This window comes from Blastocatellia bacterium, assembly GCA_025055075.1.
GTDB lineage: Bacteria > Acidobacteriota > Blastocatellia > HR10 > HR10 > HR10.
Genome location: JANWYV010000034.1, coordinates 57,672 through 115,342 on the forward strand (window position 1 = coordinate 57,672; position 57,671 = coordinate 115,342).

Consider the following 57,671-nt stretch of genomic DNA (forward strand, 5'->3'; position numbering starts at 1 on the left):
ATCATCGAGACGCATCCGAGCTTACTGGAGGCTCTCGAGGCCGTGCGCGCGGCCAAGACCGTCTCGCCCACGACGCCCATCATCGCGCAGATGACGTTTCTGGAGGATGGGAAATCGAAATTCGGAGACGATCTGCGCCGCTCTCTGGAAGCGCTGGCCGCTGCCGACGCCGATGTGGTGGGCGTCAATTGCAGCGGGCCGCAGATGACCTACGACATCATCTACGAATTCTTGACGACGACCGAGCTGCCCGTCTCCATCATGCCGAATGCGGGCGTGCCGCAGTTCATCGGCGGGCGGACGATCTATCTCTCCTCGCCGGAATACCTGCGGGAGTACGCGCGCCGTTTCGTCGAAGCAGGCGCCAATATCCTCGGCGGTTGTTGCGGGACGACGCCTGAACATATTCGGGCGATGGGCGTCGTCGTGCGCGGCCAGGTCCCTCGACGCGTGCGACAGCGCGTCGCCGTGTCCGTTGGGGTGAGGGAGGAGCTGACGACCGCGTCCTCCGCGGTGCTCCCAGCGAGGTTTCGCGAACGCTTGGGGCGCGAATTCGTCGTGGTGGTGGAAGTGCACCCCCCTCGAGGAGTGGACTATCGGACGCCGATCGAGCACATTCGCCGACTCGCACAGTGTGGTGTGGATGCCGTGAGCGTGCACGATCCGCCCGAAGCGCGCGTGAGCCTCTCGAGCTTCGTCTTCGCCCACGTGATTCAGACGCAGGCGGGCGTCGAGGCGATCTGGCATCTCTCCTGTCGGGATCGCACGCTCGCGGCGATTCATTCGGAGTTGCTCGGAGCGGCCGTGCTCGGCGTGCGCAACGTCTTAGCCCTCACGGGAGAGGCCGCGAGCGTCGGCGAATGGCCGCGCTGGCCCTCGGCCCACGACGTGAGCGCAACGGGATTGGTGAAAATCATCGAGGGCTTGAATCGAGGACGCACATTGACCGGAAACGATATCGGATCGCCGACGGACTTTCGCGTCGGTGTGCTCGCGCAGGTTGGCGCTGAGGACGTCGAGGCCGAGTTTCGTAAGCTCGAGGAGCGCGTGGAAGCTGGAGCGCATTTCATCGTCACGACGCCGGTTTTCGACCTGCCGCGCTTCGAGTGGTTTTGGAAACGTTGCCTCGCGTTCGGTCTCCCCATCCTCGTGGGCATCCTCCCGCTCAAGAGCGCGCGCCATGCCGAGTTCCTTCATCACGAAGTGCCGGGGATCACCATTCCCGAGGTGTTGCGCGAACGGCTGCGTCGGGCGCAGGAGAACGAAAGCGCCGAAGGCATGCGCATCGCTCGCGAATTGATCGCACAGCTTCGACCGCATGTGGCGGGCGTGTATTTGATCCCCCCCTCGGAGCGATGGGAGGCGCTGCCGGACATGCTCGTCGCCTGTCTCCCCGAGGCGCAGAGGACGGACGCGCTCGGGGCGTGAGCGCGCTTCCTCATCCGCGTGGGGGGATGCAGACCCGCGCTTTCCCCATCCGTTCGAATGGGCTAAACTATCTCCCTATGCGGCGTGAGGTCTATCTGGACAATAATGCGACGACGCCGGTTGCTCCGGAAGTCGTGGAAGCGATGGCTTCCTACTGGCAGGATCGCTTTGGCAACCCCTCGAGCCTGCATCGAAAAGGCGTGGAGGCTGAACGAGCCGTGCGTGAGAGTCGGGCGACGATCGCGCGTCTGCTGGGCGTGAAGGAGAACGAGGTCATCTTCACATCCGGAGGCACGGAGGGGGATAATCTGGCGATCAAGGGTGTGGCCCGCGCCTTGCGGCGTCGAGGGATACACATCATCACGACGAAGATCGAGCATCCGGCCGTCCTGGAGAGCTGTCGAGATTTGGAGGCTGAGGGATTCCGCGTGACCTATCTCGATGTGGATGCGGACGGCCTGGTGACTCCGGAGGCCGTCGAAGCCGCCCTCACGCCGGGGACGATCCTCGTCTCGATCATGCACGTCAATAACGAGCTGGGGACAATTCTACCGATCTCCGAGATCGCTGAGCGCGTGAAGCGTCGGAATCCGGAGATCGTCGTCCATTCCGATGGGGTGCAAGCCATCGGGAAGACGCCCGTCGATCTGCGCGGGGTGGATCTCTATACGATCAGCGGGCACAAGATTCACGCGCCCAAAGGCACGGGCGCGCTCATCGTGCGCGAGGGGGTACGGCTCGTGCCGCTCTTCTCTGGTGGGGGACAGGAGCGAGGGTTGCGCTCGGGGACGGAGAACGTGGCTGGGATCGTCGCGTTGGCGCGCGCGCTGGAGTTGGCGTGCGAGAATCTGGAGGAGAGACTCGCGTATTTCCGGACCTTGCGCGAGCGTTTCCTCGACGGCGTGCGGCGGATCGACAGAGCGCGAATCAATTCGCCCGAGCGGAGCGTCCCGACGACCGTGAACGTTTCGTTCCCCGGGATCCCCGCCGAAGTCTTACTGCATGCGCTGGAGGAAGAGGGCATATTCGCCTCCACAGGGGCCGCGTGCGCGAGTCGGAAGCGGCGGCGCAGTCATGTCCTGGAGGCTATGCGTTTGCCACCCGAAGTCATTGACTCGAGCCTGCGCTTCAGCTTCTCTCGCTACACGACCGTGGAGGACATCGAGTGGGCCGTGCATGCCCTCCAGCACGCCGTGGAGCGACTCGCAATCGAAGCATCCCGTGCGACGCTGACGTTCACTCGACGATGAGGCACGCCATCCTCGTTCGCTACGACGAGATCGGCATCAAGGGGAAAAATCGCCCGGATTTCGTGCGTCGGCTGGTTGCGAACATCCAGCGGGCGACCGGTCTCTCGAAGGAGGAAATTCAGGTCGAGTGGGGACGAATCTATCTCCATCCTTCCGGGGATCCGCAGGGGGTGTGCGAACGTCTCTCGCGAGTTTTCGGGGTGAAGAGCTTCAGCGTGGTTCTCGCTGTGCCGCATGATCTGGACTGCATGCGAGAAGCTGCCGTCGAACTCGCCCGCCGCGCTCTGGCGCGCGGAGCGCGAACGTTCAAGATCGAAGCGCGTCGAAGCTTCAAGGCCTTCCCTCTGAACTCGATGGAGATTAACCGCGAATTGGGGCACGCGGTTTCACAAGCGCTCCCTGAGCTCCGCGTGGAGGTGAGAGCACCAGAGGTCGTTCTCGAAGTCGAGGTGCGAAAGGAAGGCGTCTTCCTCGGCTCTGAACGTATTCCCGGTCCTGGAGGGCTTCCCGTCGGTGTCGCCGGTCGCGCGCTCCTGTTGCTCTCAGGAGGCATTGATAGTCCCGTCGCCGGATGGATGCTCATGAAGCGCGGTGTGGCCGTAGACGCTGTGTACTTTCACAGCCCGCCGTATGTCGGTGAGAAAGCTAAGGAGAAGGTACTGGAGCTGGGACGCGTCCTCGCTCGCTGGCGCGCCGAAGCACTCACCATTTATGTGCCGCACTTCACGGAGATCCAGGTCGAGGTCTCGCGTGTCACTCCCCCACCGCTTTGGACGATCCTCTTTCGCCGGTTCATGCATCGCGTGGCCGAACGGATCGCACAGACATATAGGTATGGAGCCTTGGCCACGGGTGAGAGCCTCGGTCAGGTCGCCAGCCAAACGATGAAGAATCTGGCCTGCGTGGACGCCGCGACCCGCATGCTCGTTTTGCGACCGCTCGTCGGTTGGGACAAGGCGGAGATCGTGCGGCTGGCCCGTCAGATCGGGACGTACGAGATTTCCATCCTGCCCTACGAGGACTGTTGCATCCTCTTCGCCCCTCGCCATCCGGAGACGCATGCGCGTTTGGAGCGCGTGGAAGCGATCGAAGCGCCTCTGGATGTCCCTCGCTTGGTCAAAAGCGCCCTCGAGCGCATGGAGATCTTCTCGGTGACGGAGCGCGACATCTCCGTCGTCCCCTCTCCCTCGGCCTGATGGGCTTCTCCCTCCCGTCGGCCTCCGTTCGCGCCAAGATTGAAATTGAAAACCTTTTTCGATTCTGCTACAGTCCCTTCTTGCGGCTCGTCGGGGCCGCGCATGTACGGTGAGGAGGGAAAAGAGATGACGCAAGCCTTCGTCATCGTCTTGCGCGAGGGGTTCGAAGCGTTCTTGATCGTCGCCATCACGCTGACGTACTTGCGAAAGACGGGACGGATGGGATTGATTCCGGCGGTCTACGTCGGCGTAGGGTTCTCGGTTCTGACAAGTGCGATCCTCGGCTATTGGCTTTTGCAGGAGGTGAATCAGGCGCTCTGGGAGGGGATTTTCAGCGTGGTCGCCGCCGTGCTCGTGGCGACGTTGGTGATCCACATGTGGCGGACGGCGCCGCGATTGAAGCAGATCATGCATCGGCAGATTGATGAGATCGCGGCGCGACGTACGCCGCGCGCGGCGTGGCTGGGCATGTTCGCCTTCACCACGGTGATGATCACGCGCGAAGGGATGGAGACGGCGCTCATGCTCATGCAAGTTCGGGGACGGTATTTCTGGGGGGCTCTTCTGGGCTTAGGGGCAGCGATCCTCATGGCGCTGCTGTGGGCGCGGTTCGGGCACCTCATCAATCTGAAGCTCTTTTTCCAAGTCACGAGCATCTTTCTCCTCCTCTTCGCCGGGCAAATCCTCATCTATGCCTTCCACGAATTGGCTGAAGCGGGCCTGTGGCCAAACAGCGAGCATCTGCACGAGATCACCGAGCCGTATTCCCCGACGGGCCTTTACGGACGATGGTTCGCGTTCGGCATCGTGTTGATCTGCGCCGGATGGTTGGCCGTTGCTTGGGGCATGGATCGCCTGCGCCGATCGGGCTTCAACGGCAGGCGTCTCCTACGGAGGAACGTATTTCGGGATGCGAGCTGAGGTTTCGGGGGCGGGACGAGCGACCGCCTCGGCCCGGGTGCGGTATAATCCGAGCTGATGGACGTGCGCTTCGGCGTTCGCGGGTTCATCGCTTGTGGGCTCGCTATTGGTTCGCTGAGCGGATGCGGCCCACCAGAACCCGAACGTTCGCGACCGCTGGAGCGCGCGGTGTGGATCGAACATGCGGCGTGGACGGCGACGAGGGATGATGAGCGAGCGCTCCGACTCATCGGGCCGCGAAGGATCTTCCTCAAGCTCGGCGATCTGGACGCCGGCGATGAGCGTCTGAGGTGGGCGTCGGAGGTGCGACCGAAGGCGCCGCCTCTACCGAGCGAGCTGATCTGTATTATCGGGGGAACGACGCGCTTCGTCGAGCGATTGTCTCGACTCTCTGAGACATCGCTCGCCGAACAGATGGTGACGCTTCTGCGCGAAGCTATCGAACGCGCCAAGAATGTCGGCGTCTCCTGCGCCGGTCTTCATCTGGACCTTCCCGCGGGCGCGCCGGTGGAGCAGTACGAGCGCGTGCTTGCGCGCGTGCGCGCACGATTGCCGCGTCCGCTGACGCTTTCGGCGACGATTCCGATCGCATGGGAGCGAGAGCGCGTCCTCTCGGATCTCCTTCGCCGACTCGACTTCTTCGTCCTCCGTCTGACGTCGGAGGAGGTTCCGAAGAATCTGGCATCGCTGCGCGCGGGCGTAGACGTTCGGGAGATCAGCTCTTGGATCCGTCGGTTCGAACGATGGGGCGTTCCTTTCTATGTCGAAGGGCGGGCTCAGGGGCAATGCTTTCTCCTCGATTCGGAGGGAAAGGTCATCTTCGCGTTGGGCGCCGCTCACCCGTTGAGTCTTTGGCGGCGGTTCGGCCTACGGCTCGTGGAGAGCTATCCTCTTGGGCTTGCCGAGGTGCGCATGCGCGTTCCAACGGATTTCTCCGGGGAATATGTCGTCATCATGGAAGCACGCGCGACGTCTCGTGTGGGAGAGCACGTTCTCCGTTCTGGAGATCGGCTCGCGTGTCGCTTGCCGACGGCACGCGCCGTGCGTCGTCAAATCGAGGCCATCGAGACGGTGCCGGGGATGTGGAAGCGCGGCTACGTGCTCTGGTATTCGGAAGCAGCACTCCCGTTGGCGCAGATCGCGCTCCTGGTGCGCGGCGGGGCCATGGAGCCGAAGTTGCAGGTGCAGGGAGAAATTCGAGCGTCTTCTCTTGTGCTTCGCGTTGAGAACGTGGGGCAGCAGGAGAGCGCCCTGATGCCGCGGGCCGTTGAGGTGCGGTTACGCATTGAGGGGGCGGCAGTGGGTCGGATCGAGCGAGGAGACTTCACTGAGGTCGTGCGCGAACCCGATCCCGATGCGGGAGGCCTCCGACTGGCGCTCTACGCTGACGGGATTGGAATGGGGGACGTCCTGCGCGCGGCCGTGAAAATCGCACCACGCGATACCCGCGTCCGCCTCTTCGCCGCATCTCGCGTGCGCGACCCAGATGACTTCATCACGCTTTCAGGACCGGAGGTGGAAGTTCTCTCGCACTCGCCGTGATCGCCCAAGGGGTGAAATCGCTCGATCGAACGTGATACAATGACCCCGATGCATCGAGGGCACGGCGTGAGAGGTGGACTCATCGGGATGGCGCTTCTTCTCACGGGGGGCGTTGGATGGGCCTCTCAGCAGCCCACATGGCCCTCCGATCCTCTATTCCGCGAAGTGCAGGTGGAAACTCGCGTCGAGGAGTATCCGCGCCGATTGCGCACGCTCTATCGGACGGCGGAGAGCTTGGCCGAGCTTGGGGATTTCGAGGAGGCGTTGCGCTATTACGACGAGGCGCTGCAGCTTCAGCGTCGGCATCGGGATCGACGCGGGATGAGTGTCACGCTCATGGCCATTGGCGACACTTATCTCTTCCGCATGGGGAAGCCGGAACAGTCGCTCAACGCCTATGCGCAGGCGTTGGAGCTGAAGCGCGAGGTCAAGGATCGGAAGGGAGAGCCTGAGGTGTTGCATCAGATGGCATATGCTCATTACGTGATGGGGCAGCACGAAGAGGCGGAGCGGCTGTATCGTCAGGTCCTCGATCTGGCACGGAAAGTGAAGAATCGTCGTGCCGAAGGGAACGCATTGAATGGGTTGGGGAATTGTCTGCTGGCGCGAGGCCAAGCGCCGGAAGCGCTGGCCATGTATGAGCAGGCACTTCCGGTGAGGAAGAAAGCCAAGGACGAGCGCGGCGTTGCCAACACGACCTACAACATCGGCCGCGCGTATATGGCGCTCGGGCAGGCGGAGCGTGCGATCGAATACTTCACGAAGGCGCTCGCGCTGCGCCGTGAGCTACTCGATGTGCGAGCCGAGGCCGAAACGCATTTCGATCTGGCGCGCGCGTCGGCGCAGGTGAACCGTTTGGAGGACGCGGTGCGACACTTTCAGGAAGCGGCGCAGTTGGCCCGAAGAACACGGCGACCGCGTTTGGAAGTGATGGCTTTGTATGCCGCCGGGGCGATCGAGCTGAATCGCGAGCGGCCTGAAGCCGCGATCGCGCTCTTGCGACAAGCGCTCGAGCGCGCTCGCGGGAACCACGACTTTCGGCGGGAGCATCGGTTGGTCTTAGTGAGTCTCGGCTCCGCCTATTTCCTGGCTGGCAAATACACCGAGGCCGCGCACACCTACGGAGAGGGAGTGCGCGCGGCTCATACCGAAGGGGATCGCTTCTTGCTCGCCGAACTTCTGTTCGGATTGGGCCAGGTACAAGCGGCGCAAGCGAACTACCGCCATGCCTTGGCGTGTTATTTCCACGCGCAACGCCTGTTGCCGGAAACGAACTCTCCGTTGGCTCAAGCCATTGAACGCCATGTGCACAAACTGCGAGAGCAGCTCGGCGATGAGCGGTTTGCCGAGGTCGAGGCCGAGGCGCGCGCGCATTCAGTGAACCTTCTGCGCGAGTTGACCGGCATCGAGCTGTGGTGATCGCGTGAATTCGCTCATCGCGCAACGTTCTTCACGACGACTCCTCCCTTCATGACGAAGACGACGCGTTCCAGAAGCGTGATGTCCGCGAGCGGATTTCCCTCGACGGCGATGAGGTCGGCGAACATCCCCGGTTCGAGAGCGCCGACGCGATCTGCCCATCCGAGCAGCTCGGCCGCCCAAATCGTCGCCGAGCGGAGAGCATCAAGAGGCGTCATCCCGTACTTGACCATGTAGGCGAATTGTTTCGCGTTATCACCGTGGGGATAGACGCCGGCATCCGTACCGAAGGCGATCTTGACACCGGCGCGCACGGCGCGTGCGAAATTCTCCCGTTGAATGGGACCGACGCGTCGCTCCTTCTCCAACGCTTCGGGAAGCATGCCCACGCGTTCCCCATGCTGGATGATGAACTCGTGGTTGTAGATGTCCATGACGAGATATGTCCCTCGCTCCTTCGCCAGCCGGAGGCCCTCTTCGTCAATGAAGCTCGCATGTTCGATGGAGTCGACGCCGGCGCGGATCGCCGCTTTGATCCCCTCCGCTCCATGCGCGTGCGCGGCGACCTTTCGTCCGAGCTTGTGTGCCTCTTCCACGATGGCCTGAAGCTCTTCGAAAGTGTACTGTTGCGTCCCCGGCTGGTCGCCTTTAGAGAGGACGCCGCCGGTGGCACAGACCTTGATGAGGTCTGCCCCATATTTGATCACTTCGCGAACTTTCGCGCGGACGGCCCAGGGCCCATCGGCCACGGCCTCGGCCTTATATCGAAATTCCGGAGCGAGCAGGTTGTTGTCACAATGGCCGCCAGTGATGCCGAGCGCCGGACCAGAGACGAGCATGCGCGGTCCAGGGACATCGCCTTCCGCAATGGCATCTCGTAGGGCGACGTCAGCGTAGCCAGATGCTCCGAGATTTCGCACGGTCGTGAATCCGGCTTGGAGCGTGCGCCATGCATTGGCCGCTCCATGAAGCGCCTCTCGGGGCACCGAGACGCTCAAGGCGCGATACCCCGCGTGCTCCGGATTGGCCGTCAAATGCACGTGCGCATCAATGAGTCCTGGCAAGACGGTCAGACGACTGAGATCGAGCACAGGAGTCTCCTTCGGAACACGCGCCAGCATGGCGTCGGCCGGTCCCACCTCCTTGATGCGATCCCCTTCGATGAGGATCGCGTGATTCGCGAGCACGCGCCCATGCCGGACGTCCACCAGAGCACCCGCCTTCACGACGAGACGAGCGGGGCCGGATTGCGCCCATCCGTTCGTCATCATTGGGGAGCAGACGATGAGGAGCATCAGAATGGCTCTCGTTCGTCTCATCTTCGGCCTCCTCTCAGAACGGTGTCTTCGGAGAGTTAGCATACCCTCGGGCGGGCTGACAAGGGGCGGCAGTAGGCGCTATGCGAGTCGGCGGCGCGGATATTGACAGCGTGAGGCGAGGCGTATTATAAGAGAGCCTCTAAACGGCCTGGGGAACAAGGCGCGGTCATGGAGCCGGCATCATGCGAGGGGTGAGGACACGACTTTCAAGAGGACGCAGCTCTCAAGACGAACATCTCAGCAAGGTGAGGTCGGTCCTGCGGTGAGATTTGCCACGAGGCACTCGCGCGATCATGCGTCATCATAATTCGCATATTCGCTGGAATCGGCCCGAGAGAGGGCGCGCGAACAGCAGTCTTGCAACCGAAGCGCTTCTTGTTTCCCATCCACCTACGCTCCGCGAGCGTCTTCGCACCGTCGGCAGGGGTGCGAGAAGTTCGCGCGTGGACCTCGACCTTCGGGGGGAAGGGTTATGAAGACATCGCCACCTGCTACCGTCGAGCGGGAAGCGCCGGCCGTGGAGGCGGTTGAGTCCTCGTCGCTCACGGAGACGGTCAATAAGCTGCGGCGTCGCCTCGTGTGGACCGCTGTTTGGGGATTTCTGGCCACCAATTTCCTCATGTTCCTGCGCTTTTTCTTCCCCAGGGCGCTCTTTGAGCCGAGCCCCGTCTTTCGGATTGGCTATCCTTCGGATTTCAGCTTGGGGGTGGACACGCGGTTCCAGGAGCAGTATCGCATTTGGGTGGTGCGCACGACGGATCGGCTCTTCGTGATCTACGCTCGATGCACGCATCTGGGCTGCACGCCCATGTGGAGCCCGACGGAGAACAAGTTCAAATGTCCCTGCCATGGCAGCGGCTTCGATATGGAAGGGATTAACTTCGAAGGACCGGCACCGCGCCCGATGGATCGCGCGAAGGTGGAGCTTGACGCCCAGGGGCAGATCGTCGTGGACGTGAGCCGGCTCTATACGTCCAAGGAGTTCAACGAGCCCGGCGCTTATATCCCCGTATGAGCGCGAAGGGCATAGCCCGCGCCATCTCTTTCACGGGAGGGCCACTATGGACCGCGAGAAGGAGGGACGAAGCGGCGTTGGGGTCCTGGAGCGCGTTCGCGAGGAGACCGAACACCTGAAGGTGCGGCTCAAGGAGGAGCTCGAGGAACTGAAACAAGACCTCAAGGAGCCGCAGCGCACGCAACTTTGGAGATCCATCTTTCGCGTCCCGCATGAACGCACCACACCGCGCAATCGCGCCATTGCCGTTTTGGCGAATGTCTTCCTGCACCTGCATCCGGCGCGGATCAATCGCGATGCTGTGCGCTACAGCTACACGTGGGGCATGGGCGGGATCTCCTTCTATCTCTTCATCGTCCTCACGTTCACGGGCGTCCTGCTCATGTTCTACTACCATCCGACCAAGGTGCAAGCGTTCCGGGACATCCTCTACTTGGAGCATGATGTGCCGTTCGGGCGACTGTTGCGCAATATGCACCGATGGGCGGCGCATCTGATGGTCATCACGGTGTGGCTTCATATGTTCCGCGTCGTGCTCACGGGATCGTACAAACGGCCGCGCGAGTTCAATTGGTGTGTGGGCGTGATCCTGCTGGTCCTGACGCTGCTACTGAGCTTCACGGGGTATCTCTTGCCGGACGATCAATTGGGATTTTGGGCGGTGACGGTTGGAACGAACATGGCGCGCGCGACGCCGCTCATCGGGCATGAGGGGCCGTTCGGACCGCAGCTGGGAATGACGCCCTACAACGACGTGCGCTTCGCGTTGCTCGGCGGTTCGATCGTGGACTCGAACGCGCTCTTGCGGGCGTACATTTGGCATTGCATCGCGCTGCCTCTCATGGCGGCCATCTTTATGGGCGTGCACTTCTGGCGCGTGCGGAAGGATGGAGGGATTTCCGGACCGGCTCCAGTGATGTTGGAATCGGAGATGAAGCCGGTGCGGAAGGTCTGATCCCATTCGGAGGGATCGCTCGGCGGGGGAGAGGGGTATGGATTGGTATCAGCTCTGGCAGATCATTTCGGCACCCGACAATGTCCCCATCATCGGGTTGCTCGTCATCGTCCCATTCTACACCTGGTACGGATTGCGGCAAGCTCGGGCCAACGATCGGCTCATTCAAGAGCTGGAGGCGAATCCCGAACTGGCCAAGACGCATCATCGCAAAACATTCCCGTATCGGCCCGGCTGGCCGACAGAGGTGCATGTCTGGCCCTATCTTCTGCGCATTGAGTTCCTGGCGGCGATCATCGTGACGGCGCTGCTGATGGTATGGTCGCTCACGCTCGATGCGCCACTGGAGGAGCCGGCGAATCCGAATCTCACGCCGAATCCGTCCAAGGCGCCGTGGTATTTCGTGGGGTTGCAAGAGATGCTCGTTTACTTCGACCCCTGGTTCGCTGGCGTCGTGTTGCCAACGCTCATCATCATCGGACTCATGGCCTTTCCCTATGTGGACGCGAATCCGCTAGGGAACGGCTACTACACGTGGCGGCAACGGACGGTCGCCGTGGGAGCGTTCCTGATCGGCTTCTATCTCTGGATCGCGCTGATCATCGTGGGCGCACTGATGCGGGGACCTGGGTGGATGCTCTTTTGGCCGGGACAGACATGGGACCACACGCGCTTGGTCTATGAGGTGAATCGGGACTTGCCGGACATCTTCGGGATCACGAGCCCTTGGGGGAAGGGGATTTTCGGCTTCTTCGCCGTCGCGTTCTTTTATCTGGTCACTGGTTTCGGCATTCACAAATTGGTGACGCGCTCGCCGCTCAATCGCAAGATCTATGAGCGGACGAGCCTCATTCAGTATCTCGTCTTCCAGTTCTTCGCCATCACCATCCTGGTTGGCCTTCCGGCGAAGATCCTGCTGCGGCTTCTGTTCCGCATCAAGTATGTGTGGATCACGCCCTGGTTCAACATCTGACGACGAGCAAAGAGGGGGAGCGCCATGGAGAGAGAGACGGTCGAGCTTGAGCATCAGATGGGCGTCGAGGAACCCGATCCCATCACGAGCCGCTCGATGAGCGGTCCGCTCTTGATCGCCTCGCTCGTGCTGGTGGGCACGCTCATCTGGGCGCTCTATGACGAGGTCTATGGGCGGCGTCCGTGGAAGGCCATGCAGCGGGAGTTCGTCGAACGCTACACGGCCTATTTGAAGCGGATTAAGCCGCGACAGGCGGCGACGGAGGCGGCGCTCAAGCAATCCCCCGAGTATCGGAAGTTGGAGCAAGAGTTGATGACGGCGCGCCAATCGGTCGCCCCGCGCGTGCAGGCGATTGACCGCGAGTTGGCGGAGATCGAGCGGCAATTGGAAGCCATTCGACCGGTCTTTCAGGACGCTCGTGCCAAGATCGGCGCGTTGACTTACGAATGGGAGGTGGCCAGCAGCGAGCGCGCCAAGGCGCAAAAGATGCGCGAGATCGAAGAGGCGAAGCGCGGTCCGTTTCGCGTGCGCCTGATCGCCGCCAATGGGGAGGGGAAGAACGAAGAATGGCGTCTGAATTTCGACGAACTCCAGCGCCGATTCCTGGCTCTGCAAGAGCGCAAGGCGCAATTGGTCTCCGAGCGCGCGCGGTTGCTTGAGCCGGTTGTGGCGATCGAGAGGAAGATGAGTCAATACCTGCAGGACAATCTCGTCGGGCTTGATCAAAGGCAGATTGATGGCTTGCTCCGCAAGATGGAGACGTTCAAGATCGAGCTGAAGCAGATCCACGTTCAAGAGGGAGATCTTGTGGACCGCTGCATCTCCTGCCATGTGGGGATCCTCGAGCCGCTACCCCTCACTGAGCAAATCATGGGGCGGAAGGCCTTCGTCAGCCATCCGAATCCCACCCTGCTTCGCATTCACAATCCCGAACGATTCGGATGCTCTCCGTGCCATGGCGGGAATGGGCGCGCGACGACGAACGTCGTGAAGGCGCACGGATTGAACAAACACTGGTTGTGGCCGCTCTACAAACCAGAGAATTACGAGGCCGGGTGTGTGCAATGCCATGTCCGCGATCGCGTCCTGGAAGGGGCGGAGGTCTTCAATCTCGGACGCGATCTCTACGAACTGAAGGGATGCGTCGGCTGCCATCGCTATGAGGGATATGATCGGGAGACCGATGCGCTCGTCGAGGTCCGGAAGACGATTCGCCAGTTGAATTTGGAGCGCGCCCAAAACGAGCGCGAGATTCGGCAGGCATTGCGCGCTGCCGATCAAGCGGCCGATGATCGCGAGGCGCGGCGCCTCTATGCCCTGGCCGAGACCCTGCGCGTCAAGAACAGCCAGATCGCCGATCGGTTGGAGCAATTGGAGTTGCAAGCGAAGTACCTCATGCAGGATCAGAAGAAAGTGGGGCCGAATCTGAAGGAGATTCGCCAGAAGCTGCGCAAGGAGTGGATTCCTGTTTGGATCGAGAATCCCCATGCGTTCCGGCCGACGACGAAGATGCCGCGCTTCCGATTGAGTCAGGAGGAAGTGCAGGCGATCTCGGCCTATCTCTGGCAGACGGCGTTGCGCGATCCCCTGCCGGCGCAACCGCCCGGCGATCCCATTCGCGGGCGCGAGTTGTTTGAGACGCGCGGGTGCTTAGCGTGTCACGCTATCGGCGAAGGTGCGCAAGCCATCGGTGGGACGTTCGCCGCCAACCTCTCGCGCGTGGGAGAGAAGGTCAACTACGACTACCTCGTCCGCTGGATCCACAATCCGCGCGAACGCACGCGTCCCTATTGTCCCAATGAGCGACGGGACATCGGGCCAGAGGATTATGCGAAGCGAGGGCTGCCATTCCGCTTCGACCTCAATCACTCGAAATGCCCGAATTGCGGCTCCGAGATGCAGGTCCAGCAAATGACCGTGATGCCGAGCTTCCGCCTCTCCTGGCAAGAGGCCCGAGATATTGCCAGTTTCCTGATGACGCAACGGCGTCCGGGGGTTTCGTATCCGCCCGCTCCCTTCATGGACGATCCCAAACTGCGGGCGCGCGGTGCGCAATTGATCCGCCGATATGGATGCGCGGGATGTCATGAGATCAGCGGATTCGAGGAGGAGCCGAGGATTGGGACAGAGTTGACGCGCGAGGGGAGCAAGCCAATAGAGCAATTGGATTTCGGCTTGCTGGCTCGCGAGGCGAAGCGGCAAGGTTGGTACAATCACAAGGGGTTCATCGAGAACAAGCTCCGGGACCCGGACATCTACGATCGCGGCAAGCTCAAGGCGCCCGAGGATCGGCTCCGCATGCCGGAGCCCAATCTCACGGAGGAGGAGATTCGGGCCCTGACGACTTTCCTGATCGGGAGCGTCAATGCGACGCTGCCGCCCAGTTATTACTACAAGCCTGATGATCAGCGGAAGGACATCCAAGAGGGCTGGTGGGTCATCAAGAAATACAACTGCATGGGGTGCCATACGATCATGCCGGGACAGCGTTCGGTCTTGAGCACGCTCCCTCGGTATCAGGATCCGGACTGGAAGGACCAATTGCCGCCAAGCTTGATTGGAGAAGGGGCGCGCGTGCGTCCGGACTGGTTGGCGCGATTTTTGGAGAATCCGGCCCTCAGCGAGACGAACCTGGAGCGCAACGGCGTGCGCGAGTATTTGAAGGTGCGCATGCCGACATTCTACTTCTCGCCGAATGAGATCCGTATCCTCGTGCGCTTCTTCGAGGCATTGTCCGCGCAAGCGCAGCCGTATGTCGAACCGAAGCTGGAGCCGATCACCGAGACGGAGCGCGCATTGGCCCGACAACTCTTCACCTCGCCAGCGGCTCCGTGTCTGCGATGTCATATGACGGGCGATCCCGCGCACGATCAGAGGGCGACAGCGCCCAATTTCCTGATCGCGCGCGAACGCTTGAAGCCTGGATGGACAGCGCGCTGGATGATTGATCCGCAAGCCATCAGTCCGGGCACGGCCATGCCCTCTGGACTCTTCCGCCGCGAAGGCAACCGATGGGTCTTCGCCGGACCCTTGCCGGAGGCCTTCAAGGCCTATCCGGGAGATCATGTGGATCTGCTCGTGCGCTACATGTTTCAACTGACGGCCGAGGAACAGCGACGTCTTCTCTCGGCTACGCGAGCGACATTGCGCGCTCGTCCGCCGGATACGCGCGTGGCGGTCGAGCGTTCGCGCGGTCGGAGAGGGGGAACGTGAGGTCATCATTCTAACATCTCGAGGGAGGTCACCATGACAATCTGGAGAGCGTCATCTCTGGTTTTGGTGCTCGTATTTGCCGCCCTCAGCCTTCAGTGCGGCCGGAGGCAAGAGGTCGGCGAGGCTCCCACGGAGGAAGGAGCCGCGCCAGCCGTCGCCTATCAGCCGACGGGCGATGAGGGGACAATCACCGGTGTCGTGAACTTCACGGGGCAACCGCCGCAGCGGCGTCGGATTCAAATGGACGCCGACCCGATCTGCGCTCAAAAGAATCCAAACGCTTTATCCGAGGACGTCATCGTTAACAACGGGAAGCTGCAGAACGTCTTCGTCTACGTCAAGAGCGGATTGGAAAAATATTCGTTCTCCGCACCTGCGGAAGAGCCCGTGCTCGATCAGAACGGATGCATGTATCGTCCGCGCGTGCTGGGCGTCATGGCCGGACAGAATCTGAAGATCATCACGAGCGACCCGACTAATCACAATGTGCATCCCACGCCGAAGAACAATCCCGAGTGGAACGTGAACCAACCGCCGGGATCGGAACCAATCATCCGTTCCTTCCCGCGTCCGGAGGTGATGATCCCGGTCAAGTGCAATCAGCATCCGTGGATGCGAGCCTACATCGGCGTCTTGCGCCATCCCTTCCACGCCGTGAGCCGGGAGGATGGGAGCTTCGAAATCAAAGGCCTTCCACCGGGCGAGTATGAGATCGAAGCCTGGCATGAGCGGTACGGCGCGCAAGTGGCGAAGGTGACCGTGGGGGCGAAGGAGACGAAGCGAATCGAATTCACTTATGCGGCCGGACAAGTCTATCGTCCGGGGTCGTTGCGCCTGATGCCCGCGCTCATGTTGCCGTGCTGTGAGGAAATGATGGGGCACGCGACCAAATGAGCGGATTCAGAGTGGGGGGGAGCCAATGGCCTCCCCCCATTGTTCGGCAATGAGCGGGCGTATGATCGAGGGGGGCCTAGAGGAGGGACATCAGTGAGAGAACGCGAAGGTCTCTATCGGTTCGCCTTAGTGACAGTCGGGGCGACGTTCGTCCTCATTGTGCTCGGCGCCTTAGTGACGAGCAACGAGGCGGGTGATTCTGTACCGGATTGGCCGACAGCCTTCGGGCGATGGCTTCCTCTGGAACAGATCGTTGGGAACGTCGTCTACGAGTATACGCATCGCGTCGTAGCGGCGACAGTGGGGCTTTTGACGCTCCTGCTGAATGTGGGGTTGTGGTGGAAAGAGGAGCGCGCGTGGGTGCGGCGGCTGGGGCTCATCGCGTTGTTGGCTGTCCTCGGACAAGCGGCTCTCGGTGGCGCGCGCGTCCTTCTCCTAGAGCATCGGTTCGTCTTTGCCCTCATCCATGCCTTCATGGCGCAATTCTTTTTCGGTCTCACGGTGAGTCTTGCCGTGGTGACCTCGCCGACGTGGAGGCGTTTCGAAACGAGTGAGCTGGAGACGCGATTGCCGGCGTATCTCCCCAAGCTCTGCAGCATCGCTATCGTTGGACTTTTCGTTCAGCTCCTACTTGGCGCGGGATTCCGCCATCGAGGCCTCGGGATTCTTCCTCATATTCTGGGAGCCATTGTCGTGAGCGCGCTCATCCTTGCCATCGTCTGGGGCGTGCGAAAGGTCGCGCGGGAACACGGAGCTGCGCTGCGCGTGATCGCTCGTCCGGCGCAGTGGACGGCCGGGTTGCTGGGGGTCCAACTCGGTTTGGGCATCGCCGCATATCTGGCGCGTCGAGCGGCGCGGTTCGATCCGCAGCCGCTCGAACCAATGGTCTCCCTCACCGTGGCTCATGTCGCCTGTGGCGCTTTGTTACTTGCGGCTTTGCTCGTACTCACGTGGCGGATATTTTGGCTGAGCGGGATGAGGCGAGCCGAGCCCGTCCTTCAGCCGGTGGGGGGGAGAATCTGATGAGCGCGCCAAGTGTGCAACTGCCTGCTCTCGAAGGCTGGCGGCGACATCCGCTGCTGGCCACGATGTGGGCCTATCTCGAGTTGACGAAGCCGGACATCACGCTCCTCGTCGTCATCACGGCGGCAGCTGCCTTCTGGCTGGGAGCGCGGCATCCGGTAGATCGCCTCCAGTTGCTGCATGTGCTTGTCGGGATCGCGGCGCTCTCCTCGGGTATCGGCGCGATGAATCATTACTTGGAGCGAGAGATCGATGCCCGAATGCGTCGGACGAAAGGACGACCTCTGCCAAGTGGTCGGCTGCGTCCGCGGCAGGCTTTGATCTTCGGCCTCGGCCTTTCGGCTTTCGCTGAGCTCTATCTGCTCGTTTTCCTCAATCCGCTGACGGCGCTTTTGGGCGCTCTGGCGTTCGCGAGTTATCTCTTTGCCTATACCCCCTTGAAGACGCGTACGACGCTCTGCACGACGGTCGGCGCCATTCCCGGCGCCATGCCGGCTTTGATGGGCTGGACGGCCTCGGGCAGCGAGATCGGTATCGGAGCGTGGATTCTCTTCGCCATCCTCTTCCTCTGGCAATTCCCGCATTTCTTTGCCATCGCGTGGATGTATCGGGAGGATTATGCCCGCGCGGGAATTCGGATGCTCCCAGTCGTTGATCCGGATGGTCATCGCACGGGACGGCAGATCGTCCTCTATACGCTTCTGCTTGTGGGGGTCAGCATCCTTCCCACATTCGTCAAGCTCTCGGGATCACATTACTTGGTCGGGGCGCTCCTTCTCGGAGGGTATTTTCTCTGGGAGAGCGTGCGCGCTGCACACACACACGCGCGGGGACATGCCCGTCGCGTCTTGAAAGCTTCAATCCTCTATCTGCCCCTCCTTTTGGGCCTCATGTGCTTCGATCCCCCATCTCTTCCGTGAAGGAAGGGGCGTGGGAGACCGTGCTCATACTTTCCATCTCCTCGCTCCGATCCTTCGGGCGATTCCAAAGCGTCAAGGCGAGCCAGAAGACGAGGCCGAAGATAGCAACCGGAGGGATCAAGAGGGTGACAATGGCCGCATTCAAGACCTTAGCGATCTCCTCCAACTGAGAGGAACCGGCGATAGCCGTTCGGCACATGGCGCATTGAGCGAGAACGGGGAAGACATCGCTCCCGAACCCGAGCGCGCATCCGAGGAGAAGACTCTTTTTGAACCAGCGCATCTTCCACTCCTCTCATCGGACGGCCAATCGCAGCGCGCGCACACTATCGGGGAAGAAGACCATGAGCAGCGTGATGCAGAGGACCATCGCAGGAATCAGCGTGACGACGAGATTCAATCGCTCGAAGCGCAGGTGCATGAAATGGGCCATGATGAGTGCCGCCTTGACGACCGAGAGACCCATCAGGAGAAAGAGCATCAATCCGACCGGCAGATGAAAATACGCGAGCGTGACTTCGATGGCCGTGAGCACGAGCAACCATGCCCACGTCAGGATGTAGAGCTTCGGTCCCGTTTCGACGTGTCCAGCATGGGAGATCTCCATAAGGCCCTCCTCCTTCACGGCATCTTCACCGAGAGCAGATACACCAAGGGGAAGATGAACATCCAGACGAGATCAACGAAGTGCCAATACAAGCCGCTGATCTCGACGTCCTCATGCGTGAAGCGCCCGCGGGAGACTCCGAGCGCGATGACGCCCAAGTAGATCACGCCGCTGATGACGTGCAGCATATGGAGTCCCGTGAGCGTGAAGAACGACGCGCCGAACAACGGCACGCCCCACGGATTCTCCCACAATCGGACGCCTTCCGCGATGAGTCCTGCCCATTCCTTCGCGTGCAAGAGGACGAAGAGGATCCCCCCGAGCATCGTGAGCAGGATGAAGCGGACGACACGGGGGCGATCGCCGAGGCTCGACGCCCGCACGGCCAGCGCCATCGTCAAGCTGCTCGACAACAGACAGAACGTCATCAGCGTCGCCAGGACAATGGTCGGCCAGAACTCAAACGGCATGGGCCAACGCTCGTTGGCGATCCGCACGTAGCTGTAACCGACCAAAAGCCCGGAGAAGGTCAGTGAGTCCGAGACGATGAAGAGCCACATGCCGAGCTTCTTCGAACCTACGGCGAAGGGAGAAACGCCTCCTCCCCATTCGGCGAAGCGGAGTCGTTCGGCTTTCTCGGCCATCGGCATCACCTCCAGAGGAAGAGCAGGATGAAGAGATATACCCACAGCCCATCCATGAAGTGCCAGTACAGGGCCGCCGCGCCCACCAAAGCGTCGTAATGCTTCAAGCGGTCGGGCGTCCCCATGAGGATCAAGCGCCGGCGCCAGCCACGCAGCGTGATGTATCCGAGCCCAAGAATCCCCCCAAGGATGTGGACGCCGTGCGCGGCCGTCAGCAGATAGAAGAACGAGCTGTGCGGGTTCGTATCCAGATAAATGCCTCGTGCAGCCAGTTGCCGCCACGCGCCATATTGGCCCGCCAGAAAGAGCAGGCCCAGCGCCACCGTCATCGAGAGCCACCACAGGGCCTCTCGAATCGCTTCGCGTCGTAAGAAAGCGCGCGAACGATGCAACGTCGCACTGCTCATCAGGAGCAGGAGCGTATTCGCCCACAGAATCGCCGGCGGATCGAGCGGTTGCCAATCTCCGCCAAGCCCTTGTCGCACGAGGTACGCGCTCGTGAACCCGAGAAACAGCATGCCGATCGAAGCAAGCGCGAAGAGCATCGCCAGGCGATAACTCCCCTCGGGCAAGCTCGGAGGACGCTCTCTACCTCCTCGTCCGCTATCGTCCGGGCGACCCGGAGGTCGCGAGCCGACAGCGATCGTCTCGATGTCCTTGAGCGAGCTGATGGGTTTCGCCATCGCGTCTATGCCTTAGTGGGCGCTGGAGGAGCTGTCTGCAGGATGTAGTCCTCAGCCGCTCCCGGCACACTGTATTCATACGGGCCATGATGGACGACCGGCGTCTGCGGTCCGAAGTTGTCATGCGGCGGCGGGGAAGGGATCGTCCATTCGAGCGTCGTCGCTCGCCAAGGGTTCACTTCAGCCTTCTTGCCCTTCCAGATGGACCAGAAGAAGTTGAAGAAGAAGAGCAGCTGCGCGCCCGCCGTGATCAAGGCCGCGATCGTGATGAAGACGTGAAGGGGTTGCAAAGGCGCAAGGAAATCAAAGCCCGCCGTCTCCGCATATCGGCGCGGATGTCCGGCAATCCCCATGACGTGCATGGGGATGAAGATGGCGTAGATGCCGATGAAGGTGAGCCAGAAGTGCAATTTCCCCAGCGTCTCGTTCATCATGCGCCCGAACATCTTCGGGAACCAATAGTAGGTTCCCGCGAAGATGCCGAAGATCGCCGCAACGCCCATGATAAGGTGGAAGTGGGCAACGACGAAGTACGTGTCATGCATCGGGATGTCGAGAGACGTCTGCCCCAAGATGATGCCCGAGAGGCCTCCGGTGACGAAGATCGAGACGAAGCCCAGAGCGAAGAGCATGGGGACGGTGAAACGAATTTGCGCTTTGTAGAGCGTCGCCAACCAGTTGAAGGTCTTGATGGCCGAGGGCACCCCGATCGAGAGCGTCAGAAGCGAAAAGGCGATCGCCGAATACGGGCTCATCCCACTCACGAACATGTGATGACCCCAGACCAGAAAGCCGAGCAGGCCGATGGCGAAGATCGCCGCGACCATCGCGCGGTAGCCGAAGATTGGTTTGCGCGCAAAGGTCGAGAGGACATGCGACGTGATCCCCATGCCCGGAAGGATAGCGATGTAAACCTCGGGATGGCCGAAGAACCAAAAGAGATGCTGCCACAGCAACGGCGAGCCGCCTTTGTGCGGGAGGATCTTGTCGCTGACGATGAGTCCACCGGGGACGAAGAAACTCGTTCCCCCCACGCGGTCCAGAAGCAGCAGGATGCCGCCAGCCAGCAATACGGGAAAGGCCAAAAGGGCGAGCACGGCCGTCGTGAACCACGCCCAAACGGTCAAAGGAAGGCGCGTCATTGACATGCCCTTTGTGCGAAGATTGAGGGTCGTCGTGATGAAGTTCAGGGCGCCTAGCAGAGAGGCGATGCAGAAGAGGGCGATGCTGAGAATCCACAAGTTTTGTCCCATGCCGAGTCCGGGGCCGGCGATTTCCCCCACAGCGCTCAAGGGAGCATACGCCGTCCATCCAGAGATCGGCGCCCCGCCCGAGACGAAGAACGCCGCCATGAGCACGAGGAATCCGGCCAATGTCACCCAAAACGAGAGCATATTCAAAACGGGGAACGCCATGTCATGCGCCCCGACCTGAATCGGCAAGAAGTAATTCCCGAATCCTCCAAGCGGGGCCGTCGTCAGCACGAAGAAGATCATGATCGTCCCGTGCATGGTCACGAGCGAGAGATAGAACTCGGGACTGATCGTCCCTCCCGCCATCGCATTCGGGAAGAGCTTCGCCAGAAGCGGCCATCGCTCCGTCGGCCACGCCAATCGCAGGCGCATGTAGAGCGACAGAACGATCCCAATCGCGACGGCCACCATGGCCAGGAAGAGGTACTGCAGCCCGATCACCTTGTGATCGGTGCTGAAGATGTAGCGTCGGATGAAACTCTTCGGCGCCGCATGTGTAGCAACGGCCTGCGTCATCGCCCTCCCTCCTCAGGGTTTTCAAATTTCCCTTTGCGCCATACGCCGACAGGCGCGATGATGGCATGCCCCTCCGGCCGTCCTGCCGCCTGGTCCATGGGTCATAGATTCGTTCGCTGCTGCAGCCATTTCTGGAATTCCGGTTCGGGAAGGACCAAGAGAAAACCCCGCATCCGATGATGGGTGAGTCCACACAGCTCCGCGCACGCGATCTCGAACTGTCCCGTCTTCACCGCCTTGAAGTGAATGTTAATAGCCAATCCGGGAACAGCGTCTTGCTTCATCCGCAAAGGAGGAACCCAAAAGCTGTGAATCACGTCCTTCGAGCGCAAGATGACATGGATGTCCCGATTGACGGGGATGGCCATCTGATTCACCGTCACGATATCGTCCTGAGCCGCGGGATCCGTGAAGTCTAAGCCCACGGGATTATCCACATCATTGATCAACTCCGTTCGCGTCCGACCGAATTTTCCATCTGGGCCCGGGTATCGGATATTCCACACGAACTGCTGCGCCGTGACCTCGACCTGGAGCGCGCCCGGGGGTGGGGCGTTCAGATGCAATTGAGCCCACACGCGCTGTCCCAGAATAGCTAGGGTGATGAACACAGCGGCCGTGATCGTCGTCCAAAGGACTTCGAGCCGTGGGCTCTCGTGCCAATAGCTCGCCCGTTGCTCCCCCCGCCGCCGATACCGAACGATGAAGAAAGCGAGCGCCGCTTGAGCCAAGACGAACGCGATCCCAATGATCGTGAGCGTGAGCATGAACTGCCGATCAATGCTCGGGCCATGTTCGGAGATCGCTTCGGGAAACCACCAAAAGCGTCCGACGAACAGGATGACCGTACCCAGGGTGATCAATCCGATGACTAACGCTAAGGCAAGTCCCATTGCTTGACCTCGCTGCACCGACTCTCTCCTGCGGAAGGCTCCCTATATAGCACGGTTCGTATCATCGTGTCAACGGGGGACTGGGCAAAGTGCGTGGCCCTTCAGCCCCACGGTGTGTTACACTGGGAACACCGCGGACGCGGCCGACGTAAGGACCGTTGAGGAGGTCGGGCATATGGAGAATATCGAAGCGTTGAAGCGCGCCCTCTCGCGGAAGGCGCGCGAGTTGGATGAGCGCTATCGCCTTCGGGAGAAGCTCGCGGATGCGGTGGACGCTGTGACCTCAACCGCACACAAGGGCGCGGACCTTTTGGCCGATGGGCTTGAGGCCGCTCGTCAACGGATCGAGAACTCGGAAGTCAGCGCACGCGTTCGCGAGGACGTGGAGCGAACGGTGGAGCAGATCCGAGAGGGGGCCGAATCCGCGGCGCAAACGGCGCGCGAGAAAGTAGGAAACTTCGCTCGCCGGATCGAAGCCGAGTATCGCCGCGCGGAGACAGTCGCCCGCGCCTTCGACCATGCGACCCGTGCGGAGGAGCGTTTGCGCTCCGGATGGGAGCGCGTGCGCGCGTGGATCGCCCAGAATCCGGGGAAGACGGCAGCCCTTACGTTCTCTTTCGTCGCGGGCGTGCGAGCCGGAAGCGCGTTCCCCAATTTGGGCGCCGCACTGCTCGGCGTCGGCGGGGCGAATCATTGGTTCTTCCACAGCGCGCTCGCTCCCTATGGATTGCGTCGGCTCACGGAAATGTACATGGCGTACCTGCGGAAGCAAGAGCGCCTTTTGGCCGAAGGCCGGCTGACGGAGGCCGAGCGAGCGCGGCTTGAGTTTCAAGAGGCGATCACGCGATACGTGGGAGCGCCGTTGCTTGGCGTCTTCAGCATCACGCTGGGGGGGACGCTCATCGCCGAGAGCTTCTCCCCGACGCGGCTCGCGGGAGCGCCCATTGAGCTGATCCTCGGGGGCAATCCGGTCCTGAATAGCCTCTGGCTATTCTCCAATGGGCTCATCTGTCTCCACAATGGGGTGCGCTTCTTCTTGATCGCCTTCGCGGAGGCTGAGGACGTCGAGCGGATCGTTCGAGAAATCCGCGGCATGCTTCCCGCGTCGGAAGGACGTGCCTGATGGGTTCAAGCGAGGCTCGCGCGAACTCTCCTGACGGCCTCCACGATGACGCGCAGCTTCGCGATCGCTTCTTCCACCGTGCGCGTCTTCAGGCCGCAGTCGGGATCAATCCACAGCGCTTCGGCCGGCACCACCTCCAAGCCTTGTCGGATGCGCGCGACGACCGTCTCCACGTCCTCGATCACATGAGAGTGTACGTCCACGACGCCGAAGCTCAGGTCCTTCGTGAACGGAGAGCGCTTGAAATGCTCCAGCAGGTCGAGGTTGCTGTTGGACATCTCCAAGTCGAAGTTGTCCACCGGCAGCGCGAGCATCTGCGGATAGATCTTCTCGAAGGCGCCGTAGCAGGCATGGCTGATGAAATACGCCGGGAGCCCTTCGGTCACCACTTGCAGCGCTTCGCGCGCGAGCGGCAGCTCTTGAGGACGGACCGAGAGCGCGGGCTCATCAATCTGAATGATCCGCGCGCCCGCTTCGATCAAAGCCTCGACCTCTTTCCGAATCTCGCGCGCGAGGGCCAGGCAAGTCGCTCGGCGATCGGGATAATATTCGTTGAAGGACCAGTCCATGACCGTGTAGGGACCGGTGAGCATGCCCTTGACCGGTCGTGAGGTCAAACTTTGGGCAAAGCGCCACCACGAGACGGTGATCGGCCGCTCCCATCTCACTTCGGAGACGATGATCGGCTTTCGATAGTACCGATTCCCATAGGAGCGAACGAGGCCGCCGATCTCAAAGCCGCGCATATTCTCGGCGAAATAGGTGACCATGTCCCCGCGATACTGTTCGCCGTCCACGAGGACATCAATGCCCAATTCCTCTTGCGTGCGGATCCAGAATTCGGTCGCACGGCGTTCTAACGCCTCCAAGTCCGCGCGCGAGATAAGGCCTCGCGCCCATCGAGTGCGAGCCTGTTGCAACTCATCGGGTTTCGGGAAACTGCCGACGGACGTCGTCGGAAGAAGCGGAAGGTCCAACCCCAAACTGCGGAGTTTCTCTCTGCTCATTGTTTGAACCTCAGGCCGATTCTGACCAAATGCTGAAGCTTCCGGAACGCGCGGTCGCGCGGCAGGAACTCAAGTCCCGTCGAAGGATTCAGATACGCCACGTCGCTACGAATGGCCGGCAGCAACCGCTCCAGCGCTGTCGCGACCTCGGCCTCCGATTCTAACTTCGTGTTGCGTCCATCGATGAGGCCGAGACCGAGCGCTTTGACCGATCCCTCCACGGCGATCCGATCCACGAGCTGTGGACTGTAGGTGAAATCCAATCCGAGGACATCCACGGGAAGCTCTTGAAGCCGTTCGTAGATGGGCGAGACGTCGCCGAAGGAGATGTAGAGAGCCAGACGCGCTGCTCCCTTCACTTGAGCGAGCGCACGAATCCCCGCGGCGAAGAGGTCGAAGACGGCATCCTCGAGCACGATCGCCGGTTCATCCACCTGGATGAGATCGGCGCCCGCGGCCGCTAAATCCGCGACCTCCTCGGCCAAAGCCATCGCGTAATCCTCGACACGCCGCTCCAGGTCGCGATATTCCTTCCACTCGACCAGGGAGAAAACAGCCAGCGTGTATGGTCCCGTCAACACGGGTTTCACCGGCCGCGAAGAGACCGAACAGGCGTATCGGTATTCCTCGACGAGAATCGGGCACTCTCGAATGAGGCGATCCACGAGGACTGGTTGGCGGAAATAGAAGTTCGTGTCGAAGTAGCGCAGGAGGCCGTTGATCTTCGTCCCTCTGAGCTTCCCCGCGATATGCGAGATCGGATCATACCAGCGGATCTGGCCGTCGGTCACCAGATCGAGTCCTGCTTCAATCTGTTCGGCGATGGCACGACGGACCATCTCGTCCTCAGCGCGACGAATATCGGCCTCGGTCGCCTCTTGACGATCGAAGCGGGCCAATGTTTGGCGAAGGATTTGCAGTTCAGGGACATCGCCGATGCGCGGATAGCTGCCGGTGTTGGTCAGAGTCAGATTCATCGAGCGAGCACCTCACGAGTTTCTTCTTCGATGATTTGGCGAATGCGCGAGACAGCGGCTTCCAACGCTACATCCTCGACAGCTCGGGTCCGACGTCGCAGAATCTCTACCTGACCGCGGGCGAGCTTCTGCGGACCGATGGTCACGCGAAGAGGAATGCCGATGAGGTCCGCGTCCTTGAATTTCACCCCGGCGCGCTCATCGCGATCATCGTACAAGACCTCGATATTCGCCGCCAACAAGTCAGCATAGAGCCGCTCAGCAGCTGCGCGCTGCGCCTCGTCGGTCATGTTCACGGGAACGAGGATGACCTGAAATGGCGCGATCGTGATCGGCCAGATGATGCCATCTTCGTCGTGGTAGAGTTCGACGGCGGCAGCCATGACGCGTGCGACGCCGATGCCATAGCTTCCCATGACAAGCGGCACGGCTTTCCCCTCCTGATTGAGGACATAAGCGCCCATGGACTCGCTGTAGCGCGTGCCGAGCTTGAAGATGTGGCCGATCTCCAATCCCTTCCGAAGAGTCAATGTCCCATCGCAACGCGGGCACCCCTCACCCATCTTCACCAGACGCAAGTCGGCCCACTTCGTCACGCGAATGTCGCGCTCCACATCCACACCTCGCAGGTGGAAATCATCGCGATTCGCGCCGGTGACCATGTTGCGACGTCCCCGCAGGGCGAAATCGGCGAGGATCGGGTAGGCCGTGACGCCGACAGCCCCAATGCTCCCGGGATAGGCGCCGAGCGCAGCCTTGATCTCCTCCGGATGCGCCGGACGAATGTGCGTGGCGCCGGTCGCCTCGGCCAGCTTCGCTTCGTTCAACTCGTGATCGCCGCGCAACAGAAGGAGCGTGAATTGGTCGTCCAGGAAATAGGCGAGCGTCTTGATCTGCCGCTCGGCCGGAGCGCCGCCGGGGAAGTCCTCAAGATCTTTAATTGTGCGCACGCCCGGAGTTGGGAACATCTCCGGAGCGGGGAGCCCATCGGCATCGACGATCTCGGACACGCGAGAGGTCGCCTTCTCCGTGTTGGCCGCGTAACCGCATGCTTCGCACAGCGCGATGTGATCTTCACCGGCATCGGTGAGGACCATGAATTCAGCCGACTCCTGTCCTCCCATCGCGCCCGAGGACGCCTGAACGACGAGATACTTGAGCCCACAGCGATTGAAGATACGACAGTACGCCTCGTACTGGTCTCGATAGGCGCGATCGAGTCCCTCCCAATCGAGGTCGAAGGTGTAGGCGTCTTTCATGATGAATTCGCGGACGCGCAGCACCCCTGAGCGCGGGCGCGGTTCATCGCGGAATTTCGTCTGAATCTGGTACCACACCTGAGGCAATTGTTTGTAAGAGCGCAGCTCGTGGCGCGCGATCGCCGTGAAGACCTCCTCGTGCGTCATGCCCAGGCAGAGATCGCTGCCTCGCCGATCGCGCAGACGAAACATGTTCTCGCCCATGATCTCCCAGCGTCCCGATTCCTTCCACAACTCCGCCGGATGGAGAGCGGGCAAATGGAACTCTTGTCCGCCGATGCGATTCATCTCCTCGCGGATGATCGCTATGATCTTCTGCATGACGCGCCAGGCCAGCGGCAGGAAGCTGTAGATGCCCGAGGCGAGCTGCCGAATCATCCCAGCTCGCAGCAGCAGTTGATGGCTGATGACTTCGGCGTCCGCCGGAACCTCGCGTAAAGTCGGAATGAACACCTTCGACCACCGCATAGCCCCCCCTTCGCCTTCCACGGCGAGTCAGGATATTTTACGCGAGCTGCCGCGATTTGCCTAGGGCCGAGCGTCACGCTTCGGCGAGGAAGAGGGCTTCCAGAGCCAACTGCCGATTGAGCGTACGCCAAAGGTCGCGTCGTAAAGCAGCGAGTTTCTCCATGAAGTGCACGATGCGCGACGGAGACCACCAAGCGGCGAGCGATCGCAAATGCGCAGCGGTATCCGCGTTCACCACATCGCCGGCCCCGAGCTGTAGGTGCAGCATATCGGCGAGCACCCGCTCGAGGACCTCCAGTCGGCGCTCGAATTCCTCTCGATCCAAGCGCCGTCCCCAATACTCTGCCGCCCGCACGAGCCGCACCTGATCGCCCGTCCCTAATACGGCCAACAGTTCCAAGACCTCACGGCGCATCTCCTGATAGACCGAGAGATCAATCGAGAGCGCCTTCCCGATTCGACCTCCCGCTAATCGCGCCAAGAGGTGAATCTCCTCCTCAGGGCGCATGAACCGCTCGCGAAGGAAGCGTTCGACTTCGGCCGTGCTCAATGGGGCGAAGTGATAGAGGTGACACCGCGAACGAATTGTTGGCAACAGGCGCGCCAATTGACTGGTCAGAAGGATGAGGAGAGACTCGGCCGGAGGCTCTTCCAACGTCTTCAGCAAAGCATTGGCGGCCTGCTCGGTCATCGCCTCGGCCTCATCCACGATGAAGACGCGCCAGCGCGCCTCAAACGGTTTTCGATAAGCCTGTTCGCAGAGCGAGCGGATTTGCTCGATGCGAAGGAACGCGGTCTCCGGACGTAAGACGAGCACGTCCAGGTGTTCGCCGCGCTCGATCTTATGACAACTCGGGCAGGCATCACAACTGTCGGGAAGAGAACGATCGCCGTTGGAGGCATTCGGGCAATTGATCGTCTTAGCCAACGCGAGGGCAAATTGCCGCTTGCCAACGCCCTCAGGCCCGGAGAAGATGAGCGAATGCCCGAGGCGTCCCTCACGCACAGCCATTTGCAAGGCGCGCTTCACCTGTTCGTTCCCCACCAGATCGCGAAAGGCCATGTCGGACTACCTATGCAGGACTGAGGCGACGATCTCCCAGACCTTACGGGCTGTGACTTCCTCCGGCTCCGAAGCCGAGATGACAAGCATGCGCTCTGGTTCCGCGCGCGCGATCTCCAGATACCCTTGCCTCACCCGCTCAAGAAATTCCACGCCGTCCCGCTCAAACCGATCCCATCGGTCCGCAGGACGCCGTCGCGCCAGTGCGACTTCCACCGCGCAATCGAGGACGATAGTGAGGTCAGGGAGGAGTCCATCAGTTGCCCATTGGTTCACCACGCGCACCAGTTCGAGCGGAAGGCCTCGCCCATATCCCTGGTAGGCGACCGTCGCATCCGCATATCGGTCGCAGAGAACGATCCGACCCTCCCGGAGAGCCGGGCGGATGACTCGCTCGACGTGCTCGGCGCGATCCGCCGCGTAGAGAAACAGCTCGGCGAGCGGTCCCATCTCCCGCGCGAGCACGAGATCGCGAATGACGGCGCCAACGTCCGTCCCGCCGGGCTCGCGCGTCACCACGTGTGGAATTCCCAACCGCTCCAACTCGGAGGCCACATGTCGAAGCATCGTCGTCTTGCCACTCCCATCAATGCCTTCGAAGGTGATGAGCTTCCCCCGCATGGGCTCACTCCGAGGCCGGCGCGCGCATTCCCGGAGACCCGGCATCCAATTCGCTTTTCGGTCGCGTGATCGTGGAGATGGCGTGTTTGAAGATGAGCATCTCCTGGTGCCCGGCATCCAAAAGGATCGAATATTTGTCGAAGCCCTTGATCCGACCGATCAATCGAATGCCGCTCACCAGATACACGGTGACCGGGACGTGATCTCGGCGCAAGGCGTTCAAAAAAGCGTCTTGCGTCGCTTGTTCAAGCTGTTCCAAAGGTCGCCCTCCTTGTCAAAGATGAAGCCCCGCTTGGATGAAGCCCCGCGTGTTCGGGCGCCAGGACCCTTAGTTCCCCGCGCGCGAGGATCCCTCCTTGGCGAGAGCTTCCTCCCGCACGGGGAGGCCCCACCGAGCGCAGATCATCTGGATGACCGCGCGTTGAATGTTGGGATCATCGCCGAAGCCACAGAACCACGTGAGGTTCGGTTCGCGGCGGAACCACGTGAGCTGTCGCTTCGCATAATGGCGGACGTCGCGCTGCGTCAGCTCAATGGCGCGCTCCAGCGAAATCTCGCCGCGCAGATATTGTACGATCCGCCGATACCCGTGCGCTTGAAGGGCTTTGGCCGTCTCCGGGACGCCCGAGCGAAGCAAGGCCTGAACCTCTTCAATCCATCCGCGGGCGAACATCTCCTCGGCACGTCGATTGATCCGGCGATAGAGTTCCTCTCGGGGGGGATCCAGCGCGATCAAATACAGCCGATGGGCGAGCGGAGGCGGAGCCGGTCGTTCGCGCTGCGCGTCGGAGATGCGCCGCCCCGTTTGAAAGAAATATTCCAGCGCGCGCGTCGTGCGCGACCAATCGCGCGGACGGATGCGCGCGGCCGCTTCCCGATCCACGCGCTCGAGCATCCGATGCAAATGCTCTGGTCCCCGCCGTTCGAGAATGCGCTTGAGCCGCTCCCGCAGCGCGAGGTCCGTTGGCGGAGAGGGAAAGAGCGGTTGCCGTAATGCTCGGATATAAAATCCCGTCCCACCGACGAGGATCGCCAGCTTCCCACGTGCTTCGATCTCCGCGATGACCGAGAGCGCTCGACGCGCATATTCGCCGGCTGTGAAGTGCTCCGTGGGCTCCAGGACATCAATGAGATGATGCGTGATACCGCGTCGCTTCTCCGGAGGGACCTTCGCTGTGCCGATATAAAGCCCACGATAAAGCTGCACGGAATCGCAGTTGATGATCTCCCCATCGAAGGTCTCAGCCAGGACGATCCCTAACTCACTCTTTCCCGAAGCCGTCGGTCCCACGACGGCCAGAATCGGGCGCGGCACAGTCATGATCACATTCCCCGAAGGAGCCCAAGCAGTAACAGCGCGCTGAGCAACAGCAACGCCCCCCACCGCTGTCCTTGCGTCATGGCCGACCTCCCTTGGGTCTTCGTTCCTCCACTCAAGAGCCGGCTCAACACCCGCCGGTTCGCGCCCCACATCTGATCGTGCCTGGCAGCCCCAGAGAGAGGGTTCTCAGGCGCGAACCAAAGGGGCGCTCGAATCGCCAACGAGCCATTCATCGGGGTGGATAGTAGATGAACTTGTCTGTGAACCATTGGCTCTCGAACGTGTAAACGCTCGGCAGCGGGCGAAACGGAGCTGCCAGACGCACGGCGTTGATAGCCGCACGGTCCAAGGCCGATATACCCGAGGATTGCCGCAGCCGTAACTGCAGGAGTCGTCCATCTCGTCCGACCTCGAAGACGACGATCACCGTGGCCGGCGCTGACAACAAATTCGCCTCCGGAGGGATGAACCAACGTTGCTGAATCGCGCGCTCCAGATAGGCGCGATACTCCTCCATCGCCGCGACAGCTTGCGCATCTACAGAGGGCGGCCCCTCCAACGTCACGCCCGACTGTGGATTGCTGAAGGTCTCGGACGCAGGAGGTGCACTGCTCCCGCGAATCGCGGCGAGGACCGATTCGGGGATAGAAGTATTACGGCGATCCAAGGCTTCTCCTCGAGCTCCTGGTGCGGGCAACGTGGGCGCCAAGCGCGGATCCGCCAACGCTTCTTTCGAAGAGGTGCCCGGCGTCGCGCGAATCGTCCGTTGTCGGTCTTCGATCAATTCCGGCAGCGCGCGACCACGACCGCTCACCTTCGGCAGGGAAGAGGAACCCGTTGGGTTCGGGTTCGGCTCCCCGCGCGCAACCGTCGTGCGTTCGGAGAGGAACTCGGGACGTCGTGGAGGACGCAAGGCTTCGATCCCCGCCAGTTGGCGAATCACCTCAGGCGGCGGCGCATAAAACGGCTTGTCCAACTCGATGATCTCCGGGCGTGGATATCCAATCCCCGCTAATCCTCCCTCTATCTCTTCCGAAGGGAGCGATACGGGCGTCGTCGAAAAGAGGACGACCGTCACCAGCAGTCCCAGATGGAATGCCAGTGAGACGAGAGCCCCCAAGCGCGCCTCTTTGGTTAGGCGAGGTCGCCCTTCAAGAGCGAGCGCCGTTTGGAAGGAGAAGCGTTCCATCCATTCCTCTCCGTGCCGGCGCGAAGCAATCCTCCATCGCGCTCACGACTTGCGCGTCCGTCTTGGCCTTTCTCCCCTCATCTTGAGCGAAGCACACACAATGATACCCCGCGAGCCAGCGGCGAATCAACCGATTCCCGCGCGACGTCCATGTTCCCGAATGGCGGCGAGAATACGCAAGGCCAGAGCGAGCGCCCGATAGCCGTCTTCTCCTCCGACCAGCGGCGGCCTCCCTTCCCGCACGCACTTCAAGAAAGCCTCAAGCTGTGCTCGCAACGGCTCGTCCCTCGATACTGCGACGCGCTCGCTCAGAATGCGCGGGCGCCCGCTCGAGTCAGCCGAGGCCACCAGACGATAAACCTCTAGCTCTTGACGCGTATAGTCGAGCGAGATGTAGGCATTTGGCTGAAAGACGCGCAGCTTTCGGACCTTCTCCCGCGAGATCCGACTCGCTGTCACATTGGCGACGCAGCCATTGGTGAACTCCAGGCGAGCATTGGCGATGTCCACGCGATCAGTGAGGATCGGAACCCCAACAGCGTGCACCGCGCGAACCTCGGCATTCACAAGGGAGAGCAAGATGTCCAAGTCGTGGATCATCAGGTCGAGGACGACGTCAATATCTAGGCTGCGTTCGGTGAACTCGCCCAGACGATGCACCTCGAAAAACTTCGGCTCGGAGATGAGTGTTGATAGAGCGCTAACAGCTGGATTGAATCGCTCCAGGTGTCCGACCTGCAGGAGCGCTCCTGTCGCACGTGCTGAGCGGATCATGCGCTCGGCTTCCTCCAGCGTGCGCGCCATCGGTTTTTCCACAAGGACGGCCACGCCATTTTCCAAGAATTCGCACGCGATCTCGGCGTGGCTCTCGGTGGGGACGGCAACGCTCACAGCATCCACCCGGCCGATCAGTCCGCGATAATCAGCATAGTAGGGGACCGCATATTGAGTCGCGATCGCTTCGCCTCGCACACGGTCAATGTCGCAAACCCCGACTAGTATCGCTTCCGGAAGCGAAGCATAAATTCGCGCGTGTTCTTTCCCAATGCGCCCGACGCCAACGACAGCTACTCGCAGCATCGCGTGCTCAAGTGTACGGGAGCGAGAGGAAGGGAAGCAAGCTACGGTTTTCCACTCCTCCAGCTCGCTTGCCCGTGAGGGAGTGTTCTTTTCATAATCTCTTCGGTGGACGGGCGCAGGTGGAAGAGAGAAGGAAGCTTCGTACTTCTGCTCGCTGGCTTGTGTGCGCTCTTCTTCTTCTACCGATTAGGGGCGATGGCGCTCATTGGCCCCGATGAACCGCGCTATGCCCAGGTCGCTCGCGAGATGCTCGCTCGCCAGGACCCCATCACGCCGACGATCGGTGGACAACCATGGTTGGAGAAGCCCGCTCTCGCGTATTGGCTGATGGCGATCAGCATGCATATCTTCGGCGTGAGCGAATTTGCCGCCCGATTCCCTTCAGCTCTTCTGGCGACACTCTTGGCTTTCCTCATCTATGGCGTGGGACGACGCGTGCACTCCGCCCTCTATGGGGTCCTCGCGGCCTGCTGTTTCATCGTGAATCCCATGTCCTTCGGCTTCGCCCGAGGCGCGACGACGGATATGCCGCTTTCGGCAACGCTCGCCGCCGGTCTCGGCCTGTTGTTCCTCGCGCTCGAGGAGGTCGCCCCGCGCAAACGATTCTGGCTCTTCACTAGCGCCTGTTTTTGCTTCGGGCTAGCCGTCTTGGCGAAAGGGCTCATCGGAATCTTCTTCCCTATCGTGATCGCGGGCAGCTATCTCCTCCTTTGCCGACGCGCGGTGGTGCTGAGCAAGCTCGAACTCGCATGGGGTGGCCTCGTCCTGCTGCTTGTGTGCGCGAGTTGGTATGGACCTATGCTCGTTCGGCATGGATGGGCGTTTGTGGACGAGTTTTTCATCCAACACCACATCGAGCGCTACATGACCGAACGATTTCGGCATCCCGGGCCTATCTATTACTACCTCCCGGTCCTCCTTGTCGGTTCCTTTCCATGGACCCCACTTCTGATCTCGGCCTTCGTACGGTTTTTCACCGAGCGCCGCAGACGGGATCGAGAATGGAACCCCCAATCTACTAGGGATCAGGCTCTCGAGCGCTTCCTGATGTTCGCAGTACTTTGGATGGTCTGGCCTCTACTCTTCTTCTCCTTCTCGCAATCGAAACTTCCTGGCTATGTGCTCCCTATTTTCCCAGCGGCGGCGTTCTTGATAGCTCGTGAGATGCTCTTCCTTTGGAGCGTGGGAGCCGATCGCTCGATACGGATCGCGATGCTGACGTTGCCTCTTGTCATGTCGGCGATCACCACGCTGGCGCTTTTTTATGCTGAGAAGGAGCTAGAAGCGTTCAGTCCCCTGAAACATGTGCTCTTTTGGGGAGGAGTAGGAGGAGCGCTGCTCGGCCTCGGGCTCTGGCTCACCGCGCGCTATAGAATGCTCCTCGTCTTTGTGCTGCTCATGTGTGTGGCGAGCGTGCCTAGTGTGCTCACCACATTCCAACCGTTGATCGAAAGGAAAGAGTCGTTCCGAGATCTGGCTGAAATAGCGCTCCGGAAGTTTCGACCAGGGGAACAACTCGTTGGGTACGGTTGGTTTCATCATAGCCTGACCTTCTATACTAACGCGCGTTCGATTTACGATGGACGCGGGAGAGTTCAGATCCTCTTCTCCCCGAATGAGTTAGTGGAAGTGTTGCGTCGTCTCGGTTCGGTGCTTGTGGTGGCCAGACGACCCCATGTAGGACAACTACGTGAGCATCCTCAATTTAAGACCGAGTTGATTGGAGAGAGGGGTGGATATTCCCTTTTGCGGGTGAAGCTCTTGAAGTGAAGTCGCTCGCTTTTGAGCCGATCCCTAAATAGTGCTATTGACAAGCTAAGAAAATCTGACTATATTCATATCAGAAAAATTGAGTGCAAAACTAACACTGGGAGGTGAGCTATGTTGGTGAGATGGCGACCTCTCGATGAGTTCTTCAATCTCTATCAGGATGTTGACAATATGTTTCGCCGAGTGTTTCGCGAGTTGACCCGGGATTTCGAAGACTGGGTTACGTCTCGGTCCGAGGAGGAGTGGCTTCCTCGACTCTCAAAGGCTTGGATTCCGGTCGAGGCCTTTGTGGACGAGGGGAAATTGCATCTACGGATGGAAGTGCCGGGAGTAGATCCGAAGGACTTGGACATCAGCGTCACGGGTCAGCAGCTAGTGATTCGCGGTCAGAAGACCTTCGATCGGAAGGTCGAGGAAGCCAACTTCCTCCGTCGGGAGATCGCCTATGGGAGCTTCGAGCGAGTGATCCCGCTGCCGGAGGGCGTGAATACGGACCAGATCGAGGCGACTTACCACAATGGCGTCCTCGAACTGGTGATGCCGGCTCCGGCGGCCCTGAAGGTGAAGAAGGTGCAAGTAAAGGTGCTTGAGGCTCCCAAAACAGCCGGGGCGGCGAACTGAAGCTCGGGTCCCCCTCCCGCGTGGAGGGGGACGTTTTTCTTCTTGACAAACGGTACCGATCTTCCATACACTTAGATGGTTCTGTTGAGAGGGTGGGAGTTTTTGACACCCGATGGGTGTGGTGGCATAGGGTGCGGAGTGAGCGCGTGTCGCTGGGCGGGTGCTTCAGGGCTCAAGCGTGTAGCGGCAGGGAGCTGAAGCCCTCGATGCAGAACGAGGCTTGGTCGCTTCGTCGTAAGAGCAACGCATGGAGACGACCTAACATCCACTAAGTGTGAGGACGATGACGAAGGAGGACATCTTGCTGGACTCCATGGATGATGCGCTCCTCATGGAGGAGGATCCCTCGTCCTTGGAAGGCGGATTCGCCCGCGAGGACCTCTTGGACTTTGCTTATCCGGAGGGAGAGTTCGAAGAGGGATTGGAGGGATTCTCTGAGGGGGAGGTCTTAGAAGAGGAGATCGCTGGGGAAGGAGAGGTCGAAGAGGTCGAGGCGGTTGATGCCATCCGGACCTATTTCCGGGAGATCGCTTCGACGCCGCTGTTGACACAGGAGGGGGAGGTCATACTGGCCAAGCGCATTGAGCGCGGGCAGCGCTTGGTCCGGAAGGCGCTCTCCCGCTCGCCGATCGCCGTCATGGAGCTGCTGGCGCTAGGCGATCGGCTTCGCAAGGGGGAGATCGAGTTGGAGGAATTTGTGGACACGGAGGCGGAGGCGTCGTCCGAAGAGCGGTTGCGTCAGTTGAAGGCGCGCGTGTTCCAAATCCTGGATGAGGCGAAGAAGCTCTATCGACGCTGCCAGACGCAGGCCGAGCGGTTGCGCGCGTTGCGTCAAGAGGGAGCGCGGCGGCGACGGCTCTTGCGGCAGTTTCAGGAGACGCGGATTTTGCTCGCGCGCAAGATGCGGGAATTGGATCTCACGCCTTCGGTGCGCGAGCGGTTGATTGGCAAAATTCGAGAGGCCAATGAGGAGTTGCGGCGAGCTCGGGAGGAGCTACAACAGGCCGAGAGCGCTCTGGCACGGAGCCGGCGTAAGGACAACCGCGAGTTGCGCGCGCGCGTGCGAGCGGCCCGACGGCGGGTGCGAGAGCTGGAGGAGAAATATGGCGTGGCTTTGCAAGACCCGGCACGGACGCTGGAGCAGATCACACGGGGCGAACAGCAGTCCGAGCAAGCGCGAAAGGAGTTGACGGAAGCGAATCTTCGTCTGGTGATCGCCTTCGCTAAGCGGTATGCGCACTTGGGATTGCCATTGCTGGACCTCATTCAGGAGGGGAACATCGGCCTGATGAAGGCCGTCGAGAAGTTCGACTATCGGCGAGGATATAAGTTCTCGACCTATGCCGTGTGGTGGATTCGGCAGGCGATTCGGCGGGCGATCTCGGACAAGGCGCGGACGATTCGGTTGCCCGTGCATGTGACGGACACGTTGGAGCGCGTCCGACAGGTGACGCGGGAACTTGGGGAGAAGCTCGGGCGCGAGCCGACACCAGCCGAGATCGCGCGGAAGGTGGGGATCACGACCGAGAAGCTGCGGCAACTCATGGAAGCCGCGCAGGGACCGGTCTCACTGGAGACGCCCATGTTCGAGAACGAGGAGGTCCGGCTCGGCCATTTGATCCCGGACAAAAGCTCCAATAATCCTATTGAGCTGGCGATTCAGAACAATCTCAAGCGTGTGACGGAGGAATCGCTCCAGGTCCTTACTCCCCGCGAGCAGACGATTATTCGGATGCGGTTCGGCCTGAATCCGCAGGGGGAGGAATATACGCTTGAGGAGATTGGCAAGCACTTGGGGGTCACCCGCGAACGCGTCCGTCAGATCGAGGCCCGAGCGTTGGCGAAGCTTCGACATCCGGCGATCAGTTCCAAGCTCAAGTCCTTCCTGGGATGACGGCTATGGGGGAGATGTGGGAGGGAGGTCATTCCGGATCCGATGCCTCATCGCAGCCGACTATGACGAAAAACGATCTCATCCTGATCGAGGGCGTCCTGGAAGTCTTGCCGGAAGGGCATGGCTTTCTGCTGTCGCCCGAAAATGGGTACATTCCGAGCCCGGACGACATCTACGTCGCGCAATCGCAGATTCGCCGCTTCAAGATGCGCACTGGCGATGTCGTGTGCGGGCTCTGTCGTCCCCCGCACGATGATGAGCGGTATTTCGCGCTGGTGCGTGTGGAGACGATCAATGGTGAACCTCCGGACAAGCGCCGGGAAACGCCTCCGTTTGAGACGCTCGTCCCCTTGTTCCCGGAGGAGCGGTTCCACCTGGAGACGACGCCGGACAATCTCTCGGCGCGGGTGATGGATCTGCTGACGCCGATCGGCAAGGGACAGCGCGGATTAATCGTCGCCCCGCCGCGGACGGGGAAGACGGTGCTCCTGCAGACGATTGCCAATTCGATCACGCGCAATCATCCGGAGGTGAAGCTCATCGTCCTCTTGATTGATGAGCGTCCGGAGGAAGTCACCGACTGGGAGCGGAAGGTACACGGCGAGATCGTAGCCTCCACGTTCGATCAGCCCGCGGAGCGGCATGCGCGCGTGGCGGAGATGGTCTTGGAGAAGGCCAAGCGGCTCGTCGAGTACGGCAACGACGTGGTCATTCTGCTGGACTCGATCACTCGCCTGGCGCGGGCGCACAACTCCATCGTGGAGCGGAGCGGTCGGACGTTGACCGGCGGAATTGACGCCAGCGCCATGGAGAAGCCCAAGCGCTTCTTCGGCGCCGCGCGCAACCTCGAAGATGCCGGGAGCCTGACGATCATCGCGACCGCGCTCATTGACACCGGATCCCGCATGGATCAGGTCATCTTCGAGGAATTCAAGGGGACGGGCAACATGGAGATCCATCTCGACCGCGCGCTGGCGGATAAGCGCGTCTTCCCGGCCATTGACATCCATCGGTCGGGGACCCGGCGGGAGGAGCTGCTAATCCCGCCGCAGGATCTGAATCGCATCATTGTCTTGCGCCGTGTCCTGGCTACGCTCTCGCCGGTCGAAGCCATGCAGCTCATGTTGGAACGCCTGGCGAAGACGAAGACGAACGCGGAATTTCTGAACTCGCTCCAGGTCGAATCGGAGCGAGCGGCGTCGTCTCGACGTTGAGGCTCGGCGCGTCCTCAAAAGCGGGATTTCCGGTCTCGGGATCGTGGGGACGTGGTCATCCGGATCACGTAGACGTCGGTCCTTTTCCCCAAGCGAATCGCTCTTGACGTCTCGGCGCGCTGCGCTATAATGGGAATCGCCAGTTCCTGCAGACCACTAGGCGAGGAGGGAGGGAGCTATGAAGCGGTGGATCGTTTGGGCGATTGCTTTTTCCCTTGCTATTCCGCTGGTGAATCTTTTCGCCCAGCAACAGCAAGCGGGTCAGGCACCGACGGCGCCGAAGACGGCTGCGCGACCGGCGCTCAGGACCCATTCGGGCGAGGTCGTGTCTGTGGACACGGCCAAGAATCAGATTGTGATCAAGCAGCGGACGGGGAAGGAGATGACGCTGGAGGTCGCCCCGGACGCCCGGGTCACGAAAGCGCGTCAACCGATCACCCTGGGCGATTTGAAACCCGGTGATCGGGTGACCACGCGGTGTGACGAATCCGGCGGCAAGTGCGTGCTCAGGTCCATTCGCGTTCAGGTGGCACGCGCAGCCGCGCAGACGTCGTGATAGGACACGGGACGGCTCTCGTCGAGCGATCTCTCGGGCGCTTGGCGAGAGCCGTTCTGATTTTATTTCGCCTAACCCACTGGCTGAACGCCAGAATGAAACGAAAAGTCCCCTATGCTCTTTAAGGTCCTCAGCGCCGCGACGCTCGGTATTGAGGCGTATCTTGTGGAGGTGGAGGTGGATCTCTCGCCTCGAGCGGGAGATCAAGCCGGAGCGGCTTTCATCATGGTGGGCTTGCCCGATGCCGCCGTTCGAGAAAGTCGCGAGCGGATTCGCGCGGCGATCCAAAACTGCGGATTCTTCTTCCCCATCCATCGGGTCACGGTGAATCTCGCGCCGGCGGACATCAAGAAGGAGGGATCGAGCTTCGATCTGCCGATCGCGGTGGGCATTCTCGGGGCGAACGGATACTTGGAGGGCGTGAGCCTGGAGGATGCGCTCTTCGTCGGAGAGCTTTCCTTGGACGGTCGAGTCCGACCCATTCGCGGCGCCCTGCCGATTGCCGTAGCGGCGAGAGCGTGGGGGATCCGAAGGATATTCCTGCCGCAGGAGAACGCGCGCGAAGCAGCCGTCGTGGAGGGAGTTGACGTCTTCCCCGTGGGAGCGCTTCCCGAAGTCGTGCAGATCCTCATCGGACAGCGATCGGCAACTCCTCTGCGCCTCTCTCTCGAGGAGTTCTCGACCGACATCAATCGCTATGCCGTTGATTTCAGCGAGGTGAAGGGACAATTGGCGGCGAAGCGCGCCATCGAGGTCGCTTGTGCTGGGGGGCATAACATCCTGATGATCGGTCCGCCCGGCAGCGGCAAGACGATGCTCGCCAAACGCATCCCGACCATCTTGCCTCCGCTCACCTTCGAAGAGGCCATTGAGGTCACCAAGATTCACAGCGTCTCGGGATTGACCGAAGAGCGCGGTTTGGTGGTGACGCGTCCGTTTCGCGCGCCACATCACACGATCAGTGATGCCGGGTTGATCGGGGGCGGGGTCATCCCACGTCCGGGCGAAGTCAGTCTCGCCCATAATGGCGTCCTCTTCTTGGACGAATTGCCCGAATTTGATCGAAATGTGCTCGAGGTACTGCGTCAGCCGCTCGAAGACGGGCGGGTGACGATCTCGCGCGCGGCGATGTCGCTGACGTTCCCCGCGCGGTTCATGCTCGTGGCCGCGATGAACCCATGCCCGTGCGGGTATTGGGGGTCGCGCGTTCGCGAATGTACATGCACCCCGGCGATGATCCAGCGCTACGTCTCGAAGATCTCCGGGCCATTATTGGATCGCATAGACATTCACGTCGAGGTCCCGGCGGTGAGATTCCGGGAACTCACCGAGGATGCCCCGAGCGAGCACTCTCTAGCAATCCGGGAGCGCGTCGTGCGCGCGCGCTCCCTTCAGTTGCGCCGGTATGTGGCCGACGGCATTTATTGTAACGCCCAGATGACGCCTCGGCTGATTCGCAAGTACTGTCGTTTGGAGGAATCGGCGCAGCGCCTCTTGGAGCATGCCGTCTCGCGCCTGGGGCTTTCGGCGCGCGCCTATGATCGCATTCTGAAGGTGAGCCGTACGATCGCCGATCTCGAAGAGAGCGAACGGATTCGATCGCATCACGTCTCGGAAGCCATTCAGTATCGCAGCCTCGATCGTGCGTACTGGATGTGAGCTTCACTTGGCTGGATGTGGCCGCACTACGCGGAGCTGAAGCTCGGGCGCGCGCGCCTCGGGAACCCACAGAGCGAGGAAAGCCGTCATCAGGGGGAACACCGCCATCGTGGCGAGAACGCCTTCGAATCCCAGCGTGCGCGTGAACGGCTCACAGAGCGCCGGAGCCATCGAGCCGACACCCCACGCAAAGCCCATCATCAGCGCGGAGACGGTTGAGGTCTCTCCGGAAGCCAGCTCTTGAGCCGTCGCGACATTCACGGGGAAGACGGACATGAGGACGAAGCCTCCGGCGACGAGAGCGATCGCGCTCATGGGGCCCGTCGTCAGGGCAGCCGTCGCCAGGAGGAGGGGAACGAGTATCCCAGTGCCCAAGGTGAGCCATCGGCCGCCGAAGCGTTCGGCGAAGGCACCTCCGAAGAAGCTCCCGCACGCGCCGGCCAGCAAATATGCCGTCAGTAGCCCTCCCGTCTCGCGCAGACCATACCCTCGCTGCGTCAGAATGAAGGGGATGTAGCTGTTGGTCATCACATATGTCGCCGACCGCGAGACGGTGATCAGATAGAGGAAAAGCATCGGGCGCCACACCCCTCGCAATCTCGCCGTGAGATGCCGAAGCATCTCGTGTCCATTTGAGGGAGCCACGTGCGAGTCTTCTCGTGGTCCGTAGCAGTAGATGAGCAAGGCGACCATCCATCCGAGCGGCATCAGGAGATACGTGTGCGTGACGTCCGTCGCCGCTACGACCGTCGTGATGATCGCAGGGCCAAGAGCGAACCCCAGCGTCCCTGAGGAGGAAAATATCGAGAGGGCGAGGCGGCGCCGATGTGCGTTGGCGCGAGCGACCAACGCCGCCCCCTGTGGATGGAAGGCACCATTGCCCATCCCGCCCAGGATGAGGAAAAGCACGAGCCATCCATACGAAGGAGCTGCACCGATCAGGGAGATGAACGATCCCGCGATGGCCGGCCCAATGATGGCGAATGCGCGACGCGTGTATCGGTCGGCGAGGAATCCGTACACGGGCTGCAGGAGCGAGGACGTGAGGTTTAACAATGGCGCAAGCCAGAAGACCTCCGCCTCGCTCAGATTCAGTCGTCGCGCAATCAGCGGCAGTAGCGGATACAGCGTGCTCGTATGAAGATCACTGACGAAGTGGCCCAATCCGATGACCAGGAGCGCACGCCTTCCTTCTCTCGACATACGCGCTCTCACCCTACGACCTTCGCTTGATTGCCTTCTGCCAGAGACGCTCGAAGATCGCTCGCGAGAAGCCATCCGAAGTAAACGTGAACTCGGGAGGCCACCAAACGACGCAGAGTGCGGACTCTACGTGAAACGTAGCCTCGGCTGCTGCCTGGCGGTCGCAAATAACGACGAGCGATCGCATCGTTCTCCCCTTTCTCGAAAGCGCGCCCGCGCGAAAAATGCTCAGTTTAGTGGGCGCGCGAGTCTTTGTCAAAGACGGTCCCCGAGAGCTCGGGGAGCTGGGAGACCATCGCGCGCGCATGCTACCATTGCGGACGTGCGGATGAAGATCGCCCTCGTCGTTCATCGGTTTTTCCCCGAGGGCATCGGGGGAGTTGAAACGTTGACCGCTCATCTGGCTCGCGCGTTGCGTGAGCGTGGGCACGGGGTGCTCCTCCTCTGCGCAGCGCGCTCGCTTGGATTCGAAGGGCCGCTTCGTTTCCTTCGCGAGACATATGGGGAGATCCCCATTTGGCGCATCGCCGGGGAGGGGGAGAAAAAGACAGCGCCGATTCGGGCCACATATCGAGATGAAGCGATCGGCGAGGCCGTCGCGCAATTGTGGCGCGAAGAGCGTCCCGATCTCGTGCACGTGCTGCATGGATTGTTCCTCTCAGCTTCCGTCATCGAGAGCGCTCATCGAGCGGGATTACCGCTCGTATGGACGCTTCCAGACTATTGGCCCATCTGTTGGAAGACAACGCTCCTGACCTGGGACGACCGGCTTTGCGCGGGGGATTGGCGCGTGCCGACCTCCGAATGCGTGGCCTGTCTGATTTTCGAGAGTCGGACATATCGTCGGCTCTTCGGCGAGAACCGATTCTGGCCGCGACCGCTGGCGCGGGGGCTGGTTCGAATCGCGCGAAGTGCAGTGGGACACCGTGTCCTTCCGCCGCTCTGGACGCATGCTGTGGAAGCGCTGCGCGCGCGACCCGAATGGTTTCGAACGCTCGTTCGCCATGCGGACGCGCTTGTCGCCGTGAGTTCATTCTCCTTCGATCTCTTCCGCGCCATCGGATTCCCGCAAGATCGTCTCCGTTTGATCGAGCAAACTATCGTCCCGGTCGTTGGGGCCATGCCCGCGTCGGCCCGGAAGGAGAGATGGCGTTTCGGATACATCGGGCGGATGACGCGAACCAAAGGCGTTGATGTGCTCGTTCGCGCTTTTCGTCTCGCCGACCTGGGGGGGCGCGCGACGTTGGAGCTTTTCGGTGGATTCGAGGACGCGGCGTTTCGCGATCGCGTCTTGCAGTTGGCGGATGGAGATCCGCGCATTCGCTTTCACGGAGAGTTTCCGCCGGAACGGTTGGGTGAAGTTCTCGCGCAAATAGACGTGCTCGTCATCCCCTCGCGATGGCCGGAGACGGGACCGCTTGTGCTCTTGGAGGCGCTCGCGGCCGGACGCCCAGTCCTCGGCGCACGCGTGGGACAGATGGGGCGGATGATCGAACCGGGACGAAACGGGTGGTTCTTCGAGCGTGGAGATGCGCATGATTTGGCAGCCGCGCTTCGAAAGATCGTCGCGCGATCCGAAGCATGGCCGGATCTCCGGTATGCCTCCCATTCGATCAAGCCTTTCGAGGAGATGGTGAGCGAATATGAGGCGCTCTATCGCGAATGCGTGGAACGTCATGGCCGCGAAGCTTCGAGCGCGCATGTCGGGAATCCAGACATCCCTCGATGAGGGCTCATGGCGAGAGCTTGTGGAGGGAGGGCTCAAGATGGGGAGCGCGCTCGTCCTGCTGCTCGCTCTAGCGCTCGCCATATCGCGCTTTCGATCTTGGAGGGAAGAGCGTGCGATCTCGCAGCGCTCGGCATTAATCGAAAGCCAGTGCGCGCCGGGAAAGGTGAACGTGAATCGAGCGACGCAGAAAGAGTTGGAGGCCGTTCCCGGTATTGGGCCTGTCCTCGCTCAGGAGATCATCCGCTATCGCGAGCGGCACGGTCCATTCCGTCGCCTGGAGGAGTTGCTGATCTTGCGAGGCGTGAGCACGCGGAAGCTTCGCGCGTTATCCGCGGCGCTCTGCGTTGAAGACGGACGTTCGGGGAATACGAATTGACGGATCGAGAGATGCCCATTAGCATTGGGGCCCTATGTCGGGACGACATTATCACCTCGTTGGGATTGGCGGAACGGCGATGGCCGGATTAGCCGGGCTCCTGCTGGCCAAAGGTTATCGAGTCACGGGATCGGATCACGACGTCTATCCCCCAATGTCTGAACTGCTCGAGCGTTTGGGCATCTCGGTCGCTCGAGGATATCGGCCAGAGAACTTGCGGCCCCATCCGGATCGCGTCGTCATCGGGAACGCCCTCTCGCGGGGAAATCCGGAGATCGAATATGCGCTCGATGCGAAATTGCATTATGTCTCTCTGCCCGAGGTCCTCAAGGAGGAGTTCATCCGAGGTCGGCATTCGGTCGTGATCGCGGGGACGCATGGTAAGACGACGACGACCTCACTTATGGCATGGACGCTCGAGCAAGGAGGGCAATGCCCGAGTTTCCTGATCGGAGGGATCGCGGAGAACTTTGGAACGAATTTTCGATGGAACGAGAGCGCGTACTTCGTCGTCGAGGGGGACGAATATGACAGCGCGTTCTTCGATAAAGGGCCGAAGTTCATGCATTACTTGCCAGACACGGTGATCTTGAACGCCATCGAATTCGATCACGCCGACATTTATCCCGACTTGGACGCTGTGAAGACGGCCTTTCGGCGCTTGATCAATATCATCCCCCAGCGCGGGCGCGTGATCGCCGATTTCGATTCGCCAGTCGTGCGCGACGTGGTCGCTGGAGCATGGTGCCCCGTGCATTCCTTCGGCCTCACCGCGGAGGTTGAGTGGCGTGCCGAAAGAATTCGCATGAGTGAACGAGGGACGACGTTCCAGGTATGGCATCGTGAGGCTTTCGTCGGGGAGTTCTTCACCCCATTGGTCGGCGAATTCAATGTGCGGAATTGTCTGGCCGTGATTGCGGCTGCTACGGCGCTCGGCCTCCAGCAAGAGGCGATCGCGAGCGCGCTGGCAAGTTTTCGCAGCGTCCGGCGCCGGATGGAGATTAAGGCGGAGATCGCGGGAATTACGCTCATTGATGATTTCGCCCATCATCCGACGGCCGTGCGCGTCACCCTGCAGGCGCTGCGGCAGCGATATCCCGATCGGCGGCTCATTGCCGTTTTCGAACCGAGATCGCGAACGTCGCGCCTGCGCATCATGCAGCCGGCTTTCGAAGAAGCGCTTTTTGTGGCAGATGTCGCCATCATCGGCCCCGTGTTTCGACCTGAAGTTGTCCCGGAGGCTGCGCGCCTTTCCCCATCAGAGCTTGCGCGCGCGTTGCGAGAGCGTGGGCGTCCGGCTTATGCCTTCTCCTCGGTGGAAGAGATCGTAAATGCCCTGGATGAGATGCTCCTGTCTGGCGACGTCGTCGTCATCCTCTCCAATGGAGATTTCGGGGGGCTCCTTGGAAAGCTCATCTTGAGGCTGCGCGAGCGCGACCCTAGGGGAGTCCTTTGAAGGGGGCGTCATCCATGCGAGGTGGGGCGGAGCACTCGCCCCCCGAGCTTACCGCTGTTGCAGGAACTGCCGGTCGTCACCCTGCGGGATGGGACGGAACGGCTGCGAGAGAGTCGGAAGCCGTGCCAAGTCCTCCTGCTGGCGGGCAGCAAGTTGCCCGCACGCAGCAGCGATCTCTCGACCTCGCGGTTGGCGAATGAATGTCGGAATGCCCGCCGCACGCAGGATCTGTTGGAAACGCAAAATGCGCGACTCTGGCGAGGCGGTGAACGGTAACTCTGGAGCGGGATTGTGCGGAATCAGATTCACCTTCGCGCGAATCCCGCGCAGCAGCCGGACGAGCCGTCGCGCATCCTCTTCGCCATCGTTGATCCCGTCGAGCATCACGTACTCGAAGGAGATCCACTCATTCCTTCGAAGCGGATACTCGCGACAAACAGCCAGAAGCTCCTCGAGCGGCCATCGCCGATTGATCGGCATGAGCTGATCCCGCAGCGCGTTCGTCGTCGCCGTAAGCGAGATCGCTAGCTCTGGCCGAATGGGTTCCTCAGCGAGCTGACGAATTCGAGGAGCGACGCCAGCCGTCGAGAGCGTGATCCGTCGCTGAGAAATGCCCATCCCTCTCGGATCGCAAAAGAGGCGAATCGCCTTCATCACGTTCTCGTAATTCAAAAGGGGTTCGCCCATCCCCATGAGGACGAGATTGACACCTCGCTCCGGCTTCGCCTCAGGGCCATAAATGTCGTTGAGAACGAGCCAGACCTGGGCGAGGATCTCCCCAGCGTCAAGGTTCCGCTGCAATCCCAGGCGAGCCGTCATGCAAAACTGGCAGGCTAGGGGACAGCCTGCTTGCGTGGAGAGGCAGATCGTGTCAGCGTACGGCTCAGGGAGCCATACCGATTCGATACGTACGCCATCCCTTAGCCGCAACAGGTAGCGCCGCGTCCCATCACCCCCCTGGAAGACATCGATGATCTCCACATCCGTAATGACATATTCCGCCGCGAGACTCTCCCGCAGGGAGAGCGGAAGATCGGTTGCCGCCCGCAGGTCTGCGATCCGCCGCCGGTGGAGCGCCTCAAAGAGTTGATGCGCGCGATATGGCTTCGGATCGTGCGCTCGGAGCACCTGCTTCAGCTCCTCTCGCGTCCACCCGAGAAGCGCTTTTTTCATCATGCGGCATTATAGCTACTTCTGGGAAGATGTCCAAGACCGAGGCAAACGTTTGTGAGCCGCGGTAGCCTTGGCCACAGTCCTCGAGAATGAAGGAAATGAAGGAATTTTTCCCTTGACAATGTCAAGGACTACCTGTATACTCTCGAACCGATGTTGAATGTTGATCACATAAGGAGGTGTGACGTGCGCGAGAGAGGACAACTTGATCCGACTGTGCTCGTACTGGTCATGGCGTTTGCGGTTCTGTTCCTGTTCCTGTTCCTGTTGCTGGTTTGACAAAGATCTAAGGATGATCAAGGAGGGATAGTATGGATACGATGACGCTCATATTAGTCATGGCGTTTGTGTTCCTTTTCCTACTTCTGTTCCTGCTGCTTGGCGGAGGTGGGGGAAGCTAACACGTTCCCCGCGATTTAGGTGGGATCCCCTGTGACGTCGTTTGGCGAGCCACAGGGGATTTTTCATCCCTCCATGTCTTGGGGGGAAGGAAGGCCACCTTACACCTTTAGCCTTTCTCTCGGTTCTCTTATTGGCCCTGCTGCTGAATAGTGTTCTCGTCTCCATAAAGAGGCCCTCGGTTCCTTGAGAAAAGCCTGCTCAAGCATATCGCATAGTAAAGGTGGCCTAGTGAGGAGCGTTGCCTCGTGGCCTGGTCGGCGATAATATAACTCCGTGCGCGTGATCGCAGGCCTGTACAAGGGGCGACGCCTGAAGAGCCTTTCGGGGAGGGAAGTCCGGCCGACTCCCGACCGATTGAGGGAATCCCTTTTCAATATCCTGCGACCACGACTTACGGGTGCGCGTTTCCTCGATCTCTGTGCGGGGACGGGATCAGTAGGGATTGAGGCACTCAGTCGTGGGGCACGACAGGTCACGTTCGTCGAGCGCTCTCCCGCAGTCATCGCCGTACTCCGGCGAAATCTTAGCGCCTGCGGCATCGGCGATGGCATCGTGGTCCTTCAGCAGGATGCCGTCCGCGCTCTGGAGCAATTCGGCGCACATGGGGAGACCTTCGACATAATCTTCTTCGACCCCCCGTATGCCTCGATGCTCTATGACCCCGTGCTCGAATGCCTCGCGCGCAAGCCGTGGGTGTTGGCGCCAGAAGGAGTGCTCATTGTCATGCATCATGCCAAGCGTGCCTTGGAACCTCGCTATGGGGAGTTGGAACGCGTGCGGCAGGTGCGACAAGGAGAGAACGTCTTGAGCTTCTACACGCGTCGCCCCTTGCTGACACCCGCGCGGTACAGTGAAGCCGAGGAGCAGGAGCCAACGTTCTCCCTCGTGGGAAGCCCTGTGGAATGAGGGGAACCAGGCATCCGGGGCTTTCGCTCTTTTTTCGAGAGGGCTTCTGTGCAAATAGAGCGACGGCGTGTGAAGCGCGCGAGAGCGCGAGAAGCTCTGAGAAAGTGCGAGGGAAAGGAGGCGATATGCGAAAGACGGTGAAGATCGCTCTTGTCGGGCTCATACTTTGCGCAGCGAAGTCGGGATTCGCGCAGGAAGCTCCGCGAGTCGAGATCTTCACGGGCTACTCGTATGCGCGGTTGGCGGAAGCGGTCAACTCTCACGGGTGGAATTTTTCGATCGCCGGGAATGTGAATTCGTGGTTCGGGATCGCTGCCGATGTGAGCGGCCACTATCGGTCGGGGCTCTCGATTTACTCTTACACCGTCGGTCCTCGCTTCTCCATGCGGAACACGATCACGGCCTTCACTCATTTTTTGTTCGGTGGCGCGCGACTCGGAGATGGTGGCTCGCTCTCGGCGTTCGGGATGATCTTTGGAGGCGGGTTCGATGTCCCCATTGGCGAGCGCTTCGCGCTCCGATTGCTACAGGGCGATTATCTCCTCACTCGCTTTGGTGGCGAGACGCAGAATAATGCGCGGCTCTCAGTGGGCATCGTGTTCACCTTCGGACGATGAGGGCCTCTTGGGACGAGACGTCCGATGCAAACGCGGCGCATTTGTTGCCGAACCGCTCCGCGCCCTTTCTTGCGAGGGAGAGAGATCGTGTGGTAGCTTTACAAGTTCCGAGTAACTCGTACGGCATGAAGGGCGAACGATGATCCTGCCATTTCGTGGCGTTTGGCCTCAGATCGCCGAGACAGCTTTTGTGGAAGAGACGGCGATCGTCGTCGGGGACGTGGAGATCGGAGAACACTCTTCGATTTGGTTCCATGCGGTGGTGCGCGGCGATGTCCATCGCATCCGCATTGGGCGGGACACGAACATTCAAGACGGGGTGGTGGTGCATGTGACGGGTGGACGGTTCCCGGTACTCATCGGCGATCGCGTCACGATTGGGCATCGGGCGATCGTTCATGGGTGCACGATCGGCGATGAGTGCTTAATCGGGATGGGAGCGATCCTCTTAGACGGCGTTGTCGTCGGAGAGCGATCGCTCATCGCGGCCGGATCGGTCGTTCGCGAGGGGACGCAAGTGCCGCCGGGATCTCTCGTGGCGGGAGTTCCGGCGCGAATTGTGCGCGAGCTGACCGAAGAGGAATTGCGTCGGATCGAGGGAGGATGGCGGAGCTATCGGGAGTTGAAGGAACAATATCTCGCCGGACGGGTGAGAGGCACGGGGTGATTCAAACGGTTCGCGGAACCTTCGACGTCCTTCCGAGCGAGATCCCCCGCTGGCGCCTTCTGGAGGAGACGGCGCGCGCCGTCTTCCGCTGCTACGGATATCGCGAGATTCGCACGCCGATCTTCGAGCGGACGGAGCTCTTCGCCCGTAGCGTTGGCGAGGAGACGGACATCGTCGCCAAGGAGATGTACACCTTCACGGATCGGAGTGGAGAGAGTTTGAGCTTGCGGCCGGAGAGTACGGCCTCGGTCGTCCGTGCCTACATCCAGCATAAGATGTGGACGTGGGGGAGCTTGGTGAAGCTCTTTTATCTCGGGCCGCACTTTCGCTATGAGCGACCGCAAAAAGGGCGCTTTCGACAATTCCATCAAATCGGAGCGGAGGCGATTGGGCAAACCGATGATCCGGCTATTGATGCCGAGTTGATCGAGATGGTGGAAGAATATCTGGATCGCCTTGGCATCGTCGAACGCGCGCTCTTCATCAATTCGGTCGGGTGTTCACGATGTCGTCCGGCGTATGTGCGGCACTTGAAGGAGGCGCTCGCGGGAGCGATCGCTCGCATGTGCGAGAATTGTCAACGGCGGTATGAGACGAATCCTCTGCGCATCCTCGATTGCAAGGTGGAGGAGGATCAGTCGTTCATCGAGCGAGCGCCGGCGTTGCTCGATCATCTTTGCGCTGAGTGTGCGGCGCATTTTGAAGCTCTACGTCGGCATCTGGAGGCGCGGGGGATTGCGTATCAGATCGCGTCGCGGCTTGTGCGCGGGCTCGACTATTACACCCGCACGGCCTTTGAGATCACCAGTGCGCGGTTAGGCGCGCAGAATGCCGTCGCGGGCGGCGGACGATATGATGGACTCTCAGAGCTGCTTGGTGGGCCGCCAGCCAAAGGGATCGGGTTCGCTTTAGGGGTAGAGCGATTGCTCTTGGCCCTGCCCGAGAAGGCGGCGGTCGCCGACGACGCGCCGGATCTGTATATCGCCTATCTCGGGGAGGCGGCGCGTCAAGAAGCGTTCCGCGTGGCTCGACGGCTGCGGCGCGCTGGCTTAGTCGTGATCTACGATTTCGAGGAGCGGAAGCTCCGACGACTGATGGCGCAGGCCGATCGAGTGAAAGCGCGCTATGCGCTCTTGATCGGCGAGGATGAATTGGCGGCCGGACGTTATACGCTTCGCGATCTGCAGACGGGCGAACAAGAGGCGCTTTCGGAAGAAGCCCTTGTGCAGAAGCTCTCGACCTCGCGGAAGTCCTCCGCGAGCGCATGCCGCTGAAACCGGATCGGGGAGTGTTCCTCCTGTTGGGAGAACAGTATGGATGCGGCGCAATCGGAAGGATTGAGGGAGACAACCAGTGGGGAAGAGCATTGGGAGACGTTGGTTCGGACGCATACTTGTGGAGAACTGCGTCCGGAGCAAGCTGGGCAACGCGTCCTTCTCATGGGATGGGTGCATCGGCGGCGCGATCTTGGTCCACTGACGTTTCTTGATCTTCGCGACCGATACGGAATCACGCAGATCGTGTGCGACGAACAACGGGCTCCTGACGCGCATGCCGTGGCCAAACTCGTTCGCAACGAGTACGTCATCGCCGTCAGTGGGATCGTCGTGCGCCGAGCCCCGGAGACGGTCAATCCGAAGATCGCGACTGGGGAGATCGAGGTCGTGGCCGAGCGCGTGATCATCCTCAATCCCTCGAAAACGCCACCGTTCCCCATTGAGGACGAGCGCGGAAGTCCGCCTTCGGAAGATGTGCGCTTGCGCTATCGCTATCTCGATCTGCGCCGATCTCGCATGCAGCGCAACCTCATCCTTCGGCATCGCGCGGCCTTGATCGCGCGCCAGTATTTCGATCGGCAGGGCTTCTTGGAGATCGAGACGCCGATGCTCATCAAGTCCACCCCGGAAGGAGCGCGCGACTTCATTGTCCCGAGCCGATTGCATCCTGGGAAATTCTACGCCTTGCCCCAATCCCCTCAGCTCTTCAAGCAACTCCTCATGGTGGCGGGCTTCGATCGGTACTTTCAGATCGTGCGTTGCTTTCGCGATGAGGATCTGCGTGCGGATCGGCAGCCGGAGTTCACGCAGATTGACGTGGAGATGTCCTTCGCCACGCCCGAGGCGATTTTCGCCTTGATCGAGCCGCTCATGGAGGAATTGTGCCGGCTCGTGGGGCGAGAGATTGTCCGACCATTTCCACGCCTCTCCTTTGCGGAAGCGATCGAACGCTATGGGACGGAGAAGCCGGACCTGCGCTTCGGCATGGAGCTTGTGGACCTCACGCCGTGGCTGCATGACGTTGAATTCGCCCCCTATCGGCGAACGCTCGATGATGGCGGGGTCATCAAGGGAATCGCCGTGGCAGGGGGAGTTAAATATTCGCGGAAGCAGTTGGACGAGTTGGCTGAGATCGCTCGGCGCGCAGGGCTCCCGGGACTGACGTGGATTAAGCTGGGAGACGGCGAGGCGACATCGGCGCTTGTGAAAGCCCTCGGATCGGCGAAAGTGGAAGCGCTCGTGCGCGCGACGGGAGCCGATCGAGGAGATCTCGTGCTCATCGCTGCCGGACCGCGCGCTGTGGTGAACGAAGCGTTAGGGCTTCTGCGCCTGGAGATCGCGCGGCGCGAAGGTTGGGCCGACGAGACGGAATTTCGATTCGTGTGGATCACCGATTTCCCCATGTTCGAGTGGGATCCGAACGAGCATCGGTGGAGCGCCGTACATCATCCCTTCACGTCTCCCCGTGACGAGGACATAGATCGGTTGGAGACGGATCCCGCCTCCGTGCGCGCCAAAGCGTACGACCTCGTCCTAAATGGTGTGGAGATCGGAGGGGGATCTATTCGTATTCATCGGCGAGACATCCAGCAGCGCGTCTTTCGCGTGATCGGGCTCGATGAGGAAGAAGCGCGGCGCAAATTCGGCTTTTTGCTCGACGCGTTCGAATACGGCGCGCCGCCGCATGGCGGCATCGCGCTGGGCTTCGACCGATTGGTCATGTTGCTTGCGGGGGAGACGTCCATTCGAGAGGTGATCGCGTTCCCGAAGACGGCGAGCGCGACGGATCTCATGCTCGAATGTCCGAGCGAAGTCTCTCCGGAGCAACTGGACGAATTGGGCCTCGTCCTCAAACCGAAGCGAATGAGCGAGGCACCCCATGGGGAAGATCCGGATTCTCCCAGACCTTCTGGCGAGTAAGATCGCGGCGGGCGAAGTCGTCGAGCGTCCGGCGTCGGTCGCGAAGGAGCTGGTCGAGAACGCGCTCGATGCCGGGAGTCGGCGGATTTGTATCGAGGTGGAGCTCGGGGGAAAGAAGCTCGTGCGCGTCACCGATGATGGCGAAGGGATGACGCGCGATGATGCGCTGCTGGCCTTCGAGCGACATGCCACGAGCAAGATCGCATCGGTCGAGGATCTGGAGCGCATCGCGACCCTTGGATTTCGAGGCGAAGCCTTGCCTGCGATTGCCGCTGTCTCGCGCGTCCTTTTGCGGACGAAGACGGCGACGGATCTGGTGGGGACGGAGATCGAGATCGAAGGAGGGAAGATCAAGGATGTGCGCGAGTGCGCGTGGGCCGGAGGAACCGATGTGCACGTCCGCGATCTCTTCTACAATGTCCCAGCGCGCCGCAAGTTCCTCAAAAGCGACGCGACCGAGTTGTTCCACGTCACGAATCTGGTGACGCATTATGCCCTCTGCTACCCGCACGTAGCCTTTCGCGTGCAACACGGGGGACGGACGCTGCTTGACGTCGCGGCCGTGGAGACGCTGCGGGAGCGCGCCTATCAGGTCTTCGGCGCCGAGTTCCTCGCGAGCGTGGTTGAGCTGGAACATGCGAGTGAGGGAGTGCGGGTCTATGGATTCGCTTCCAAGCCGAATTGGGGGCGGACGACCCGCGAGGCGCAATATTTTTTCGTCAATGGCCGCTATGTGCGGGATCGCCTGTTGACGCAAGCGCTCGGCGAGAGCTATCGAACGCTCCTTCCCACAGGGACGCATCCGGCGGCGATTCTATTCATTGAGCTACCGCCGTCGGAGGTGGACGTGAACGTGCATCCGGCGAAGATCGAGGTGCGCTTCCGACGCCCAGCTCACGTGCAAGCGACGGTCATCGAAGCCGTACGTCGAGCCCTGCAGCAGGCGCGGCCAATCGTGGAAGTGAGACGAACGGCGACAGAGCCTGTCGCTCGGACCGGTACCGAGCGCGCGCTCTCGCGGGAGGCGTTTCGTCTTCAAGCGCCGCTCGTCCCTCCGGCGCCACGTCAATCTTCGCTCGGCCTGACCTTCTCACCGACGGGGGCATCCGAAGCGCGGCCGACGACCGTTTCCTCCGAAGACGCTCTGCGATCGAGCGCAGCGAGGGAACGCCCGTCGATCAGTCCGCAGTGCCTGGCGCGTCCATCGCTGGAGACGATCGAGGAGGAGACGGCAGTTGGGCACGTCCACCTTATTGGCCAATTCCGTCAGAGCTTCATCATCGCGGCGACGGATCGGGAGTTGCTGCTCATTGATCAGCATGCCGCGCACGAGCGCATTCTCTTCGAGCGCTTTCGAGAACGCCTCGCTCGCGAGGCATTGCCCGCGCAGCCCCTGCTTGTGCCGGAAATCATCGAGCTGACGCCCGCACAGCAAGCCGTCTTCGAGAGCGCGCGCGAGGAGCTGATGCGGCTGGGAATTGAAGTTGAGGAATTCTCGGGTCGCGCCCTCGCGCTCACGGCGCTTCCGGCAGATGTTCCCGTCTCGGAAGCCCGCTCTCTCGTCCTGGAACTTCTGGAGATCGCCGATCAAGAACGGCGCTCCCCGCCCGAGCGTTTGCGCGACCGTCTGGCGGCGAGCCTCGCCTGTCGCGCGGCCGTGAAAATCCATACTCCCCTGACTGAGACGATGATGCGCTGGCTCGTAGATGAACTGTTTCGTGCGTCCTTCCCCACGAGCTGTCCCCACGGGCGACCGGTCGTGGTGAGGTTCACGCTTCGAGAGATCGAGCGGCTCTTTCACCGATAAGCCCCGACATCCGTCAGATCCCTGCTCCGCGCACAGCGGCTCAGAATTCCATCGAGGGCGCGGGCGATTCTTCCGCCTCCTCCTTGATCTCCGTCACGAGCGTCTCCGTCGTGATGAGCAGCGACGCGATGGACGAAGCATTTTGGAGGGCGACGCGGCTGACTTTGGCCGGATCGATGATGCCGGCTTTGACGAGGTCCTCGAATTGCTCTGTCTCCGCGTTGAAGCCGAAGTGCTCATTGCGTTCGGCCTTCACTCGCTCGACGACGACGGCCCCCTCTAGGCCGGCGTTAGCGGCGATTTGGCGCAGCGGCTCTTCGAGCGCACGCTTGACGATGGTGACCCCCGTCTGTTCATCCGGATCTTCGAGGCGAAGCGTCTCCAGGGCCTTAAGGGCGCGGATGAAGGCGACGCCTCCGCCGGGCACGATCCCCTCTTCGAGAGCGGCGCGCGTCGCGTGCAAGGCATCTTCGACGCGCGCCTTCTTCTCCTTCAACTCGGTCTCGGTCGCTGCCCCCACTTTGATGATGGCCACGCCACCCGCGAGCTTGGCCAAGCGCTCCTGTAACTTCTCGCGATCGTAGTCGGACGTCGTCTCCTCGATCTGCGCGCGCAGTTGTCGGATGCGCGCCTCGAGATCGCTCTTCTTCCCAAGCCCCTCGACGATCGTCGTCGTGTCTTTGTCCACGATCACGCGCTTGGCGCGGCCAAGCTCTTTGAGCGTCACGTTCTCCAAGCGAATCCCCAACTCCTCCGCGATGAGGCGTCCCCCGGTCAGGATGGCGATGTCTTCGAGCATCGCTCGACGTCGCTCGCCAAATCCCGGAGCCCGCACGGCGCAGACCTGCAGCGTACCTCGCAAGCGGTTGACGACCAGCGTCGCTAGCGCCTCCGCTTCCACGTCCTCGGCGATGATGAGCAGCGGCCGTCCCGCCCGTGCGATCTGTTCCAGTAGCGGGAGCAAATCCTTCACCGAGCTGATGCGCTTCTCGTGAATGAGAATGGCGGCGTCCGTGAGGACGCATTCCATGCGCTCGGGATCCGTGATGAAATAAGGGGAGAGGAACCCGCGATCGAATTGTAAGCCTTCGACAACCTCGAGCGTCGTCTCAATCGTGCGGGATTCTTCGACAGTGATGACGCCGTCTTTGCCCACGCGTTCCATGGCTTCAGCGATGAGGTGGCCGATGGTCGCATCCCCGTTGGCCGAGATCGTTCCGACAGCCGCGATGGCGTCGCCTTTGACGGGACGAGCTAAACGGCGAATCTCCTCGACCGCGCGCGCGACGGCTTGTTCAATCCCGCGCTTCAAGGCCATCGGATTGGCGCCCGCGGCGACGTTCTTCACGCCTTCGCGAAAGATCGCTTGCGCCAGGATCGTCGCCGTCGTCGTCCCATCGCCAGCGACCTCCGACGTCTTCGCTGCGACCTCTCGGACCATCTGCGCGCCCACGTTCTCCAAAGCATCGCTCAGCTCAATCTCCTTGGCGACGGTCACGCCGTCTTTGGTGATCGTCGGCGAGCCATATCGCTTCTCCAAGATGACGTTCCGACCTCGTGGCCCGAGGGTGATCCTCACGGCATCGGCCAATTTGTTGATCCCCCGCAGGAGAGCTTGACGGGAATGCTCCCCATGAACGATACGCTTGGCCATAATCCCCCCTTTCCTCGGCTTGAATTAGCTCGGCGGTGACCTTCTGCTTGCCGGACAACGCGCCGAAAAACACTCAATGCTAAAGCCCCGCCATTTATCTGTCAACGATGCACCCGCGACGGCTTCCAGACTACGCGCGGCGATGCCGCGATGAGCACCTATTTCGAACCGATGGACGTTCTTCGCTTCTGGACGGAGGGGAATGAAACGTGCTATCCTTACACACCTCGATCGTGAAGTGGGCCGTTAGCTCAGTCGGTAGAGCATCGGGCTTTTAACCCGAGGGTCGCAGGTTCGATTCCTGCACGGCTCACCATTTATCATCTATGGCCGAAAGAGCGAGAGCGAAGAGCACAGCGCGGGGCGTTGCCATAGCTGCCGCGCTCTTCGTATTCGGGGCCATCATTCGGGCGCAGGAGAGAGCGCCGATTCTCGTCTTACCCTTCGAGAACAAGACCCGCGAGGCCGATTATCACTGGGTGGGAGAAGCCTGTTCGCTTTTTCTCTCCGATCTGCTGGCGCAGGTGGGAGAGTCGGTCGTCTCACCCGATGATCGGCGAGCCGCGTATGAGCAGCTTCGCTTGCCCGAGGGCTTAGTCCTGACGCGCGCCTCGGCGCTCCTCGTCGCTGAGCAGCTCGGCGCTGAGCGACTCGTGATGGGGACATATCAGGTGAGCGGGGCCAAGGGACAAGAACGCCTCACCCTCACGGCGCGCGTGATCCGGGTGTCAGAAGCTCGAATGCTGACGAATGAATTGACGTTGGGCGCTCCGCTTCAAGACTTGCCTTCGCTTTTGGGAGCGCTCGTGGGCGAAGTGCTCGGCGATCGCCTCTCGGCGGCTGCGCGTCAAGACATGAAGCAGCGCGCCGCAACGCTGCCGGTGAGCGTGTTGGAGCTTTTTGCGAAAGCGCGAATGGCGGCGGATCCTCAAATCGCGCTTCAATTTCTTCGGCGTGCGGAGCAAGCGGCCAAGGGGAAGGTCTATGCCCCATTGCTTCTGGAGCTTGGGCGAACGTATGCCCAGCAGAAGCAGTGTGCTGAGGCAGTGTCTTATCTTCGTCGCCTGAGCCATGAATCTCCGGCGCATCGAGAAGCGCAGTTTTACCTGGGCGTTTGCGCCATCCAGCAGCAAGAGTGGGATCGCGCGCTGGAGATCTATCGAGCGCTGGCTCGCGCGTGGCCGCTTGCGGAGGTCTACAATAACCTCGCGCTCGTCGAGCTGCGATTGGGGCAGGTGGAGGCGGCCGTGAGCAACTTCTCGCGAGCGGTCGAACGCGCCGAGACGGATCCCGACATCCGCTTCAACTACGGCTACGCGCTGTGGAAGCATGGGGATTTCGAGAACGCTCTCGTGCAATTGCGGCATGTCGTGCGACGCCGTCCGGCGGATGGAGAAGCGCATTATCTCTTGGGAAAGAGCTGGCACCGTTTGGGTCGTGAGGAAGAGGCTCAAGGAGCGCTCGCGTTAGCCCGCCGGTACCTCCCGCAATTCGCCGAGTGGGAGAAGGTCGCCGATCCCCCGATCGTGCCTCGACTCAAGATGCGCCTCTCGCGGCGAGGCGAAGGGGGGAGTCGTGGGCTCTTGTCGCGCGCTCCGATGGGGCGTCCGTCCGAAGCCGTGCGCGAGGCGGAAGCACTGCTGGAGAGCGGTCGGGATGAAGAAGCGTTGGCCATCCTGGAGGGGGTATTGAGAACGAGGCCGGATTGGGCCGAGGCGCATCTGCTGAAGGCGCGTCTCTATCTCCGGCGAGGGAATTGGCGTGAAGCTGCCGACGCCGCGCACGCAGCGGCGTTTTGGAATCCGCAATCGGCGTCAGCTCATCTGCTGCTGGCGCGTATCTATCTGGCCGTGGGCGAACGTGAGCGCGCGCGTCTGAGCGTGGAGCGAGCACTAGCCCTCGATCCGAACAACGTGGAAGCGCGCGAGCTGGGGCAATCCCTGGGCGCGAGTCCGCGCAAACCGTGATCGGTCTCACGAGGAGTCGATTCCTCGTGTT

Annotated in this window: 49 protein-coding genes and 1 tRNA gene (1 of these 50 only partly in view); 31 read left to right on the forward strand and 19 right to left on the reverse strand. The window is 61.1% G+C overall.

Annotation, left to right across the window (positions count from 1 at the left end; translation table 11 throughout):
- The 6 genes from NZ746_08910 to NZ746_08935 all read left to right on the forward strand — a co-directional run.
- Positions 1-1,428: the 3' portion of a bifunctional homocysteine S-methyltransferase/methylenetetrahydrofolate reductase gene (locus NZ746_08910; GenBank protein ID MCS6817487.1), read on the forward strand. It extends 438 nt beyond the left edge of the window; 1,428 of the gene's 1,866 nt are visible here — the last part of the coding sequence; its start codon lies off the left edge, out of view; its stop codon occupies positions 1,426-1,428.
- A gap of 77 nt (positions 1,429-1,505) precedes the next feature.
- Positions 1,506-2,678, forward strand: a complete 1,173-nt coding sequence (locus NZ746_08915) for a cysteine desulfurase (GenBank protein MCS6817488.1) — start codon at positions 1,506-1,508, stop codon at positions 2,676-2,678.
- Positions 2,675-3,874, forward strand: a complete 1,200-nt coding sequence (thiI, locus tag NZ746_08920) for a tRNA 4-thiouridine(8) synthase ThiI (GenBank protein ID MCS6817489.1) — start codon at positions 2,675-2,677, stop codon at positions 3,872-3,874. Before NZ746_08915 ends, thiI begins: the two co-directional genes overlap by 4 nt.
- 126 nt (positions 3,875-4,000) lie before the next feature.
- A complete protein-coding gene (locus NZ746_08925) occupies positions 4,001-4,795 on the forward strand; it encodes an FTR1 family protein (GenBank protein ID MCS6817490.1) in 795 nt (264 codons plus the stop codon).
- 57 nt (positions 4,796-4,852) lie between these two features.
- Positions 4,853-6,337 carry a DUF3142 domain-containing protein gene (locus NZ746_08930; protein MCS6817491.1) on the forward strand — a complete coding sequence of 495 codons (1,485 nt, stop codon included), beginning with the start codon at positions 4,853-4,855 and terminating at the stop codon, positions 6,335-6,337.
- Between the two features lie 66 nt (positions 6,338-6,403).
- The gene (locus NZ746_08935) at positions 6,404-7,756 is read left to right on the forward strand and encodes a tetratricopeptide repeat protein (GenBank protein MCS6817492.1); all 1,353 of its coding nucleotides are present in this window, start codon (positions 6,404-6,406) and stop codon (positions 7,754-7,756) included.
- Positions 7,757-7,770: 14 nt separating this feature from the next.
- Here NZ746_08935 and NZ746_08940 read toward each other — a convergent pair whose 3' ends face one another.
- A complete protein-coding gene (locus NZ746_08940) occupies positions 7,771-9,075 on the reverse strand; it encodes an amidohydrolase family protein (protein ID MCS6817493.1) in 1,305 nt (434 codons plus the stop codon).
- A 472-nt stretch (positions 9,076-9,547) separates the two neighbouring features.
- Between NZ746_08940 and NZ746_08945 the strand changes: the two genes are divergently transcribed.
- The 7 genes from NZ746_08945 to cyoE all read left to right on the forward strand — a co-directional run bounded on the left by NZ746_08945 (position 9,548) and on the right by cyoE (position 18,068).
- On the forward strand, positions 9,548-10,090 hold the full coding sequence (locus tag NZ746_08945; protein MCS6817494.1) for a Rieske 2Fe-2S domain-containing protein: 543 nt from the start codon (positions 9,548-9,550) through the stop codon (positions 10,088-10,090).
- A 46-nt stretch (positions 10,091-10,136) separates the two neighbouring features.
- Positions 10,137-11,045: a cytochrome b N-terminal domain-containing protein gene (locus tag NZ746_08950; protein MCS6817495.1), complete on the forward strand. Its 909-nt coding sequence runs from the start codon at positions 10,137-10,139 to the stop codon at positions 11,043-11,045.
- Between the two features lie 37 nt (positions 11,046-11,082).
- Positions 11,083-12,018: a cytochrome C gene (locus NZ746_08955; protein ID MCS6817496.1), complete on the forward strand. Its 936-nt coding sequence runs from the start codon at positions 11,083-11,085 to the stop codon at positions 12,016-12,018.
- 24 nt (positions 12,019-12,042) lie between these two features.
- A complete protein-coding gene (locus NZ746_08960; protein MCS6817497.1) occupies positions 12,043-15,231 on the forward strand; it encodes a c-type cytochrome in 3,189 nt (1,062 codons plus the stop codon).
- Positions 15,232-15,264: 33 nt separating this feature from the next.
- Positions 15,265-16,125, forward strand: a complete 861-nt coding sequence (locus tag NZ746_08965; protein MCS6817498.1) for a carboxypeptidase regulatory-like domain-containing protein — start codon at positions 15,265-15,267, stop codon at positions 16,123-16,125.
- A 93-nt stretch (positions 16,126-16,218) separates the two neighbouring features.
- A complete protein-coding gene (locus NZ746_08970; protein MCS6817499.1) occupies positions 16,219-17,148 on the forward strand; it encodes a COX15/CtaA family protein in 930 nt (309 codons plus the stop codon).
- Positions 17,148-18,068: a heme o synthase gene (gene cyoE / locus NZ746_08975; GenBank protein MCS6817500.1), complete on the forward strand. Its 921-nt coding sequence runs from the start codon at positions 17,148-17,150 to the stop codon at positions 18,066-18,068. The genes NZ746_08970 and cyoE overlap by 1 nt, the downstream gene beginning before the upstream one ends.
- On the opposite strand, the gene NZ746_08980 is transcribed toward cyoE, so the two are convergent.
- The 6 genes from NZ746_08980 to coxB form a co-directional block, all read right to left on the reverse strand.
- Positions 18,037-18,351: a hypothetical protein gene (locus tag NZ746_08980; protein MCS6817501.1), complete on the reverse strand. Its 315-nt coding sequence runs from the start codon at positions 18,349-18,351 to the stop codon at positions 18,037-18,039. The genes cyoE and NZ746_08980 overlap by 32 nt on opposite strands.
- 12 nt (positions 18,352-18,363) lie before the next feature.
- The gene (locus NZ746_08985; GenBank protein MCS6817502.1) at positions 18,364-18,675 is read right to left on the reverse strand and encodes a cytochrome C oxidase subunit IV family protein; all 312 of its coding nucleotides are present in this window, start codon (positions 18,673-18,675) and stop codon (positions 18,364-18,366) included.
- 14 nt (positions 18,676-18,689) lie between these two features.
- A complete protein-coding gene (locus tag NZ746_08990; GenBank protein ID MCS6817503.1) occupies positions 18,690-19,319 on the reverse strand; it encodes a cytochrome c oxidase subunit 3 in 630 nt (209 codons plus the stop codon).
- Between the two features lie 5 nt (positions 19,320-19,324).
- Positions 19,325-20,002, reverse strand: coding sequence for a heme-copper oxidase subunit III (locus tag NZ746_08995; protein MCS6817504.1), 678 nt, complete (start codon positions 20,000-20,002; stop codon positions 19,325-19,327).
- 5 nt (positions 20,003-20,007) lie between these two features.
- Entirely contained in the window at positions 20,008-21,771 is a 1,764-nt protein-coding gene (locus tag NZ746_09000; GenBank protein MCS6817505.1) for a cbb3-type cytochrome c oxidase subunit I, read from the reverse strand.
- Positions 21,772-21,872: 101 nt separating this feature from the next.
- The gene (gene coxB, locus NZ746_09005) at positions 21,873-22,664 is read right to left on the reverse strand and encodes a cytochrome c oxidase subunit II (GenBank protein MCS6817506.1); all 792 of its coding nucleotides are present in this window, start codon (positions 22,662-22,664) and stop codon (positions 21,873-21,875) included.
- Positions 22,665-22,839: 175 nt separating this feature from the next.
- Between coxB and NZ746_09010 the strand changes: the two genes are divergently transcribed.
- Positions 22,840-23,787: a hypothetical protein gene (locus NZ746_09010; GenBank protein MCS6817507.1), complete on the forward strand. Its 948-nt coding sequence runs from the start codon at positions 22,840-22,842 to the stop codon at positions 23,785-23,787.
- 5 nt (positions 23,788-23,792) lie between these two features.
- Here NZ746_09010 and NZ746_09015 read toward each other — a convergent pair whose 3' ends face one another.
- The 9 genes from NZ746_09015 to NZ746_09055 all read right to left on the reverse strand — a co-directional run bounded on the left by NZ746_09015 (position 23,793) and on the right by NZ746_09055 (position 32,772).
- On the reverse strand, positions 23,793-24,794 hold the full coding sequence (locus tag NZ746_09015) for a methionine synthase (protein MCS6817508.1): 1,002 nt from the start codon (positions 24,792-24,794) through the stop codon (positions 23,793-23,795).
- Positions 24,791-25,771 (reverse strand): methylcobamide--CoM methyltransferase, encoded by a 981-nt coding sequence (locus NZ746_09020; protein MCS6817509.1) that lies wholly within the window; start codon positions 25,769-25,771, stop codon positions 24,791-24,793. The genes NZ746_09015 and NZ746_09020 overlap by 4 nt, the downstream gene beginning before the upstream one ends.
- The gene (locus tag NZ746_09025) at positions 25,768-27,498 is read right to left on the reverse strand and encodes a proline--tRNA ligase (protein MCS6817510.1); all 1,731 of its coding nucleotides are present in this window, start codon (positions 27,496-27,498) and stop codon (positions 25,768-25,770) included. Before NZ746_09025 ends, NZ746_09020 begins: the two co-directional genes overlap by 4 nt.
- Positions 27,499-27,571: 73 nt before the next feature.
- The gene (gene holB / locus NZ746_09030; GenBank protein ID MCS6817511.1) at positions 27,572-28,561 is read right to left on the reverse strand and encodes a DNA polymerase III subunit delta'; all 990 of its coding nucleotides are present in this window, start codon (positions 28,559-28,561) and stop codon (positions 27,572-27,574) included.
- Positions 28,562-28,567: 6 nt separating this feature from the next.
- Positions 28,568-29,182 carry a dTMP kinase gene (tmk, locus tag NZ746_09035; protein ID MCS6817512.1) on the reverse strand — a complete coding sequence of 205 codons (615 nt, stop codon included), beginning with the start codon at positions 29,180-29,182 and terminating at the stop codon, positions 28,568-28,570.
- Between the two features lie 4 nt (positions 29,183-29,186).
- Complete coding sequence (gene hfq, locus NZ746_09040; protein MCS6817513.1) at positions 29,187-29,441, reverse strand: RNA chaperone Hfq; 255 nt, start codon at positions 29,439-29,441, stop codon at positions 29,187-29,189.
- A 69-nt stretch (positions 29,442-29,510) separates the two neighbouring features.
- Complete coding sequence (gene miaA / locus NZ746_09045) at positions 29,511-30,503, reverse strand: tRNA (adenosine(37)-N6)-dimethylallyltransferase MiaA (GenBank protein MCS6817514.1); 993 nt, start codon at positions 30,501-30,503, stop codon at positions 29,511-29,513.
- A gap of 229 nt (positions 30,504-30,732) precedes the next feature.
- Positions 30,733-31,692 (reverse strand): TonB family protein, encoded by a 960-nt coding sequence (locus NZ746_09050; GenBank protein ID MCS6817515.1) that lies wholly within the window; start codon positions 31,690-31,692, stop codon positions 30,733-30,735.
- Between the two features lie 126 nt (positions 31,693-31,818).
- Positions 31,819-32,772, reverse strand: a complete 954-nt coding sequence (locus NZ746_09055; GenBank protein MCS6817516.1) for a Gfo/Idh/MocA family oxidoreductase — start codon at positions 32,770-32,772, stop codon at positions 31,819-31,821.
- 105 nt (positions 32,773-32,877) lie between these two features.
- Between NZ746_09055 and NZ746_09060 the strand changes: the two genes are divergently transcribed.
- The 6 genes from NZ746_09060 (at position 32,878) to NZ746_09085 (ending at position 40,486) form a co-directional block, all read left to right on the forward strand.
- Positions 32,878-34,542 carry a glycosyltransferase family 39 protein gene (locus tag NZ746_09060; GenBank protein ID MCS6817517.1) on the forward strand — a complete coding sequence of 555 codons (1,665 nt, stop codon included), beginning with the start codon at positions 32,878-32,880 and terminating at the stop codon, positions 34,540-34,542.
- Between the two features lie 111 nt (positions 34,543-34,653).
- Positions 34,654-35,163 carry an Hsp20 family protein gene (locus NZ746_09065; protein ID MCS6817518.1) on the forward strand — a complete coding sequence of 170 codons (510 nt, stop codon included), beginning with the start codon at positions 34,654-34,656 and terminating at the stop codon, positions 35,161-35,163.
- Positions 35,164-35,446: 283 nt separating this feature from the next.
- A complete protein-coding gene (locus NZ746_09070) occupies positions 35,447-37,057 on the forward strand; it encodes a sigma-70 family RNA polymerase sigma factor (protein ID MCS6817519.1) in 1,611 nt (536 codons plus the stop codon).
- Between the two features lie 62 nt (positions 37,058-37,119).
- The gene (gene rho / locus NZ746_09075; protein MCS6817520.1) at positions 37,120-38,271 is read left to right on the forward strand and encodes a transcription termination factor Rho; all 1,152 of its coding nucleotides are present in this window, start codon (positions 37,120-37,122) and stop codon (positions 38,269-38,271) included.
- 178 nt (positions 38,272-38,449) lie between these two features.
- The gene (locus tag NZ746_09080; protein ID MCS6817521.1) at positions 38,450-38,827 is read left to right on the forward strand and encodes a hypothetical protein; all 378 of its coding nucleotides are present in this window, start codon (positions 38,450-38,452) and stop codon (positions 38,825-38,827) included.
- 114 nt (positions 38,828-38,941) lie between these two features.
- On the forward strand, positions 38,942-40,486 hold the full coding sequence (locus NZ746_09085; protein MCS6817522.1) for a YifB family Mg chelatase-like AAA ATPase: 1,545 nt from the start codon (positions 38,942-38,944) through the stop codon (positions 40,484-40,486).
- Between the two features lie 3 nt (positions 40,487-40,489).
- On the opposite strand, the gene NZ746_09090 is transcribed toward NZ746_09085, so the two are convergent.
- A complete protein-coding gene (locus NZ746_09090; protein ID MCS6817523.1) occupies positions 40,490-41,689 on the reverse strand; it encodes an MFS transporter in 1,200 nt (399 codons plus the stop codon).
- 328 nt (positions 41,690-42,017) lie between these two features.
- On the opposite strand from NZ746_09090, the gene NZ746_09095 reads away from it, so the two are divergent.
- From NZ746_09095 to mpl, 3 genes are read left to right on the forward strand one after another with little or no spacing between them, the layout of a single operon-like run.
- Positions 42,018-43,418 (forward strand): glycosyltransferase family 4 protein, encoded by a 1,401-nt coding sequence (locus NZ746_09095; protein ID MCS6817524.1) that lies wholly within the window; start codon positions 42,018-42,020, stop codon positions 43,416-43,418.
- Positions 43,419-43,455: 37 nt separating this feature from the next.
- Entirely contained in the window at positions 43,456-43,794 is a 339-nt protein-coding gene (locus NZ746_09100) for a helix-hairpin-helix domain-containing protein (protein MCS6817525.1), read from the forward strand.
- A gap of 34 nt (positions 43,795-43,828) precedes the next feature.
- Positions 43,829-45,250, forward strand: a complete 1,422-nt coding sequence (mpl, locus tag NZ746_09105; GenBank protein MCS6817526.1) for a UDP-N-acetylmuramate:L-alanyl-gamma-D-glutamyl-meso-diaminopimelate ligase — start codon at positions 43,829-43,831, stop codon at positions 45,248-45,250.
- 48 nt (positions 45,251-45,298) lie between these two features.
- Here mpl and rlmN read toward each other — a convergent pair whose 3' ends face one another.
- Complete coding sequence (gene rlmN / locus NZ746_09110; GenBank protein MCS6817527.1) at positions 45,299-46,423, reverse strand: 23S rRNA (adenine(2503)-C(2))-methyltransferase RlmN; 1,125 nt, start codon at positions 46,421-46,423, stop codon at positions 45,299-45,301.
- A gap of 675 nt (positions 46,424-47,098) precedes the next feature.
- On the opposite strand from rlmN, the gene rsmD reads away from it, so the two are divergent.
- From rsmD to mutL, 6 genes are all read left to right on the forward strand, one after another.
- Complete coding sequence (rsmD, locus tag NZ746_09115) at positions 47,099-47,731, forward strand: 16S rRNA (guanine(966)-N(2))-methyltransferase RsmD (GenBank protein MCS6817528.1); 633 nt, start codon at positions 47,099-47,101, stop codon at positions 47,729-47,731.
- A 125-nt stretch (positions 47,732-47,856) separates the two neighbouring features.
- On the forward strand, positions 47,857-48,348 hold the full coding sequence (locus NZ746_09120) for a hypothetical protein (GenBank protein MCS6817529.1): 492 nt from the start codon (positions 47,857-47,859) through the stop codon (positions 48,346-48,348).
- 139 nt (positions 48,349-48,487) lie between these two features.
- The gene (locus NZ746_09125) at positions 48,488-49,015 is read left to right on the forward strand and encodes a gamma carbonic anhydrase family protein (GenBank protein MCS6817530.1); all 528 of its coding nucleotides are present in this window, start codon (positions 48,488-48,490) and stop codon (positions 49,013-49,015) included.
- Positions 49,012-50,289 carry a histidine--tRNA ligase gene (gene hisS / locus NZ746_09130; protein MCS6817531.1) on the forward strand — a complete coding sequence of 426 codons (1,278 nt, stop codon included), beginning with the start codon at positions 49,012-49,014 and terminating at the stop codon, positions 50,287-50,289. The genes NZ746_09125 and hisS overlap by 4 nt, the downstream gene beginning before the upstream one ends.
- Before the next feature lie 102 nt (positions 50,290-50,391).
- Positions 50,392-52,212, forward strand: coding sequence for an aspartate--tRNA ligase (gene aspS, locus NZ746_09135; GenBank protein ID MCS6817532.1), 1,821 nt, complete (start codon positions 50,392-50,394; stop codon positions 52,210-52,212).
- Positions 52,172-54,019: a DNA mismatch repair endonuclease MutL gene (gene mutL / locus NZ746_09140; GenBank protein ID MCS6817533.1), complete on the forward strand. Its 1,848-nt coding sequence runs from the start codon at positions 52,172-52,174 to the stop codon at positions 54,017-54,019. The genes aspS and mutL overlap by 41 nt, the downstream gene beginning before the upstream one ends.
- Positions 54,020-54,059: 40 nt before the next feature.
- Here mutL and groL read toward each other — a convergent pair whose 3' ends face one another.
- The gene (gene groL, locus NZ746_09145; GenBank protein MCS6817534.1) at positions 54,060-55,673 is read right to left on the reverse strand and encodes a chaperonin GroEL; all 1,614 of its coding nucleotides are present in this window, start codon (positions 55,671-55,673) and stop codon (positions 54,060-54,062) included.
- A gap of 240 nt (positions 55,674-55,913) precedes the next feature.
- On the opposite strand from groL, the gene NZ746_09150 reads away from it, so the two are divergent.
- Both NZ746_09150 and NZ746_09155 read left to right on the forward strand, forming a co-directional pair.
- Positions 55,914-55,989, forward strand: a tRNA-Lys gene (locus NZ746_09150).
- Positions 55,990-55,999: 10 nt separating this feature from the next.
- Complete coding sequence (locus NZ746_09155) at positions 56,000-57,640, forward strand: tetratricopeptide repeat protein (GenBank protein ID MCS6817535.1); 1,641 nt, start codon at positions 56,000-56,002, stop codon at positions 57,638-57,640.
- Positions 57,641-57,671 lie beyond the last annotated feature (31 nt).

Excerpts from the sequence above, each read along its gene's own strand:
- groL (MCS6817534.1), bottom strand. The coding sequence starts at position 55,673 with ATGGCCAAGCGTATCGTTCATGGGGAGCATTCCCGTCAAGCTCTCCTG.
- NZ746_08985 (MCS6817502.1), bottom strand. The coding sequence starts at position 18,675 with ATGGAGATCTCCCATGCTGGACACGTCGAAACGGGACCGAAGCTCTAC.
- NZ746_09090 (MCS6817523.1), bottom strand. The coding sequence starts at position 41,689 with ATGTCGAGAGAAGGAAGGCGTGCGCTCCTGGTCATCGGATTGGGCCAC.
- NZ746_09125 (MCS6817530.1), top strand. The coding sequence starts at position 48,488 with ATGATCCTGCCATTTCGTGGCGTTTGGCCTCAGATCGCCGAGACAGCT.
- NZ746_09065 (MCS6817518.1), top strand. The coding sequence starts at position 34,654 with ATGTTGGTGAGATGGCGACCTCTCGATGAGTTCTTCAATCTCTATCAG.
- NZ746_09095 (MCS6817524.1), top strand. The coding sequence starts at position 42,018 with ATGAAGATCGCCCTCGTCGTTCATCGGTTTTTCCCCGAGGGCATCGGG.
- NZ746_09155 (MCS6817535.1), top strand. The coding sequence starts at position 56,000 with ATGGCCGAAAGAGCGAGAGCGAAGAGCACAGCGCGGGGCGTTGCCATA.
- mpl (MCS6817526.1), top strand. The coding sequence starts at position 43,829 with ATGTCGGGACGACATTATCACCTCGTTGGGATTGGCGGAACGGCGATG.
- rho (MCS6817520.1), top strand. The coding sequence starts at position 37,120 with ATGACGAAAAACGATCTCATCCTGATCGAGGGCGTCCTGGAAGTCTTG.
- NZ746_08980 (MCS6817501.1), bottom strand. The coding sequence starts at position 18,351 with ATGCGCTGGTTCAAAAAGAGTCTTCTCCTCGGATGCGCGCTCGGGTTC.
- NZ746_08915 (MCS6817488.1), top strand. The coding sequence starts at position 1,506 with ATGCGGCGTGAGGTCTATCTGGACAATAATGCGACGACGCCGGTTGCT.
- NZ746_09080 (MCS6817521.1), top strand. The coding sequence starts at position 38,450 with ATGAAGCGGTGGATCGTTTGGGCGATTGCTTTTTCCCTTGCTATTCCG.
- NZ746_08990 (MCS6817503.1), bottom strand. The coding sequence starts at position 19,319 with ATGGCCGAGAAAGCCGAACGACTCCGCTTCGCCGAATGGGGAGGAGGC.
- mutL (MCS6817533.1), top strand. The coding sequence starts at position 52,172 with ATGGGGAAGATCCGGATTCTCCCAGACCTTCTGGCGAGTAAGATCGCG.
- tmk (MCS6817512.1), bottom strand. The coding sequence starts at position 29,182 with ATGCGGGGGAAGCTCATCACCTTCGAAGGCATTGATGGGAGTGGCAAG.
- NZ746_08955 (MCS6817496.1), top strand. The coding sequence starts at position 11,083 with ATGGATTGGTATCAGCTCTGGCAGATCATTTCGGCACCCGACAATGTC.
- NZ746_08950 (MCS6817495.1), top strand. The coding sequence starts at position 10,137 with ATGGACCGCGAGAAGGAGGGACGAAGCGGCGTTGGGGTCCTGGAGCGC.
- NZ746_09010 (MCS6817507.1), top strand. The coding sequence starts at position 22,840 with ATGGAGAATATCGAAGCGTTGAAGCGCGCCCTCTCGCGGAAGGCGCGC.
- NZ746_09000 (MCS6817505.1), bottom strand. The coding sequence starts at position 21,771 with ATGACGCAGGCCGTTGCTACACATGCGGCGCCGAAGAGTTTCATCCGA.
- holB (MCS6817511.1), bottom strand. The coding sequence starts at position 28,561 with ATGGCCTTTCGCGATCTGGTGGGGAACGAACAGGTGAAGCGCGCCTTG.
- NZ746_08965 (MCS6817498.1), top strand. The coding sequence starts at position 15,265 with ATGACAATCTGGAGAGCGTCATCTCTGGTTTTGGTGCTCGTATTTGCC.
- NZ746_08940 (MCS6817493.1), bottom strand. The coding sequence starts at position 9,075 with ATGAGACGAACGAGAGCCATTCTGATGCTCCTCATCGTCTGCTCCCCA.
- NZ746_08930 (MCS6817491.1), top strand. The coding sequence starts at position 4,853 with ATGGACGTGCGCTTCGGCGTTCGCGGGTTCATCGCTTGTGGGCTCGCT.
- NZ746_09100 (MCS6817525.1), top strand. The coding sequence starts at position 43,456 with ATGGGGAGCGCGCTCGTCCTGCTGCTCGCTCTAGCGCTCGCCATATCG.
- NZ746_09050 (MCS6817515.1), bottom strand. The coding sequence starts at position 31,692 with ATGGAACGCTTCTCCTTCCAAACGGCGCTCGCTCTTGAAGGGCGACCT.
- NZ746_09085 (MCS6817522.1), top strand. The coding sequence starts at position 38,942 with ATGCTCTTTAAGGTCCTCAGCGCCGCGACGCTCGGTATTGAGGCGTAT.
- NZ746_09055 (MCS6817516.1), bottom strand. The coding sequence starts at position 32,772 with ATGCTGCGAGTAGCTGTCGTTGGCGTCGGGCGCATTGGGAAAGAACAC.
- coxB (MCS6817506.1), bottom strand. The coding sequence starts at position 22,664 with ATGGGACTTGCCTTAGCGTTAGTCATCGGATTGATCACCCTGGGTACG.
- NZ746_08960 (MCS6817497.1), top strand. The coding sequence starts at position 12,043 with ATGGAGAGAGAGACGGTCGAGCTTGAGCATCAGATGGGCGTCGAGGAA.
- rlmN (MCS6817527.1), bottom strand. The coding sequence starts at position 46,423 with ATGAAAAAAGCGCTTCTCGGGTGGACGCGAGAGGAGCTGAAGCAGGTG.
- NZ746_08995 (MCS6817504.1), bottom strand. The coding sequence starts at position 20,002 with ATGGCGAAACCCATCAGCTCGCTCAAGGACATCGAGACGATCGCTGTC.
- cyoE (MCS6817500.1), top strand. The coding sequence starts at position 17,148 with ATGAGCGCGCCAAGTGTGCAACTGCCTGCTCTCGAAGGCTGGCGGCGA.
- NZ746_08925 (MCS6817490.1), top strand. The coding sequence starts at position 4,001 with ATGACGCAAGCCTTCGTCATCGTCTTGCGCGAGGGGTTCGAAGCGTTC.
- miaA (MCS6817514.1), bottom strand. The coding sequence starts at position 30,503 with ATGACTGTGCCGCGCCCGATTCTGGCCGTCGTGGGACCGACGGCTTCG.
- NZ746_09070 (MCS6817519.1), top strand. The coding sequence starts at position 35,447 with ATGACGAAGGAGGACATCTTGCTGGACTCCATGGATGATGCGCTCCTC.
- NZ746_09020 (MCS6817509.1), bottom strand. The coding sequence starts at position 25,771 with ATGAATCTGACTCTGACCAACACCGGCAGCTATCCGCGCATCGGCGAT.
- NZ746_09025 (MCS6817510.1), bottom strand. The coding sequence starts at position 27,498 with ATGCGGTGGTCGAAGGTGTTCATTCCGACTTTACGCGAGGTTCCGGCG.
- NZ746_08945 (MCS6817494.1), top strand. The coding sequence starts at position 9,548 with ATGAAGACATCGCCACCTGCTACCGTCGAGCGGGAAGCGCCGGCCGTG.
- NZ746_09015 (MCS6817508.1), bottom strand. The coding sequence starts at position 24,794 with ATGAGCAGAGAGAAACTCCGCAGTTTGGGGTTGGACCTTCCGCTTCTT.
- thiI (MCS6817489.1), top strand. The coding sequence starts at position 2,675 with ATGAGGCACGCCATCCTCGTTCGCTACGACGAGATCGGCATCAAGGGG.
- NZ746_09120 (MCS6817529.1), top strand. The coding sequence starts at position 47,857 with ATGCGAAAGACGGTGAAGATCGCTCTTGTCGGGCTCATACTTTGCGCA.